Genomic DNA, 56,474 nt, shown 5'->3' on the forward strand with positions numbered 1-56,474 from the left:
ACCCGGACGCGGTGGACATGCCCGCCCTCTTCCGCACCTTCGTCTCCCTGCTGGGCCGGGGAGACGAAGGTGCGGGAGACGAAGGAGCGGGAGACGAAGGCGAAACGGAATAGCGCGTCAGTCGACGGGGACCGGGCAGGTGTACCGCTTCCCCGGCCCCCACTTCTTCCGGATGTCGGTCGACGTCACCGCCCCGCACAGCAGCGCGGGCCGCGGCGCGCCCTCGGGCGCGCCGTGCAGGATGGCGACCAGCTTGTCGGCGGTCAGCCGCCCGCCCCCGGCCACCCCGTGGGCGTCGATCCGGCCGGTCGCCCCGTTGAAACCGCCGCTGCCCAGGCCCTGGTAGAGCACGGCCTGCACCAGCGCCCGGTCCAGCCGCCCGTCCCGCTTCCCGCTGCCGACCCAGGCCTCGTCGATGGCCTGGGACAGATAGCACAGGGCGTCCCAGGCCAGCGGGGAGTGCCCGTCGAGCCGCATGGTCTGGGCCAGCACCCCGCGTTCGCGGCCGTACTGCGCGTCGTACGCCCGCAGATACGCCTGGGCGCTCTCCGCCCGGACCCGCGACGGCTCGCCGTGCGAGACGTAGTACAGATTGAGCCCCTGGAAGATCGCCCAGGGATCCTGGCCCAGCAGCAGCGCGTTGGTGACGTCGTCGCCGCCGAGCACGCTGACGGTCGGGCAGCCGTCGGCCATCCTGCTGTACTCGGACAGGAAGGTGACGAACTGGCTGCCGCGGGCCGTCCATACGACGCCCGTCGGCTCGCCCCCGCCCGCCACCCGGCACACCCGCTCCGCGAAGTCCTCCATCGTGTCGTACGACCGCCCGGCCGGTCCGGTGGCGCCGCCGCCCGTCCCCAGCAGCAGCGTCTCGACCGGGCCCTGCCGGTATTCGGTGCGGAACGAGCGGGCGAGACCGGAGCTGTACGGATCCTTCGGATCGGCGATCAGCATCACCCGGCGCGCCTTCACCGGGGCGCGGCCGGGCCGGGTCACCATCGCCGCCTCCCGGACGAAGGCCGCCATGACCTGGGCGGCGCGCGAGTCGACGGGCGCGAGCTGGTAGTAGTGCGGGCCCTGGGAGAGCAGGGAGTCGGCCGTGCCGGAGGTGCCGATCATGGGGATGCCCGCCGCGTCCAGCTTGCGGATCGCGGAGTACGTGGAGCCGCGGCTCTGGCCGAGGCCGACGGCGCCGACGATCGACGGGTCGCGCCGGGCCAGTTGGACGATGGAGTCGGCGACGGCCGGGGCGTCCTCGAAGAGATGGCCCGCGTTGGCCACCAGCACCCGCACCGGAACCCGGTCGTCCGACGTCAGCGCCAGGGCGTTGACATGGGCCTGGGCGAGCGCGATCCCGCGCAGCTCGGGCAGCGTGCCGCCGCGCACCGGGTCGTCGGCGCCCGCGCCGCCGCTGAACGGGCCGATGTAGACCACGGTGCGATAGCGCGGCGACGCCTCCTCGCGGCGGCTCATCGCGGCGTCCACCTCGCCGTTCTGCCGGTCGATCTGCTCCAGCACCTCGCTGACCTGCCGCTCGTTGGTGCCCTGGGCGAACCGCTGCTTGCCCGTCGTCACCCCGACGCACTGGCCGTCCTTGCCCAGGAAGGTCTGGCCCGCGCAGCTGTCGTCGCCCCCGCCCCACAGCGGCCGGTAGAGGCCGCCGGCCACCAGCCCCAGCGCGACCAGCGCGACGACCGCCGCGCCCGCGATCTCGGTGCGCGGGCCCCAGCGGCGGGAGGGCGCGACCAGGGTGGGACGGCGGCCGAGCCAGTACGACGCCCGCTCGTCGTCCTCCGGCCCCTCGCTCACCGGCACCACGATCCCGGTGGGCTGGCCCGCGCGCATGCCCTGCCGCTCGACCAGCTCCAGCTCGGCGCCCGCATGGGCCAGGTCGGCCGCCTCGATGTCGGGGATGCGGGACGCCAGCGAGCGCGCCCCGGCCGCGATCGCGATCACCGACGTACAGCGCAGGTCCTCGACGGCGGAGCGCAGTTCGCGCAGGAAGCGCTGCACCCGCGAGTCCAGCGCCCCGGCCTCCTCGAAGAGCAGCACGAACCGGGTGGTGCGGCGCATCCGCCACGGGTTGAAGCGGCGGCGGCGCACCGCCCCGTCCAGATCCGCGAGCAGCGCGTGCATCAGCACCCGGTCCAGGCGCTCCGGGTCGCTGCCCTCGCCGCCGGGGACGTGGTCGAGCGCGGAGCGGAAGAAGTCGGTGGGCGGGGTGCCGCGCTGGAGCCGCGCCCACTCCGCGTACCAGCGGCGGTGGCGGCCGCGGCCGAGCATCCGGCGGCTGGCCCGGGCGCCGAACAGCCAGCGCGGCAGGGTCTGGCACAGCGGCCCGGCCACGAAGTTCCACAGCAGCTCCACGACCGAGCCGCCGCTGGCGTGGTCCCGGCCGCCGATCCGCCACAGCGTGTTGGCCGTGCGCGACCAACGGCGGTGCTCGTCGTAGCAGTGGTTGCGCAGATCGCGGTGGCGGTGCTCGATGGGCCCGTCGATGGCCGGGGCCGTGACCACCGAGTGCAGCAGCCGGTAGCCCGGCAGCCGCAGCTGCCCGGTGTCCACCGGCATGGACTCGGCGAGCTGGAGCGCGATCTGCTCGAACAGCTCCAGCGGCGGCGGATCGGCGCCGGGCCGGAGCGCCGGTACGTACGCGTGCGGCGCCAGCACCTGGCTGCGGCCGCGCAGCCGCGACCGCAGCCCTCCCACGATCCTCCGGCCGGCCCGCCCGGCGCCCTCCTCCGTCAGCAGCACCACCGGCACCCTGCTGCGGCTGCGCCGCTGCTGGATGACCAGCTTGTCGAACGCCTCGACGAAGCGCTCGACTCCCGGATACGCCGGGATGCGGTCCTGTGGGTCCCCCGTCGCCATCGTCCCCGTTCCCCCTCTCCTGCCCGCCCCTGAACAGAGGCGGTGGAAAGAAGGGATATCCCCCGTGGGGGAGGGGCTCATGCGCGGCGACGGGGGGCGGGTCTCACAACTCGCGCGCCTCCAGGGTGATCGCGCGCTCCCCCACGGCCGCGGTCCGCGGAAGCGGAACGAGCTGCTGGCCGGCCTCGAACCTCAGCAGGCTGCTCTCCACGAGCGCCGGGCCCGGCACGAAGCGCACGCCCGGGCCGTCCTGCACCGACCAGGAGTGGGTCAGGCCGTCGCAGAGCGCCGAGCCGCCCCCGATCCCGTACCGCACCTGGCCCTGGGTGAGCGTGATGAGGATGTCGGCGCGCGGGATGGCCGCTCCGTCCCGCAGACAGCGGTACGTGCCCGACAGGGCGACGGTGCCGTCGCTGCTCACGTAGCCGACGCGGTTCACGGTGACGTTGTTGCCCCACGGCAGCGGCAGGCTCTGCCGCCCCATCGACGGCATCCCGGGGATCCCGGCGGGGGCGGCGGACCCGGGGGCGGGAGCGGGGGCGGGGGCCGGGGCCGCGTGGGCGGCGGGGGTGAGGGGAGCGGCGATGAGCAGGCCGGTGACGGCACCGAGGAAGCGGCGACGGTTGCGCATGGGGTGCGTACCTCCGTGAGCGGGGGCGGATTCCCTGTGGGGGACGAAGTCCCTGTACAGCTATCGGGCGCGTGGGGCGGCCCGCGGGAACCTCACCCCCGTGCGGCGTGTCCGATACCGCTGGGCGGGTGCTTCCGCGACGGCCGGTTGACCGCCGCCCCGGCCATCCGCCGGGCCCACCGGGTGCAGTGCGTGCCCAGCAGGAGCAGGAAGGACGTGGGCAGGAAGACCGCGTCCGAGACGATCATCATGGCGGACAGGAAGGGGATGCCGAGGACGACGGCGATCGCCAGATGCTCCAGCATCATCGCCGCGAGCAGGACGTTCTTGAGCCGCCGGTAGCCGATCAGGAAGGGGAAGGCCGCCTGCACGATGACCGTCCCGTAGCTCAGCAGATAGACCGCGAGCATGCTGTGGGCGATCAGCCCGCCGAGGGCGGGCCACGGCATGAAGTAGTCGAGGTGCAGGGCGTAGTGCAGCCCGCTGCCCTCCTGCCACAAGGCTCCCTGGATCTTGTACCAGCCCGCCGTCGCGTAGATGAGGCACACCTGGACCGCGATCACCAGCATGGCGCAGTTGTGCAGCATCGCCGTGACCGCGTCGAGCAGCTCGCGCGCCTGGTGCCCCCGGGACCACCGGTGCGCCGCGTACCACAGGCCGTGGGCCGCCCAGAACGTCCACAGGACCGCCGCCCACGCGGTGTGCGGGAAGCCGTCGGACACCCACAGGAGCAGCACCCCGAGCGCCTGCCACATCGCCACCCCGGCCCGGTCGTCCACCGGCTTGCCCTGCCGCCGGGCCCGGGCGCGGCGGCGCGCGTCGAGCGACCAGACCGCGCCGCAGCGGGTGAACGCCAGATACAGGGCCATCACCTGCATCGCGTTGTCCCCGGCGTCGCCCAGATAGATGTTCCGGCTCTCGATGGAGAGCACGGCCACCAGGAACACCACCGAGGTCGCCCGGGTGCGCCAGCCCAGCATCAGCAGGACGGACGCCACGATCGCGCCGTGGTAGACGAGTTCGAACCACCAGTGGCCGCCGGACCACAGCAGCACGCTGAACCGGTGCTCCTCCTCGACGACCTGGGCCGCCATCTCGGGCGACCAGGGGCTGCGGTCTCCGTACAGCAGCCGCCGGTGCGGCCACTCCCGGAGCAGGAAGGCGGCCGCGATGCCGCCGAGCCCGATGCGGAACAGGGCGGCCTGGTACGAGGCGTGGGGGCGGCTTGCGAAGGTGATCAGCCGGGTCAGCCGGTCCAGCAGAGCCAGCCGTGGGGCCAGTCGGTTCACGTCACAGTCCCCTGTGGTCGTCGTCCGTCACCGGCCACCAGGGCAAGGTGCGGTGCGGGGTGTTCCGCACGGGCGCGCGGTCGCTCCAGTGCGGGGGCGGTACGGGAACGGCCCGGCTGCGCACCTGGAGTGCGGTGATCCGTGCGCCGTGCGCGTCATGCGCGAGGCGGCCCAGGGCGATCCGCTTGAGGTACTCGGCGGCCAGCACGCCCCGTGCGCCGGTCGGCGCCTCCCGCTGGTCGTGGGTGTCCCGGTAGAGGCCCCAGGCGCGGCGCAGCAGGTTCTGGTGCGCGTGGCTCGGCAGCGGGCTGTGCCGCACGCCCGCGATGTCCTGGGCCGTGAGGCTCGTCCACCGTCCCGTACGGCGCGCCCCGGAACCCTCCGCGGTCCGCACCCGGGCTTCGACGCGGACGTTCGCCTGGAGCGGCTGGGGCGCGAACAGCTGCCAGTCCTGGATGAATTCGGGATTCACGTGCGCCTCGATGGCGTGTGCGTACCTCCGCTGCACCGGACTTGGCGGCGCGATGCTCAGGAACACCAAGGCCAGGTGCCAGAGCGCCGCGCCGAGCAGCACGACGGCGGTCACCGCCAGCAGGGCGAGGGACGGGAGGGGCCAGGCCGGTCCGGGCTCGCCCGGTTCCTCCAGGACGGGCGCCCGGGGCGCGCACACCCGGGCGGTCGCATGCCGCCCGGCGTCGTCGCCCTCGGGTCGCCCGGCACGGGCCTTGGTGGGCTGTTCCACGATGCTCCTGCTCACCTCGACCGGTTACGGATGCCGCTATCCGCGGGTGTTGCGGCACTGATGGTCCGACCCGGTGCTCCCTTGGAAGGGCATCGGGGCCCCGCTGCCGCTGCCGCCGCCGCTCTCGCCCGTGGCGGATCCCAGCCCCGCGGACCTGACGTCGCACTCGTTGTTCTGGGTCGAACCGCCCCGGATGGTGGCGCGGAACACCTCGCCCAGGTCCGGGCCCTGCTGCGCCCGGGTGGTGTGGGTGGCGTCGCCACCCCTGTCCGGGTAGATGCCGCCGAAGGCGACGGCTGAGGCAACGCACGCGCCCAGCACGACCGTTCGCAGTACTCTCTTCATCTGACCGCCTCTCTCGAAAGATCCTTCACCGTCAGCGGCGCAGCCTGCCGCCCGGCGGTACGCGGCCGCCGCACCGACACGACCGCGTCCACCGAATGGCCCGAGGCAGGGAGGTCTGGGGGTGACGGGCATCGTGCACGCCGTTGACGCCGCCCCGGCAGTCGTTTCGATAACCATTCGACGCAGGACCATTGACACCTCTGACGCCCGGTGATTACCGTCACGCCAAGATTTCGAACGTGTGACGAAATATCGAACATCGCGAAGGGTCATAGCCTTGCGCATCACCGGAATCAGCACGCATGTCGTCGGCACCCCCTGGCGCAATCTCACCTACGTGCAGGTCCACACCGATGAGGGCATCACCGGCGTCGGCGAGACCCGCATGCTCGGCCACACCGATGCGCTCCTCGGCTATCTCCACGAGGCCGAGAAGAACCACATCGCCGGGTCGGACCCGTTCGCGGTGGAGGACCTGGTGCGCCGGATGAAATACGGCGACTACGGCCGCGCGGGCGAGATCGTGATGTCCGGCATCGCCTGTGTGGAGATGGCCTGCTGGGACATCAAGGGCAAGGCGCTCGGCGTGCCGGTCTGGCAGCTGCTCGGCGGCAAGGTGACCGACAAGGTCAAGGCGTACGCGAACGGCTGGTACACGGTCGAGCGCACCCCCGAGGCGTTCCACAAGGCGGCCACCACGGTGGTCGAGCGCGGCTACCGGGCCCTGAAGCTGGACCCGTTCGGCACCGGCCACTTCGAGCTGGACCACGCCGAGACGCTGCACTCGATCTCGCTGGTCGAGGCGGTGCGGGACGCGATCGGGCCGGACGCGGAGCTGCTGGTGGAGATGCACGGGCGGTTCAGCCCGTCGACCGCCGTGCGGATCGCGGGCGAGCTGGAGCGGTTCCGGCCGTCGTGGCTGGAGGAGCCGGTGCCGCCGGAGAACCTGAAGGCGCTGGCGAAGGTCGCGGAGAAGACGAACCTGCCGATCGCGACGGGCGAGCGCATCCACGACCGGATCGAGTTCCGCGAGCTGTTCGAGTCGCAGGCCGCCGACATCATCCAGCCGGACGTCGGCCACCTCGGCGGCATCTCCGAGACGCGTAAGCTCGCCGCGACCGCCGAGACCCACTACGTACTGATCGCGCCGCACAACGTCGGCGGCTCGGTGCTGACCGCCGCGTCGCTCCAGGTCGCGGGCTGCACCCCGAACTTCAAGATCCTGGAGCACTTCAACGACTTCGCCGACGCGGAGATCAAGAAGGTGGTCAAGGGCGCGCCGCAGGTCGTGGACGGCTACTTCGAGCTGTCCCACGAGCCGGGCCTCGGCGTGGAGCTGGACACCGACGCGGCCGCCGAATTCCCCCAGCAGCAGGCCCGTTTCGACCTGTGGGCCGAGGGCTGGGAGAAGCGGGACCCGAAGGGCGGGCAGCAGTGACCGCGCTCGTCCTCGACGCCCCCGGCGCGTTCCACCTCGCCGAGACCGCCCCGGTCGCGCCCGGGCCCGGGGACGCGCTGGTGCGGGTCCACGCGTCGGGGATCTGCGGCAGCGACCGCGAGGTGTACGAGGGCAACCGGCCCGAGGGGTACGTGCGGTATCCCGTCACCCCCGGCCATGAGTGGTCCGGGACGGTCGAGGCGGTCGGCGCGGGCGTCCCCGAAGCGCTCGTCGGCCGCAAGGTCGTCGGCGAGGGGTTCCGCAACTGCCAGGTGTGCGACCGCTGTCACGCCGGGGAGACCACGCTGTGCACGGCGGGGTACGAGGAGACCGGCTTCACCCAGCCGGGTGCGATGGCCACCACCCTGACCCTGCCCGCCCGGCTGCTGCACCCGCTGTCCGACGACGCCGATCTGACCGCGGCGGCTTTGCTGGAGCCCGCCGCGTGCATCGCCGCCGCCGCGCTCAAGGCGAACGCGCAGCCCGGGCAGCGGGTCGCGGTGGTGGGCACCGGGACGCTCGGCATGATCGCCGTGCAGTTCCTGGCCGCCGTCTCCCCCGCCGAGCTGCTGGTGGTCGGGACCCGGCCGGACCGGGAGCGGCTGTCGCTGTCCTTCGGCGCCACGTCGTTCGTGACGAACGACCGGCTGGAGGACGTCCGGGGCGGCTTCGACATCGTCATCGAGACCGCCGGGTCCGCCCCCGCCGCCCGTACCTCCGCGGACCTGCTGCGGCGCGGCGGCCGGCTGGTGCTCACCGGGATCCCGGCGGCGGGCACGGCGGACGGGCTCGACCCGACCGACCTGGTCGTCCGGCAGATCGAGGTGCAGACCGTGTTCGGGGCCGCGCCGGACGCGTGGGCGCACGCGGTGCGGGTCTTCGACGCGGGCCTGCTGACGCTGCTGCCGCTGGTGACGCACGAACTGCCGCTCATCGACTTCGCCACCGCCATCGAGCTGGTGGGGAGCGGCGATCCGAAGGTGGGCAAGGTGCTGCTGCGGCCCGCCTGACCCCTCCCGTATCCCCGCCGGGGGCCGTCTTCCGCGCCCCCGGCCCCGACAATCCTCAACATTCGAGGGCTTCACCTAGTCCTTACGGCGATACAAGGAGCACCGTGACGACCGCCGCCTCAGCCCTTCCCTCCGGCCCCCGCCGTCCCGCCGACGCCGCCCTCGCCCCGCTCGGCCACGCGGCGCCCGCGCCCGACCCCGCCGACGCCTCCGCGCACTCCTTCCCCGACGGCGGCACCTGGCGCACCGAGATCCCGTCCGTCGAGGGCCCGGAGGCGCTGGCCACCGTGTTCAAGGAGGCCGGGCGGCTCGACGTACCGATCCACCGGATCAGCCAGGGCAGCGGCGTGTGGATGCTCACCGACGCCGAGATCACCGAGATGGTGGAGTCCTGCGCGGAGCGCAACGCCGAGCTGTGCCTGTTCACCGGGCCGCGCGGCACCTGGGACATCGGCGGCGCCACCCGTTCCGACTCCGGCGGCGGTGGCCTGCGGGCCCGCGGCCACGACGCGGTCGCCGGATGCGTGGAGGACGCGCTGCGGGCCGCCTCGCTCGGCGTGAAGTGCCTGCTGGTCGCCGACGAGGGCGTGCTGTGGCTGCTGCACCAGCTGCGGACGCGCGGTGAGCTGCCCGCGGACACCACCTTCAAGCTGTCCGCGCTGGTCGGCCCGGTCAACCCGGCCTCGTTCGCGGTGTACGAGCGGCTGGGCGCCGACTCGATCAACATCCCCTCGGACCTGACGCTGGAACACCTCACCGAGATCCGCCGGGTCTCCCGCGCCCCGATGGACTTCTACATCGAGGCCCCGGACGACCTCGGGGGGTACGTACGGCTCTATGACGCGGCCGAGTTGATCCGCCGCGGCGCCCCCATCTATCTGAAGTTCGGGCTCAGCAAGTCTCCGGGGATCTACCCCTACGGCGCGCAACTGCGGGACGTGGCGCTCAACAGCGCGCGCGAGCGGGTGCGCCGCGGCCGGCTCGTGCTCGATCTGCTCGCCCGGCTGGGCGCGGACGGCGGGCTGTCGCCGCTGGGCTCCCGGCTGCCGGGGCCGCTGCGGCGCTTCCCCGTCACCGACGCGGACACCACCGCGGACGCCGGCGCGGCACCCCAGAAGTCCTGAGCAATGACGCCCCAGGGAAGGACCCCATCACCATGCGTACGGTAAGAGGCGCACGAGTCGCGGCGATAGGCGCCGGCCTCCTCGCGCTCTCGCTGACCGCCACGGCCTGTGGCCAGGAGGCGGTCGGCGGCAGTCGGTACAAGAGCAAGGAAAAGGGAGGGACGATCGGCATCGCGATGCCGACCAAGTCCTCCGAGCGGTGGATCACCGACGGCCGCAACGTGGCCAAGCAGTTCAAGGCGGCGGGCTACAAGACCGACTTGCAGTTCGGCGAGGACGACGTCCGCACCCAGGTGGCCCAGCTCGAAAACATGATCACCAAGGGGCACCGGCTGCTGGTGATCGCGCCGATCAACGGCGGGGCGCTCAACGACGTCCTGAAGCAGGCCAAAGAGGCCAACATTCCGGTGATCTCCTACGACCGGCTGCTCCTGGGCACGAAGGATGTCGACTACTACGCGACCTTCGACAACGAGAAGGTCGGCAGGCTCCAGGGCCAGTACATCGTCGACAAGCTGGGGCTGGCCAAGGGCCGCAAGGGCCCCTTCAACATCGAGCTGTTCGCCGGGTCGTCGGACGACAACAACACCCAGTACTTCTTCAAGGGCGCCATGAGCGTGCTCAAGCCGTACATGGACAAGGGCGAGCTGGTCGTCCGCTCCAAGCAGACCAAGCTGAACCAGCTCTACACCGAGAAGTGGAGCGGAAGCGCCGCCCAGGACCGCATGGAGGACCTGCTCAACGCGGCGTACAGCGGCAGCGATGTCGACGCCGTGCTCTCGCCGTACGACGGCATGTCCATCGGCATCCTCTCGGCGCTCAAGAGTGCCAGCTACGGGACGAAGGCCAAGCCGTTCCCGGTGGTGACGGGGCAGGACGCGGAGCTCGCCTCCGTGAAGTCCATCGCCCGGGGACAGCAGACGCAGACCATCTACAAGGACCTTCGCAAGCTGGCGAAGGCCACCGTGGAGATCGCCAAGGCGGAGCTGACCGGCGGCAAGCCCCCGGTGAACGACACCACGTCGTACGACAACGGCGAGAAGGTCGTGCCGACCTATCTGCTCAAGCCGGTCAGCATCGACAAGTCCAACACCCAGGTGCTGGTGGACGAGGGCTACTACACCGCGTCACAGCTGAAGTAGGGCGGATCCGAGCTATGAGCACCATTCTCGAATTGCGCTCCATCACCAAGACCTTCCCCGGTGTGAAGGCGCTCTCCGATGTCAATCTCCGCGTGCGCGAGGGCGAGATCCACGCCCTGTGCGGGGAGAACGGCGCGGGCAAGTCGACCCTGATGAAGGTGGTCAGCGGAGTCCATCCGCACGGCTCCTACGACGGCGAGATCCTCTTCGACGGCGAGGCCTGCTCCTTCAAGGACATCCGCGCGAGCGAGCAGCGCGGCATCGTCATCATCCACCAGGAACTGGCGCTGATCCCGTACCTGTCCATCGCCGAGAACATCTTCCTCGGCAATGAACACGCCACCCGCGGCCTGATCAGCTGGAACGAAACCCTCAAGCACGCCAACGCGCTGCTGAAGCGGGTGGGTCTGACGGATTCGCCGCAGACCCGGGTCGCCGACATCGGCGTGGGCAAGCAGCAGCTCGTGGAGATCGCCAAGGCGCTCTCCAAGGAGGTGAAGCTGCTCATCCTGGACGAGCCGACCGCGGCGCTCAACGACGAGGACAGCAGCAAACTCCTCGATCTGCTCCTGGAGTTCAAGGCGCAGGGCATCTCCTGCATCCTGATCTCGCACAAGCTCAACGAGATCCGCCGGGTGGCCGACTCCGTCACCATCCTGCGCGACGGCCAGTCCATCGAGACCATGTCGGTCCGGGAGACCCCCGAGTCCGCCCCCGAGGTCTCCGAGGACCGCATCATCCGCGGCATGGTCGGCCGCGACCTCGACCACCGGTTCCCCGAGCGCACCCCGTACGAGGGGGAGGACGCCGCCGAGGTGGCCATGGCCATCGAGGACTGGACCGTGCACCACCCCATCGACCAGCAGCGCAAGGTCGTGGACGGGGTGTCGCTGAACGTCCGGCGCGGCGAGATCGTGGGCATCGCCGGGCTGATGGGCGCGGGCCGCACCGAGCTGGCGATGAGCGTCTTCGGCCGGACGTACGGGCGCTACGCGGGCGGCCGGGTCCTCCGCGACGGCCAGGAGGTCCGTACCCGTACCGTGCCGGAGGCCATCGACCACGGCATCGCGTACGTCACCGAGGACCGCAAGCACTACGGCCTCAACCTCGAGGACACCATCAGCCGCAACGTCTCGCTCTCCTCGCTCCCGAAGGTGGCGCGCCGCGGCGTGGTCAACGAGCACGAGGAGTCGCGGGTCGCCGAGCGGTTCCGCAAGACCATGAACATCAAGGCACCGACGGTCTTCGAGCGGGTCGGCCGGCTCAGCGGCGGCAACCAGCAGAAGGTCGTCCTCAGCAAGTGGATCTTCGCTGGTCCCGAGGTGCTCATCCTCGACGAGCCCACCCGTGGGATCGACGTCGGGGCCAAGTACGAGATCTACACGGTCATCAACGACCTGGCGGCGCAGGGCAAGGCCGTCGTCTTCATCTCCTCCGAGCTGGGCGAGCTGCTGGGGATGTGCGACCGGATCTACACGATGGCGGCCGGTCGGCTGACCGGGGAGGTTCCCCGGGCCGAGGCGACCCAGGAAGTTCTGATGCGCCATATGACAAGGGACAGAGGAGACGAAGGATGAGCACGGCCACCCAGAAGACCGAGAGCCCGGCACCACCGCCGGCCGAGGGCTCCAAGAGCCTCGGGACGCTGCTGCTCCAGGGCATGCGGACCAACATGCGGCAGTACGGGATGCTGGTCGCGCTCGCCCTGATCATCGTCATCTTCCAGATCTGGTCGGACAACATCCTGCTGCGTCCGGGGAACGTCACCAGCCTGGTGCAGCAGAACGGCTACATCCTCATTCTCGCCATCGGCATGATGATGGTGATCATCGCGGGGCATATCGATCTGTCGGTCGGATCGCTCGTCGCCTTCATCGGCGCGGCCGCCGGCGCGATGATGATCAAGCATGACATGCCCTGGGGCCTCGCGGTCGTCCTCTGCCTGCTGATCGGCGCGCTGGCCGGGGCCTGGCAGGGCTTCTGGATCGCGTACATCGGGATTCCGTCCTTCATCGTCACCCTCGCCGGAATGCTGGCCTTCCGCGGCGGCACCCAGATCCTGCTCGACGGGCAGTCCCTGTCGCCGTTCCCCGACGGCTTCGAGAAGCTGAGCACCGGCTTCATCCCGGAGATGGGCCCGTACACGCAGTACCACAACCCCACGATGGTGCTCGGCCTCATCGTGTGCGCGGCCGTCGTCTGGCAGGAGTGGCGCGGCCGGCAGCAGCGCGCGGCCTACGAGCTGGAGGTGGTCCCGCTCGGGCTGTTCTTCACCAAGTGCGCCGCGATCGTGGCCGCCGTGATGGCCTTCACCATGACGCTGTCCAGCTGGCACGGCGCGCCGTACGGGCTGCTGATCCTGGCCGTGCTCTTCGTGATCTTCAGCTTCGTGATGCGCAACACCGTCATCGGGCGGCATGTGTACGCGCTCGGCGGCAACCAGCCCGCGGCCAAGCTCTCGGGTGTCCGGGACAAGCGCGTCACCTTCCTGGTCTTCGTCAACATGGGCCTGCTGTCCGCGCTCGCCGGAATGGTCTTCGCCGCCCGGCTCGGCTCCGCCACCCCCAGCGCGGGCCTCAACTTCGAACTGGAGGCCATCGCCGCGGCGTTCATCGGCGGCGCGTCCGCCAGTGGCGGTGTCGGCACGGTGCTGGGCGCCATCATCGGCGGTCTGGTGCTCGGTGTGCTCAACAACGGCATGTCGCTGGTGGGCATCGGCACCGACTACCAGCAGGTGATCAAGGGACTGGTCCTGCTGGCGGCCGTCGGCTTCGACGTCTGGAACAAGCGCCGGGTCGGCTCGTAGCCCGCCTCTCCCACTCCCCCTGACGCATCGACTTCTATGGAGCCGCACATGACCACGAGCAGACGCACGGTGATCACGGCCGCGGCGGCGGCCGCCGGAGTGGCGGCCGCGGGCCCCGCGTACGCGACCACCGGCACCACCCGGAAGGGCGAGGGACACGCGGTGACGGAACACGCGGTGAAGGAACACTTCGGCACGCTGGCCGACGGCACGAAGGTCGACCGCTGGACGATCGAGAACGGCCGCACCCGGCTGGGTGTGCTGAGCTACGGAGGGGTCGTCCAGACCCTGGAGATCCCCGACCGCCACGGCCGCCGGGCCAACGTGTCGCTGGGCTTCGCCGACCTGGACTCGTACGTCGCCAGCAGCCCGTACTTCGGCGCCCTCATCGGCCGCTACGGCAACCGCATCGCCCGCGGTACGTTCACCCTCGACGGCACGAAGTACCAGCTGCCCGTCAACGACGGCCCCAACAGCCTGCACGGCGGCGACAAGGGCTTCGACAAGCGGGTCTGGACCGTCGCCCCCTTCCGCAAGGGCGCCGACGTCGGCCTCACCCTCCGCCGGGTCAGCCCCGACGGCGAGATGGGCTACCCGGGCGCGCTCACCGTGCGCGTCGACTACACCCTGACCGCGGCGGGCGACTTCCGCATCGACTACGAGGCCACCACCGACAAGGCCACCGTCGTCAACCTCACCAACCACACCTACTACAACCTGGCCGGGGAGGGCTCGGGGTCCATCTACGACCACCGCCTCCAGATCGCCGCGTCCCGCTACACCCCGGTCGACAAGACCCTCATCCCAACCGGCGAACTGGCCAAGGTCGCCGGGACCCCGTTCGACTTCCGCCGCGCCAAGGAGATCGGCCGGGACATCCGGGAGGCCCACCAGCAGGTGCTGTACGGGCAGGGCATCGACCACAACTTCGCCCTCGACAAGGGCCTCACCCGCCGCCCCGAGCACATCGTGACGGTGACCGAGCCGGAGTCGGGCCGGGTCATGAAGATCGCGACGACCGAGCCCGGCGTGCAGTTCTACACGGGTAACTTCCTGACCGGCACCTTCGCCGGAACGTCCGGCCAGGTCTACCGGCAGGGCGACGGCTTCTGCCTGGAGACCCAGCACTTCCCGGACTCCCCCAACCAGCCCGCCTTCCCCACCACCGTGCTCCGCCCCGGCGCCACCTACCGCTCCACGACGGTGCACTCCTTCTCGACCCGCTGAGCCCCGGCTCTCCCGCTCCCTCCCGCCCCGCGTCCGCGCGGAGCGGGAGGTTTCGTCGTTTCCGCCCCTCCCGAGAGGCCCCGCATGCGACCGATACGCACCCTCCTGGCCCTCAGCCTGGCCGCCCTCCCCCTGACCCAGACCACCCCGGCGGCCGCCCGGGACCACACCCCCACCGTGGAGGAGCGGCGCCTCGACCAGGCCGCGCCCCAGGAGATCCTGCGCCGCAGCGGCTTCGACGACGTGGCGCCGGACTTCGCCCGGGATCTGGCGCACGTACGGTCCACCGCGCAGGCCGAGCGCGTCGTACGCCGGGACGGCGGGCGGCTATGGCACCGGGCGGTGGCCCGGGCGCAGGGCCGGGGACCCGCCGGTGCGACCTCAGCCGGGACGACGACCGCCCGCTGTACTGGGCCCGGCTCGGCATGACCCGCGCCCTCGGCGAGTGGCGGCCGAACTTCCCGCTGAGCGAGCCCCGCCGCGCCGAGCTGCTGACCGCTTTGGAACGCGGCTCCCGCGGCCAGGACTCCCTCGACCTCCCCGCGGGCCGTCACACCAAGCGCATCGTCGTCACCGGCTTCGACCCGTTCCAGCTGGACGCCGACGTCCGCCGCTCCAACCCCTCCGGGGCCGCGGCGCTCGCGCTGGACGGCACGACGATCCGTACGCCCCAGGGCCCCGCCCGCGTCGAAACCGCCGTCTTCCCCGTCCGCTGGGCGGACTTCGCCGAGGGCACGGTCGAGCGCACCCTGCTGCCGGTGTTCCGCCCCGGCCCGCGCCGGGTGGACGCGTTCATGACCGTAAGCCAGGGCCGGGTGGGCCGCTTCGACGTCGAGCGCACCAACGGCGCCTGGCGCGGCGGCTACCCCGACAACGCCAACGTCTCCCGCACCGAGACCGTCCCCGTCCCGCCCGGCGTCCCCACGCCCGCCCCGCAGCCCCAGTGGACGACGACCACGCTCCCGTACGCCGCGATCGTCGCCGCGCACACCGGGCCGTTCCCCGTGCACGACAACACCACCGTCACCGAGATCCCGGCGGGCGCCACCACCCCGGTGGTCCGGCCCGACGGCCCGACCCCCGGCTCGACGGCCCGCGCGGGCGGTGGCGGCGACTACCTCTCCAACGAGATCGCCTACCGCGCCACGCTGCTGCGCGACGCCGTCGGCCTGAAGGCCCCGGGCGGCCATCTCCACACCCCCGTGCTGCAATTCGGCCCGGACAACACCGACCCGGCAACCGGTCAGATCACCGACCCGGACTTCGTCCACAACCGCGAGGTCATCACCGCCCAAGTCCGCGCGGTGCTCACGGTGGTAGCGACCCGCTGACGGCCCGGCGTGCCATCACCGGTCGGCCAGCAGCAGGGCCAGGGGCCCGGCAGGAACAGGTACTCGCCACCGTGGCGGGGAAAGTGGGCGCTCAGCAGCGCCACCAGCCCGTCCGTGTCGCGGGCCACCACGACGGAGGCGTCACGGACCGGGCGGTGGCCCGCTTCGAACGCGGCGTGGTGATCCGTTACGCCCCGCCCAGCGCGTTCGCCGCGGTGTCGCCCTGGGGCGGGGTGTCGGCCTCTCCCGTGAGGTCGCGGACGAGGAGGGTCGCGCCCGCTACGGCGCCCGGCATGAGGAAGACCGAGACCAGGGGGAGCAGGAAGAGCACGGCGAGGGGAAGGCCGAAGCCGACGGTGAGGAGGCGGCGGCCGCGGAGCATGCGGCGGCGCTCCTTGAGCAGGACGCCGCGGCGCAGCAGGGCGACCGAGGTCAGCTCCTCGGCGAGGAAGAAGCCGGTCACGCAGAGGGCGAGGGCGGGGATCACGGTCTGGCCGACGACCGGGATGAAGCCGAGCGCGAAGAAGAGCACGCTCCACAGGGTGACGCGGATGAGCAGGGCGATGGCCTCGCGGATGCCGATCCGCACCTCCTGCCAGGTCGACAGGCCCGATTCGGGGACCTCGCCGCCTTCGGAGCGGTCGACCTCCTCGGAGAGGGATTCGTAGAAGGGCTGGCCTACCAGGAGCGTGACCGCGGTGAACGTGATCACCGCGAGGAAGAGGCAGGCGGCGGCGAAGAGGATCGCGAGGGCGCCGCGGAAGACGCCGAGCCAGGGTGAGGACCAGTCGTCGGCGAAGGGGGTGGCCCAGGCGATGACGTCGTCGGTCCAGAAGAAGAGGACGACGAGGGCCGCCGCGTAGCCGACGAGGGTGATGAGGGCCGGGATCATCCCGATCCCCCACCACCTGCCGTGCTGGGCCACCCAGCGTTGGCCCTTCACCAGATAGCCGATGCCCACTCCAAGATCACGCATGGGCGGAAGCCTACTTGGCTAGCGTGGCGCGTAGATGACGCCCAGCTTGTCGATCTCGTCGCCGGCGCGGCCGGTGAAGCCCACGATCTGCCAGCCGTCGGGAGCGGTGAACGTGGCGGTGTCGGAGGTGGGGGTTCCGGCCGACACGGTGCGGCCCTTATCGGTGGTGAAGGCCGCGGAGAAGAGGCGGGTGCGGCCGTCCTTCTGGCCGCGGCTGAGGGTGGCGGAGGTGAGGTGTTCACCGGAGCCGAGGGTGAGGGTGGCCGGGGTGCCGCCGCTGCCGCCGTGGGAAAGGGTTTTGCCGCCGTTCAGGGTCAGGGACACGCCGTCGAGACGGGAGCCGCCGCGCAGGGTGAGGGTGCGGGGCGCGGGGGTGGCGGGCAGGTCGTCGGCGTCGTTGAAGGCGGTGCCGTGCGGCCCGCCGAACTGGTCCCCGGCGCGGAGCGTGTCGGCCGCCTTCCAGGAGAAGTCCACGGTGTGGGGGTAGTGGTCGGACAGCGGCTTGCCCTCGGCGTCGAGGAAGTCGGTGTTCTCGTTGTTGTAGCGGGTGGCGGTGAGGGAGAGGAGCGGGCCGGAGCGGTAGAGGACCTTGTCGACGACCTCGCAGGCGTTGGTGACGTTCGCGGGGTCGCACACGAGCGCGTCGGACCCGGCGGGCGGGGCCGAGCCGCCGCGGACGAGGTTCACCCAGGCGTCGGTGAGGCCGTTGCGGGTGGCGAGGTCGCGGATGTTGTCGGCGGCGCGGGTGTAGCGGGTGTTGGTGTCGCCCATGACGAGCACCGCGTTTCCGGCCGAGTTGGCGGTGATGAAGTCGGAGAGCTGGGTGATGTTGGCGCGGCGGGCGGCGAGGTCGGCGTCGGTGGTGCCCGCGTTGGTGTGCACGTTGTAGAGGTCCAGGTACGCGCCTTCGGCGAGCCGCACCCGGGCGAGGGAGAAGCCCTTGGGGGTGAGGCAGTCGGTGCCGTTGCACTTGGTCCACTTGACCCGCTCGAAGTCGTCGTAACGCAGGTCGGAGAGGGTGTTGAGGCCGTCGCCGAAGGCCGCGCCTCCGCTGGTGGGGGTGCGGTACGGGTGGTCGTCACCGGCGTAGAGCGCGGCGTGGTAGTTGAAGTCCTCCTGGACGTTGACGATGTCGTACGCGCCCAGGCGGGGCGAGATCAGCGGGGTGTTCTTCTCGGGGTGGCCGGAGGACAGGCCCTCGGGAAGTCCGGCCACGTTGTACGTGAGGACATTGAACGAGCCGGAGGCGGGGACGGCGGCGCCGGAGGCGGGGGCGGCTTTGGTGTCCGCCGCGGCGGGCGTGGTGGCGCCGAGTGTGCCCGCACAGGTGGCGAGGGCCGCGGCCGCCGCGACGGCCAGGCGTCCGATGAATCTCACGAAGGGGGTTCCTCTCGGGGGGGGTGCGAAGGTCAGAGCTTGCCGGTGCCCGCTTGGGCGGTCACCGAGGCGACCACCGACGACGCCGGTTCCGCCGTGTACGCGTACGGCGGCTTGGTGAAGGTGCCGGCCTGGGAGATCTCGGTGGCGCCGCCGCCCAGGTCGTTTCCGCGGAGCACCGCGTAGCCGTCGACGTCGCTGCTCCGGCTGGTCGTCACGGCGATCTTGGTGTCGCGGAACACGTTGTTCTCCACCAGCATCTGCGCGCCCATCCGGGAGTGGACGGCGGTGTCCGCGCCCTGGACGTAGTTGTCGTAGAAGTGGCCGGTGCCGAAGCGGAGGCTGGGGATGCGGGAGTAGACGTTGCTGAACCAGTTGTGGTGGTAGGTCACCTTGAGGTGTCCGGTGTCCTCACTGGCGTTCTTGTCGCTGTGCCCGACCAGGCTGCCCTTGAAGTGGTCGGCGAACTTGTTCCAGGAGACGGTGATGTTGTCGGAGCCGTGGTTGATGTCCAGCAGGCCGTCGTAATAGTCCTTGTCGTGGTCCCGGTCGGCGGAGAACGTGTTGTGGTCGATCCACACCCTGGTGGACTCCTGGACCGTCACCCCGTCGGACGGCTTCCTCGGCTTGCTGATGGCGAGGTTGCGGATGATGACGTTCGTGGCCTCCTTCAGCCGCAGGCCCCCGCCCGTGAATCCGGAGCCCGAACCGACGCCCAGCACGGTGGTGTTGGAGCCGATGTCCACCTGGCCGGTGAGGGAGAGCAGACCGGACACCTTGACGACCTTGGCGCTGTCACCGGCGACGGCGGCCTGGAAGGCGGCGAGGGTGGTGACGGTGGTGGCGGGGGCGTTGCCGCCGCCGGTGGTGCCCGCCCCGAAGCCGATGGGGGTGGTCTCGGCGGCGGCTGCGCCCACCACGCGCGGGGCGGCGTCCGCGTCCTGCGCCGAGACCGCGGACAGGCCCCCGAGCGCGAGGGTGGCGGCCACGCCCGCGGCGATGGCCGTCAGCCGCCGCCGGTTGTGGCCGGTGCCGGGTCCGGTGGTGGTGTCCGTCGTGAAGTGGTCACCTGCGGAGTTCATGAAGGAGCCCTCTCGGTCGGAGGATCCCCACCCGGAGGGGCAATCGCTTGCGGGAGCGCACGGCAAGCACGTCGGTCACCGGGGCCGGTGGAGATCGTCAAAGGTGCGGCTCTGACGGTGGCGTAATGCGCTGCCCGGACGCGGTGTGGTCAGGACCGTCCCAGCAGACGACAGCCATCACAGAAGAAGCTAGTAAGCGCTTGTTCGTGGTGTCAACACCGCCGACTCATAAGGGAGTTGGCGATAAGAAGAGTTGACGCGCGGAGACTTTGCCGAACTGACAGGCGTCCCACAGAAATCCGGCTTACTTTCCATGCCCATGACAGACTCCCCCGCCCCCATCGGGCGACGCAGAGTACTCATCGCCGGAAGCGCCGCCGCGGCGGCCATCGGAATCGGCGCCGGAACGGCCGCCACCCGCCCCGAGGCGGCCGCCACCGGCGCCACGGACGCGGTCCCCGCCGCCAACGCGATCTGCACCCTCACCAAGCAGCTCACCGAGGGCCCGTACTACCTCGACCACGCCCTCGTCCGGGCCGACGTCAGCGAGGACAAGCAGGGCGTACCCCTGGAGCTGGTCCTCCCCGTCGTCGACAAGGACACCTGCGCACCGCTCAACAAGGCGCTCGTGGAGATCTGGTACTGCGACGCGCTCGGCGAGTACTCCGGTTTCGTCGGCAACAACGGCCACGACGAGCCGGACAACGGGAAGTTCCTGCGCGGCGGCGTGCTCACCGGCACCGACGGCGTGGCCAAGCTGAAGGGCATCTACCCCGGCTGGTACCGCGGCCGCTGCATCCACATCCACATCAAGGTGCACACGGGCGTGACCCTCACCGCCGACGGCTCGTTCACCGGCGGCAACGAGATCCACACCGGTCAGCTCTTCTTCGACGAGAAGATCACCCAGGGGGTCGCCAAGCTGACCCCGTACTCCACCAACACCGTCCCCCGCACCCCGCTCTCCTCCGACGGGATCTACGGCAACGGCGGCACCGCCGCCGGGCTGATGGCCGTGACGGCGCTGGGCAGCACCCCGTCGGCCGGATATCGCGGCACCCTCACCCTGGGCATCGACGCGGACGCCTGACCGGTAACGCCGCACGACCCACGTCCCCACGCACATCGTCCCCACACGCGTCCCCCACCGCTCAGTACCCCACACCACGCCCCGCCCGGCTCCCCCGGGCGGGGCTCGCTTTTTCGCCAGGTCGTCAACCCGGTGAAGGGCTCCTGAGGGACAGCCCGGTGGCGAAGGTGTCGACGGCCAGGGCCGTGCGCAGGCAGAGGGTCAGGGCGCGGGCCCGGGCGTGGGCGATGCCGTCCGGGGAGCGGTGATCGGTGAGGTCGGTGAGGCCGCCGCGGCGGGCCGACTCGTCGAAGGACGCCCGTACGGTGGCGGCCGGGATCGGGGCGCCGCTGTCGAGGGCGTCCGCGAGGGCGGTCAGCCGGGTATCGAAGAGGGCCGCGATCTCGGCGGCTTCCGGCACGGCGTCGGCCTCGCGGCTCGGCTGCGCGGTGTACAGCTGTGACGCGCACCGGCTGAGGTCCGCGATCGCGCGCTGGACGGCACCGATCTCGGCGGCGTTCCAGCGGGCGCGGTGGCCGCGCGGTTCGTGGCGGAGCGCGGCGACCGCGGCTTCCAGGCGCTCGCGGGTGTGACGGCTGCGGGAGCGCAGGGCGTCGATGTCCTCGTACCGCACCACGCCGGGCTCGGTCAGCCCGCCGACCAGCACGTTCAGCAGCCGTCGCTGGACGTCCGTCCACGCGGCGACCAGGGAGGACAGCCGGTCGTGGTGGTAGGTGGGGAGGACGAGGAAGACGAGGAGCCCGATCATCGCGCCGAGGAGGGTGTCCGCGGGACGGCCCCAGGCGATGAGGTCGGGGGCCTTGCCCAGGCGGGCGATGAGGACGACGAGCCAGGCGGTGATGAAGAAGTTCAGCACCAACTGGCCGACGCGCAGGGTGAGGAAGACGCACGCGGCGAGCACCACCGCGGCGACGACCAGCCGGTCCGGCGTCCACCAGGCGGGCAGCAGGGCGGCCCAGGCGGCGAGGCCGCCGAGGATCGAGCCGAGGGGGCGGGCCCAGCCGCGGGCGAAGGTGTGTCCGTAGTCGGGGAACAGCACCAGCATGGTGGTGAGCGCCGCCCAGAAGCCGTGCCCGGGCAGGCCGTGGCCCCAGAAGTCGCCGAGGGCGCGGCCCGCCGCCTCGCCCGCCGTGGTGCCGACGGCGACGCGGAGGGCGTGCGGGAACAGCGGGTCGCCGGGGCGCGCCGCCGACCCCAGCCGCCGGAGGGCGGCGCGGGCGGGATGTTCGGCGGGGAACAGGGCCAGGACGGGGTCCGGGCCGCCGGGCTGCCCCCGGTCGGCCCAGAGGGCGACGAGCCGCCCGGCCTCGTCCAGTGACGGCAGCAGCTCCTCGGCCACCGGGCCGCGCCAGGTCTCCAGCGTCCGCCCGACGTGCGGTGCGAGGGGCTCCCGGCGGGAGCTGCGCAGGGCGCGCGCCACGGAGTCGAGCGCTTCGGCGATCTCCGCGTGGGGCGCCTTCGGGGTGTCGGCCGCGAGCAGCAGGGCGCGCCGGATGCGTTCGGCCTCGACGAGCAGTCCGTAGAGCGGTGCCGCGCCGGGGCGGGCGAAGCGCGGCAGCAGATCGAGCGCCCTGCGGGCGGCGGTGAAGGGCGCCGGGGCGGGGTGGCCGACGGTCCCCTCGGTCTCAGTACGCGCGTACGCCGCCAGCGAGGCGTAGAGCGCGGCGAGCGCCTTGCGCTGCGCGGGGTGGCGCCGCCCGTACGGGGGCAGCAGCTGGGCGGCGAGCGTCAGGGCGGCGCCCGTGGCCATCCAGCGCACCATCACCAGCCCCGCCTCGACCGTGGCGGCGAGATCGGCGGTGATCATGCAGCCGATGACGACGAGGCAGGCGCGGATGCCGGGCGCCACGCCCAGCGCCCGCCACAGACCGGCCAGGTACGCGAGGACCGCGAGGGCGATCAGGAAGTACCAGCCGACCTGGTGCAGCCAGACCCCGGCGAGGGCGGCGAGCGAGAAGCCCGCGCCGAGCCAGAACGCGTTCACCGCCCGGTGCCGGACCGGCGCCAGCAGGGTGCCGATGCCGCAGATGAAGGCGCCCACGGACATCATGACCCAGGCCAGCGGATCGCCGGTCAGCCCGCCGAACACCGCCGCGGCGATGACCGCCAGGACCGCCCGTACGATCGCGCCGGGCTCCGAGAGAACGCGTTCCATGGTCAGTGCGGCCCGGAAGCTACGACCGACCGCCGATGGCCACCCCCGTACCTTGCCCTGTGCCTCGTTCCGTTGCGCGTGCACCGTACTCATATAAGTGCACTATACAAATTCTTTCCCGCTCACCCCAAACGGATCACCCCAAACGGATCACCCCACCCGGATCACCCCAGCCGGATCACGTTCCAGGACATCGGCTCCAGCGTGGCGGTCAGCACCCCGTCCGCGAGCGCCGTGCCCTCACCCGGGTGCGGGGTGACGCGCTCGGGGTCGGCCAGGGTGTTGCGGGCCTCCGGGTCGGCGTCGGCGAGGACGCTGTGCTCGACGACCCGGGCGGGCGCCATCCCGTGCAGCGCCACCTCCAGCGGGAGCGGCCGGTGCTGGTCGCGGTTGACGGCGAAGACGGTGACCGCGCCGGTCTCCTCGTTCCGCACGGCCGTGGCGTGCAGCAGCGGCACCTCGCCGTACCTCGCCGTCTCGTGCGCGGGGCTGTCGACGGCGACCTGGAGCACCCGGCCGCGGCCGTACGCCGACGCCTGGGCGAAGGGGAAGAAGGTGGTCTGGCGCCAGGCCGGGCCGCCCGGTTCGGTCATGATCGGGGCGATGACGTTGACGAGTTGGGCGAGGCAGGCGACCGTCACCCGGTCGGCGTGGCGCAGCAGCGCGATGAGGAGCGAGCCGAAGACGACGGCGTCGGTGACGGAGTAGTTGTCCTCCAGCAGCCGCGGCGCCTCGTCCCAGTTGGGCGGCTCGGCGGCGTGGAAGCGGGCCTGGTACCAGACGTTCCACTCGTCGAAGGAGAGGTTGATCTTCTTCTTCGACTTCAGCCGGGCGCCCACGTGGTCGCAGGTCGCGATCACGTTCTCGATGAAGGACTCCATGTCGACGGCGGAGGCGAGGAAGGAGTCGCGGTCGCCGTCGCGCTCCTCGTAGTAGGCGTGCAGGGAGATGTAGTCGACCAGGTCGTAGGCGTGCTGGAGGACCGTGGCCTCCCAGGCGGCGAACGTCGCCATGCCCTGGTTGGAGCTGCCGCAGGCGACGAGTTCGACGTCCGGGTCGATCTGCCGCATGGCGCGGGCGGTCTCGGCGGCGAGCCGTCCGTACTCCTCCGCGGTCTTGTGGCCGGTCTGCCAGGGGCCGTCCATCTCGTTGCCCAGACACCACAGCCGGATGCCGTACGGCTCCTTGTCGCCGTGGCCGACGCGGCGGTCGGACAGGGCGGTGCCGGAGGGGTGGTTGGCGTACTCCTGGAGCTCCAGGGCCTCGGCGACGCCGCGCGTGCCGAGGTTGAGCGCCATCATGGGCTCGCCGCCGACCTTGCGGACGAAGTCGATGTACTCGGAGAGCCCGAAGCGGTTGGTCTCGGTCGAGCGCCAGGCGAGGTCGAGGCGGCGGGGGCGCTCCTCGGCGGGGCCGGTGCCGTCCTCCCACTTGTAGCCGGAGACGAAGTTGCCGCCGGGGTAGCGGAGGGCGGTGACCCCGAGTTCACGGATCAGATCGAGGACGTCGGTGCGCAGCCCGGCCTCGTCGGCGGCGGGGTGGCCGGGCTCGTAGATCCCGGTGTAGACGCAGCGGCCGAGGTGTTCGACGAACGAGCCGAAGAGACGGGCGTCGACCTCGCCGACGGCGAAGGCGGGGTCGAGGGTGAACCGGGCGGGGGCGGTCGACTGCATGGCGGCGCCTCTCTGCTGTTCTGTTCGATATGCCGGATAGGGGTCGCATATCCGAACGTGACGGTAAGAGCTGGCCGCCTGCGCGTCAACGGCTCCCGCCCGCGCGCATCAGTACGCGGTCGGCCAGCCGCCGCTCCAGCTCAGCAGGTTGACGCCGAGCTTGGCGGTGCCGCCCGCCTGGCCGTCGTAGTAGTGGTAGACGAGCAGGTCACCGTCGCTGTCGCTCATGATCGACTGCCCGCCGGGGCCGATGTAGCGGCCGTGGGACTCCAGGACCGGGGAGCCGCCGTTGTTCATCATGGCCACCCCGTTCTTGTCGTAGTACGGGCCGGTGGGCTGGGTGGCGCGGCCGACCTTGATCTTGTACGTGGAGCTGGTGCCCGCGCAGCAGGTGTCGTAGGACGCGAACAAGTAGTAGTACCCGTTGCGCTTGATGACGGACGGCCCCTCGACCGCCTTGGTGCCGGTGGGCCGTGAGGCGATGCCGTAGACCGTCTTGTCGCCCGCGTACTGCTTGCCGGTGGCGGGGTCGAGGCGGATCATCTTCAGCCCCGACCACCACGAGCCGAAGGACAGCCACCACTTCCCGTCGCCGTCCACGAAGAGGTTGGGGTCGATGGCGTTGTAGTTGCTGCTGCCGGTGGTGGAGTGGACGATGCCGTAGTCGGTCCAGGTGCCCGCCTTGCCGCTGGGCGAGGTGGCGAAGCCGATGGCGGAGGTGCTGGAGCCGAAGGACGAGACCGCGTAGTACATCAGGTACTTGCCGCCGTGGTACGAGATGTCCGGAGCCCAGGGATCGTTGGCGGAGGAGTACGTCTTCCACCAGGACGGCGGGGAGTTGAAGGCGTTCCCGGAGCGGCTGAACGCGATCCGGTCGGTGGAGGTGCGGGCCTCCAGCCCGCCGTGGGTGGAGTAGAGCAGATACGTGCCGTCGGCGGCGCGGAGCATCGTCGGGTCGTGGACGGTGATGTCACCCGTCACCCGGCCCGGGTTCGGGTAGGCGGAGGCGCTGGTCGGGAGCAGGGCGAGCAGGAGTGCGGCGGGCAGGGCGAGCCATCTGGTGCGGTGACGCGTTGTCATGCGGCGTTTCTCCTCTCGTGCGTGGGGGGGACCGTGCTGGGCGTGCGCTCTCTCTTGACCGGGCTGGGGGCCGCCTCTAGCGTGCGGCCGACGTTACGGAAACGTTCCGGAAGTTTTCGGAGCCTGGGAAGGGAAGTTTTCGTGATCAAGACGGTCCGTACCGCTCTCGTCGGCGCAGTCGCCGCCGCCCTGATCCCTCTGGCCATGCCGTCCGCCGCCGCTGAGCAACCTTCCACCCCCGGCGCGGATTTCGGAAGACCTCTCCAGCCGATCGATGGCTTCGGTTTCTCGGAAGCCTTCCAGCGCGCCGATCTGATGCGGGGCGCGGGCGGGCTCACCCCCGAGCACCGGCGGGAGGTGCTGGATCTGCTGCTGAACCGGCGCACCGGCGCGGGGCTCAGCATCCTGCGGCTCGGCATCGGCTCGTCCTCGGACGAGGTCTACGACCACATGAAGTCCATCCAGCCCACCGACCCGGGCGGCCCGGACGCCCCGCCGCGTTATCAGTGGGACGGCAAGGACGGCGGCCAAGTGTGGCTGGCCAAGGAGGCGAAACGGTACGGCGTGCAGCGCTTCTACGCCGACGCCTGGAGCGCGCCCGGCTACATGAAGACCAACGGGACGGACGCGAACGGCGGCACCCTGAAGCCGGAGTGGCGGCGCGCCTACGCCAACTACCTCGTGCAGTACGCGAAGTTCTACCGCCAGGAAGGCATCCGGATCACCGACCTCGGCTTCACCAACGAGCCGGATCTCGCCACGTCCTACGCCTCCATGCAGTTCACGCCCAAGGAGGCGGCCGAGACCGTGAAGGCCATCGGCCCGGCGGTCCGGCGCGCCGGGATCGACCTGGTGTGCTGCGACGCCGCCGGATGGGACCAGCAGGCCGAGTACAGTGCGGCGATCGAGGCGGACCCGGAGGCGTCACGGTACGTGGGCGTGCACACCGGCCATCCGTACGTCACGCCCTCCGACCAGCCGCTGCCGACGACGCGGCGCACCTGGATGTCCGAGTGGAGCCCCAACGGCACGACGTGGAACGAGGCGTGGGACGACGGCAGCGGCTACGACGGCCTCGCCGTCGCCGAGGCGATCCACACGACGCTCGCGGACGCGCGGGCGAGCGCGTACGTGTACTGGTTCGGCGCCTCGGTGGGGGCGACGCGGGGGCTGATCCAGCTCGACGGCGCGGACTACCACGTCTCGAAGCGGCTCTGGGCACTCGCCGCGTACAGCCGCTTCGTACGCCCCGGGGCGGTGCGGGTGGCGGCGTCGGCCGGGGCGGCCGCGGCGGACGGCGTGAAGGTGACGGCCTTCCGGAACCGGGACGGGGGACGGGTGCTGGAGATCCTGAACACGGGCCGGGAGGCGGTCCGTACGGACTTCGCGGTGAGCGGCGGACGCGGTGGCGTACGCGGCGAGGTGTACCGCACCGACGAGACGCACTCGCTGAGCCGGGTCGGCCGGGCCGTGGTGCGGGGCGGCACGCTGGATGTGGACCTTCCGCCGCGCTCGCTGACGACGGTGGTCCTGCCGTAGGGGGTGTCCTGGTGTCGGGCATATATCGGCGGCCGGCGACCGGTGTCGGCGGCTTGTCGGCGGGGCCTGGGACGTTTCCGGTGATCCCGCCGGGCGCCCGCCCGGCAGCAGTGCGACACGCAAGGACTCACCATGACCCCTCATGTCACGATCATCGGCGCCGGGCTCGGCGGACTGACCCTCGCCCGGGTCCTGCACGTCCACGGCATCCCGGCCACGGTCTACGAGGCGGAGACCTCCCCGACGGAGCGCGCGCAGGGCGGGATGCTCGACATCCACGACTACAATGGGCAACTGGCCGTGCAGGCGGCGGGCTTGATGGACGAGTTCCGCAGCCTCATCCTGGAGGGCCGTCAGGCGATGCGGATCCTCGACCGGGACGGAACCGTCCTGTTCGACGCACCCGACGACGGCACCGGGGGACGACCCGAGGTGCAGCGCGGCGAGCTGCGGCAGATCCTGCTCGACTCGCTCCCGGCCGGCACCGTCCGGTGGGGGCACAAGGTCAGCCGTACCCGTGCCCTCGGTGAGGGCCGCCACGAGGTGGCCTTCGCCGACGGCACCACCGTCGTCACGAGCCTGCTGGTCGGCGCGGACGGCGCGTGGTCACGGGTCCGCCCGCTGCTCTCCGCCGCCACGCCCGCGTACACGGGCAGGTCGTTCGTCGAGACCTACCTGTTCGACAGCGACACCCGCCACCCGGCCGCCGCGAAGGCGGTCGGCGGCGGGTCGATGCTCGCGCTCGCGCCGGGCAAGGGGATCCAGACCCACCGGGAGAGGGGCGACACCCTGCACACCTACGTGGCCCTCACCGAGCCGCGGGACTGGTTCGCCGCCACCGACTTCACCGACGCCGCCGCGGCCGCCGCGCGGATCGCCGAGCAGTTCGACGGCTGGGCGCCGGAGCTGACCTCGCTGATCACCGACAGCGACACCGCGCCGGTCCTGCGCCCGCTCTACGCCCTGCCGATCGGGCACCGGTGGGATCGGGTGCCGGGCGTGACCCTGCTCGGCGACGCCGCGCACCTCTCGGTCCCGAACGGCGAGGGCGCCAACCTGGCCCTGTACGACGGTGCCGAACTCGGCAAGGCCATCGCCGCCCACCCGGACGACGTCGAAACCGCCCTCACCGAGTACGAGCAGGCCATGTTCCCCCGCGGCGCCGAAGCCGCCTCCGACGGCACCCGACTCCACGAGTACCTCTTCGGCGACGACGCACCCCATGGCCTGGTCACCGCGTTCACCGACGCCGAGCAGACCCCATGAGCGCCAGTCGTCCGAGTCGTCTCAGTCGTCTCGGTCGTCTCAGTCGCCTCAGTCGTCGAGGGCGACGATCATCTTGCCGATGTTCTCGCCGCGGAGCATGCCGAGGAAGGCCTCCACCGCGTTGTCCACGCCCTTGACGACGGTCTCGCGGTAGCGCAGCTTGCCCTCCCGCACCCAGGCGCCGACCTCCTCGAAGAACTGCGGCTGGAGGTGGTTGTGGTCGTTGACCAGCATGCCCTGCATGCGCAGCCGCTTGCCGATGAACAGCGCCATGTTGCGGGGGGCGGCGGGCGGCTCGGTCTCGTTGTAAATCGAGATCATGCCGCAGGTGGCGATGCGGCCGTGCACCTTGAGGCTGCTGAGGGCCGCTTCGAGGTGCTCGCCGCCGACGTTGTCGAAGTAGACGTCGATGCCGTCGGGGGCGGCCTCCTTCAGCTGCTCGGCGACCGGGCCGTTCTTGTAGTTGAACGCCGCGTCGAAACCGTACTCGTCGATCAGCAGCCGCACCTTCTCGTCCGAGCCCGCGCTGCCGATGACCCGCGAGGCGCCCTTGAGCTTGGCGATCTGGCCGACCTCACTGCCGACCGCGCCCGCCGCGCCGGAGACGAACACCGCGTCGCCCTCCTTGAACGACGCGACCTCCAGCAGCCCCGCGTAGGCGGTGAGGCCCGTCATCCCGAGCACCCCGAGGTACGTGGTGAGCGGGGCGACCTCCGGGTCCACCGTCACCGCGCGCTTGCCGTCCACCACCGCGTACTCGCGCCAGCCGCCGAAGTGCAGGACGTGGTCGCCGACCGCGATGCCGTCCGCGTTCGAGGCGATCACCGTGCCGACCGCGCCGCCCTCCATCGGCTGGTCCAGCTGGAACGGCGGTACGTACGACTTCACGTCGTTCATCCGCCCGCGCATGTACGGGTCCACCGACATGTACAGGTTGCGGACCAGCACCTGGCCCGGGCCCGGCTCGGCCACCGGGGCCTCGCCCAGCGCGAAGTCCTCCGGCTTCGGCCAGCCCTGGGGGCGGGCGACGAGGTGCCATTCACGGCCGGTGGCGGGGATCGCGGACATGGGGGTGCCTCCTCATACTTACTTCACTACCTGAAACAATCATGGGCCTGGATATTTCATGTTGTCAAGTAAACGGGTAGCCTGAGGGGCATGACGTCCCGCATCGACCCGCTGACCCTCGAGGTCGTCGAGCTCATCGGCACCATCGTGGCCCGCTATCACGAGGAGTACGAGGAAGCCGCCGCCAAGCACGCCCTCACCGGCGCCCAGGCCCGCGTCCTGGGCCTGCTCTCCCGGGGGCCGACGCCGATGCGGCGGATAGCGCAGCAGCTCAAGTGCGAGCCGTCGAACGTCACCGGGATCGTGGACCGCCTGGAGTCCCGCGGGCTCGCCGAGCGCCGCCTCGACCCCGCCGACCGGCGCGTCAAGCTCGCCGCCGCGACGGAGACGGGCCGCCAGACCGCCGAGCGGCTGCGCGGCTCGCTGGACTTCGCGCGGGAGCCGCTGGCCGGGTTGTCGGCGGATGAGCGCACGGTGCTGCGGGACCTGCTGCAACGGATGCTGGGCGCGTAGCCGTCCCCGCACCGGGGGCTCCGCCCCCGCACCCCCGCCGGGGCTCCGTCCCCGCACCCCGCTCCTCAAACGCCGGAGGAGCTGGGTGAGTCGCCCGGAGGGGCTGGATGGCCGGGCCGCACACAGCCGCGAAAGCTCAGGCGCACCACCACAGGAAACGGGTGCATGTCGGGGACGGGGTGGGAGTGGGGGTTGGGGCCGCCTGGGACGGCGGGGGTGTGTGCGTCGTGGGGGCCGGGGCGGGGGCCCGGGTTGTTCCCGGGGACCGGGGCGGCTTGGTCGGGGCGTCGGACGGGGGCGCGTCGTCCCCGCTCGGGGTGGGGTCGTGGGCAGCCTGCTCGGATGGGGTGGCCGCCCTCGTACCTCCCGGCTCGGCGGAATTCGTACGGCCCGCCACCGGACGCTCCGACTCCTCCGGCCGCTCAGGCCGCTCCGGGGACGGCTTCGGCGCCGGTGCGCGCCAGTACCCCTCGGTGGCCAGTTCCGCCACGAAGACCGCGGCCAGGACGGGGCCCAGCACCGAAGCCAGGATCAGCACCCGCCGCCCCCGCCCCCGGCGGGCGCGGCGGCCGCGGCGGCGGGGCTTTCGGCTTCGGTGGGACGTGTGCGCGTCGTTCATTTCGCCCGGCAGGTTATGTGACCTGCACACGGCGTGGGAGCGGGAAGGGTGAGGATCCTGTGGGGAGAGCCGTCGGCCCGGCGCGCCGCTCAGCCCGCGAAGGCGGGCTGCGCCAGCCCCCGCCCCGCGTCCGCGATGACCAGCACCGACCCCGCCAGCGGCGGGGCCGCGGCGCCGAGGCCGACCCGGGCCGAGGACACGTACAGATCGCTCAGCCCGGCCCCGCCGAAGGCACACGCGGTGGGGCGGGGGAAGGGCAGCCGGATCACCCGATCGAGTGTGCCGTCAGGGGTGTAGCGGCGGATCGCGGCGCCGTCCCAGAGGGCGACCCATACACACCCGTCGGCGTCCACGCACAGCCCGTCCGGGAAGCCCGCGCCGTCCTCGATGTGGGCGAGGGGGCGGCGGCCGGTGACGCCCTCCCCCGTCACGTCGAAGACGTCGATACGCCGGGTCGGGGAGTCGACGTAGTACATGAGGCGGCCGTCCGGGCTCCAGCCGGTGCCGTTGCTGACCGCCACGTCCGGCAGGATCTCCGCCGCGGAGCCGTCGGCGCCGATGCGGGACAGCGTGCCGCCGCCCGCCGCCTCGTCGTAGCGCATGGTGCCCGCCCACAGCGAACCGTCCGGGGCGACGGCCGCGTCGTTGCCGCGGCGGCCGGGGACGAGGTTGCGGACCAGCCAGCGGAAGCCCTCAGCGGAGTCGTACAGCCCGACACCGTCGCGCAGGTTGACCACCAGCCCGCCGCCGGCCCGCGGCTTCGCCGCGCCGACGTGCTGCTCGGTGGCCAGGGTGGTGCTCCGGCCGGTGGCCGGGTCGTAGGTGTGGACGCGGGCGGAGAGGATGTCCACCCAGATCAGCCGCCCGGCCGTCGCGTCCCAGGTGGGGCCCTCGCCCAGCTCGGCGGTCGCCCGGACCGCCACGTCCCATCCCTGCCGGGTCATAGGCCGCGTCCCCTCCGGTGTCCCAGGCGGACGGACAGCTCGCCCGCGCCCTTGGCCGCCAGTTCCTCCAGCTCCGCCCGGCGCTCCTCGCTCCAGCGGATCGTCGGCACCGAGATGGACAGCGCCGCCACCACCTTGCCCGCCGAATCCCGCACCGGCGCGGCCACGCAGCTCACATCGGGGTTGGACTCCTGCCGCTCGACCGCGATGCCGCGCTCCCGCACGGCGGCCAGGTGGCGGTGCAGCTCGGCCGCGGAGGTGATGCTGTTGTCCGTCATGGCGACCAGCGGCCGGTCCTCGGGGAACCGGGCGGTCAGCTCGTCCTCCGGGAGGGAGGCGAGCAGCATCTTGCCGACCGAGGTGCAGTGGGCGGGCAGCCTGCGGCCCGCGGCGGAGACCATGCGCACGGCGTGGGTGGAGTCGACCTTGGCGATGTAGATGACGTCCGTGCCCTCCAGAATGGCGACATGGACGGTCTCGTCACAGGTCTCGGCGACGCTCCGGGCCACCTGCTGGCCCTCGGCGGCCAGGTCGAGCTGTTCCGCGTACCGGCTGCCGAGCTGGTACGGGCGCACGCCGAGCCGGTAGCGTCCGGGCTGGTCGGGCACGTGGACCAGATAGGAGCGGGCGGCCAGAGTGGTCACCAGCTCATGGACGGTGGTCCGGGGCAGTCCGAGGCGGCGGGTGATCTCGGGGGCGGAGAGCGTACCGTCGCCGTCGAGGAACAGTTCGAGAATGTCCAGAGCCCGGGTCACCGCGGGCACGAGGCGTCCCATGTGGTTCGCCCACCCCTTCTGGTCCAGATGGCAAGTGTTCGAGATCCCGGCCGGTGGCCGGTATCGCGAACACAGGTTACGCGCAGGCCACTTCTCCCGGCAATGGCCGGGCAAAGACCCTGAGGTCCATGACGATACGGGGGTGCCGCGAGGTGCCGCGCCAGGCGTCGGGAGCCCGGCATGATCGACAAGCCCCCCTACGGCGCGGGCGGCAGCAGATCGCTGCGGAGCCGCTGCGCCCGCAGCACCAGCTCCAGTTCGAAGCGGCGGTCCGGATCCTCGACCTCGTCGCCCCACAGCTCCCTGATCTGCCGGAGCCGATAGCGCACGGTCTGCGGATGCACCCCCAGCCGGTCCGCGATCTCCGGCGCCCCGCCCCGCGTCTCCAGCCACGCCAGCAGCGTCTCGGCGAGGCGGCGCCCCTGGGCGGGCCCGCATCCGGCGAGCGGGGCGAGACGGCGGCGGGCCAGGGCGTCGATCAGCTCCTCCGGGGGCAGCAGCACCAGCGCCTCGGTGTGCTCGGTGCAGTGCAGCACCTCCCCGGCGGGCAGCAGCCCCCGCTCCATGAGCCGGACCGCGGCCTCCGCCCAGCGCAGCGACTTGGCGGCCTCGGCGAGCGGTACGGGCGGTCCGACCGCGCCCGACCACCCGGCGGTGGCGCGGCGCAGCAGCTCGGGGCGGCCCGCCTCCTCGGGGTCGGGGAGCACCATGCGCGGCTGTTCGCACTCCATGTCGAGGAGGACGTCCCGGCCCACGGCGGGGGCCAGCGCCTCGCGCGCGGGGCGCAGCAGTACGGCGACGGCGACCCGCTCGGGCAGCGGCCAGCCGATGCGGGCCGCCCGCTCGGCGAGGGCGTCGGCGTCGGCGGGGCTCTTGCGGGGGCGTTCGGTGAGGAGGAGGTCGAGCAGCCGCCGCTGGAGCCGCAGCCGCTCCCCCGCCTGGCGCGCGGCGGCCTCGGCGTACCCGCGCATGGACTCGGCGACCAGCCCGTCCAGGTACTCGAAGCCGGACTCGGCGAGTTCGTACATGGCGGGCGCGGGGATCTCGACCTGCTGGCCGATCTCGGCGAGGCGGCGCCAGGCGAGCCGTACGCCGAGCCGGTACATGGCCTGGAGGGAGTCGAGGCTGCGGCCGTGCTGCACCTGGCCGCGGCCGAACTCCTGGAAGACCTCGGGGTGTTCACGGGGGCCGCCGGAGCCGTCGGACACGTACTGGACGAAGTGTTCGAGGGCGCGCCGGATGCCCACCAGCGCCACCGGCTCGCCACTTTCGTCCGGGACGATGACCAGGTTGGGGTATTCGCGGCGGATCTCGCGGAAGATGTCCTCGGCGAGGACCGGCACCTCGTCCAGGGCGAGCCGGGCGAAGTGGCGCACCCGCGACCGGGGCACCTCCCGCCAGGCCGAACGTAACGGCGACGCCATCCCCGGAGCCCTTATCGCTTCCCCGCCGGGGTCGCGGTGGCGCCGGCATCGGTGTCGGAGGAGGCGCCCGAGGACGTCGGGAAGGTGACGAGGGGGACGTTCGGCTGCTCGGGCGTGACGCCCAGCAGGGCGACGATGCCGAGCGCCGCGCCGACCGCGAGGGCGGCGGAGAGGACGCAGGTCACGGCGGCGGCAAGCAGTCTGGGCATGGCGCGGTGAGCCCCTTCCGTATGGCGTGCGCACCGGCCCGGTCCGGCAACTCACCAGCATGGAAGGAGGATTGACACTCCGTCAACCCTGCGCTTACGGTCCCGGCCCTAAGACTCGCCGGTAATATCCGGCCGCATCGAGACGGAGTGCCTGCCATGCGCCGCTCGGTATCACCCACTTCATCCGTTTTCTGGCCGCTGTCGCTGGTCCCGCTCGGGCTCGGCGTCTTCCTCCTCGTCCTCGCGCCCCTGCTGGCCTGGTACGTCGAACCGCGGGCGAAACGCACACCCATCGACACCGACGTGACCACGGTGTTCACCGGCCCGGGCAGCTACTTCGACACAGGCGACGTCAAGGAGGTGCGGGACCAGCGGCTGACCATCACCCGCCGGGTGCTCGGCGACGTCCACGACAGCGACCGCACGGGGCGCGCCGTCTGGGACGTGTCGACGACGGTCGACACCCCGCGCACCCTGCGGCTGCGGGATCCGCGCCGGGCCTTCCAGTGGAAGACCGAGCGCTGGGTCACCGACCGCCGCACCAACGAGCCGGTGCACTGCTGCGGCGAGTCGCCGGGGCCCTTCCAGGGGGACGCCTACCTGAAGTTCCCGTTCGATGTGAAGAAGAAGACGTACCGCTGGTGGGACAGCACGCTGGGCGACACCGTCCCGCTCCGCTTCGCCGGTACCGCGAAGATCCAGGGGTACGAGGGCTACCGCTTCACCGGCACCGTGCGGCCCACCCGCACCGGCACCCGCCAGGTGCCCGGGCGGCTGGTCGGGCGGGGCAAGCAGGGCCAGGTGCAGGCCGAGGAGTGGTACGCCAACACCGGCATCGAGCTGGTGGCCGACCGCCGCACCGGCCGGATCATCTACGCCGGGATCTCGCCCAAGGTCACCCTGCGCGCGCCCGGTGGCAACCGGGACCGGGTGACACTGCTGCGCGGCGAGGGGCTGGCGTTCACCGAGGCCACCCAGCGCGGCCAGGTGAAGCTGGCCAGGGACGACAACCGCAGGCTGAAGCTGGTCGGCGAGACGGCACCGCTGGCCGCGGGGATCGCCGGGGCGGTGCTGACGGTGGCGGGAGCGGTGCTGGTGGTGCGGGGGAGGCGCCGTGTGGAGTGATACTGCGCGATGTGATGAAGCGTCAGCGGACGGGGGCGGGCAATTTGTCACGCCGGTGAGTAGCCGGGGCGAACGAGGAAGCGAAAACTGACCACCCCACGAGCATCACCCCATCGCACACCCCCGGTTCGGCACGTCTCCCCCCTCGCAGTCTTCCTACGAAGCCGCAGTCTTCCCACGAAGTCTCCGCACCCTGAGACGAGTTGGAGCACCTTGCCATGCCCCAGCACGTACGAACATTCCCCACGGCCCCGAACACCACCGCCGTGTCCGAAGCCACGACGCCGGACCCGCGCCGGATCGTCTTCCTCGCCCGCCGCGACCTCGGCAATCCGGCGGCCGGCGGCTCCGAGCTGCTGGTGGACCGGATCGCCGAGGGGCTGACCGCCCACGGCCACCAGGTCACCCTGGTGTGCGGCGGTCCCGCCGGCACCCGCGGCTACCAGGTGGTGTCCGCGGGCGGCCACGGGCGCGCCCTCGGCGAACTGGGCCACTTCCTGCGCACCCCGCACACCCTCGCCCACCGGGTCGGCCCCTGCGATCTGCTGGTCGAGGTGTGCAACGGGCTGCCCTACCTGGCCCCGCTCTGGCATCGCGGCCCCACCCTGTGCCTGGTCAACCACGTCCACACCGATCTGTGGAAACTGCGCTTCCGGGGACCGGCCGCCCGGCTCGGCAGGCGCCTCGAACACTGGGCGCTCGCCGGCACCCACCGCGGCAACCTCATGGTGGCCGTCTCCGACTCCACCGCAGCCGCGCTGCGTTCCCTGGGCGTCGACCGGACACTGATCCGGGTGGTGCACAACGGGGTCGAGGAACCGGGCCCCCTGCTGCCCGCCTCCCGTGAGCCGCTGTTCCTCGCGATGGGGCGGCTGGTCGAGTACAAGCGCGTCGACCTGCTGCTGCGGCTGTGGGAGCGGGTGCGCCCGGTCACCGGCGGGCGGCTCGTCATCGTCGGCGACGGCCCCGAACGGGCCCGGCTGGAGGCGATGGCCGGGCCCGGTGTCACCTTCACCGGCCATGTCACCGAGGAGGAGAAGCACCGGCTGCTGTGCCAGGCGTGGCTGCTGCTGCACCCCTCCCTGATCGAAGGGTGGGGCCTGGTGGTGATGGAGGCGGCCACCCGCGGCACACCGACGCTCGGCTTCGACATCCCCGGGCTGCGCGACTCCGTCGACGACGGGGTGACGGGCGTCCTGGCGCGTGGCGAGAGCTCGTTCGCCGCCGCCTGGTGTGCGCTCGCGCTCGGCCCGGAGCGGCGCGAGGCGCTGGGCCGGGCGGCGCGGCTGCGCGCGGAGCGGTTCCGGTGGAGCGCGACGGTACGGGGCTTCCGGGCCGTCGCCGCCGAGGCGTATCTGTCGGCGCCGCAGCTACCGGGTCCACCTGTCCCGCCCGTCCCGTTGTCGTCGTCGCTCAGACCCTGGGGGTGAGCGGCCGTGCGGGACCCCTCGATCCGTCGCTCCGTCGCCCTCTTCCGCGCCTTCCTGCGCGAACAGACCGACCCCGAACACTGCTACCGGCTCCTCGCCCGGGACGCCGCACAGCAGGTGGCGCGGTACGCCGGGCCGCTGCGCGGGCGGGTGGTGGTCGACGTGGGCGGCGGCAGCGGCCACTTCACCGAGGAGTTCCGCCGCCACGGCGCCCAGGCCCACCTCTTCGAGCCGGACACCGGTGAGCTGCACTCCCGGGGACGTCCGCCCGCCGGGGCCGTCCTCGCCGACGGGTATCTGCTGCCGCTCGCGGACGGCGTGGCGGACATCGCGTTCTCCTCCAACGTGCTGGAGCACGTGGCCGATCCGTACACCTTCCTCAGCGAGCTGGTGCGGGTCACCCGCCCCGGCGGGCTGATCTACGTCTCGTACACCAACTGGCTCTCCCCCTGGGGCGGCCACGAGTGGGCGCCCTGGCACTATCTGGGCGCCGAGCGGGCCCGCGCCCGCTACCGGCGCCGCACCGGCCGGGCCGCCAAGCACACGCTCGGCGAAAACCTCTTCCCCCTCCACATCGGCCCCGTCCTGCGCCACGTCCGCAGCCGCGCGGACGTGACCGTGGTCTCGGCGCGTTCCCGCTACTGGCCGTTCCTCACCGAGGCGGTCACGCGGGTGCCGGGGCTGCGGGAGGTCGCGACGTGGAACCTCCTCCTGATCCTTAGGCGGTCGCCATGACCCAGGTCGTCCCGTCCCCGCCCCAGGTGCGCACCCCGGCCGCCCCGCCGCCGCCCGCCCCCGGTGAACGGCCGCGCGGACGGCGCTGGCTGTTCGGGTTCTGGGCCGCCGTCCTGGTGGCGTTCCTCGCGCCCTCGCCCGGCAAGATGACGTTCGACACCAAACTGCCGGTGGTCCTCGACCCGTTCGGCTTCCTCGCCGACCTCGGCTCGCTGTGGCACGACCGGGCGGGGTTCGGCGGGATCGCGGACCAGTACGTCGGCTACGCGTTCCCGATGCTGCCGTACTACGCCCTCACCCACCTCCTCCACATCCCGGTGTGGTTCGCCGAGCGGCTGTGGATGTCCCTCATCGTCACGGTGGCGTTCTGGGGTGCGCTGCGGCTGGCGGAGCGGCTGGGCGTCGGGGCACCCGCGACCCGGCTGCTGGGCGCGGCCGGGTACGCGCTGTGGCCGGTGTTCACCATCGTCGTCGGCTCCACCTCCGCGGCCGCCCTCCCCGGCGCGCTGCTGCCGTGGGTCGTGCTGCCGCTCACCAACCCGGCGAGCCTCCCCCGTATCGCCGCCGCCCGCTCCGCGCTGCTCGTGCCCTGCATGGGCGGCGTCAACGCCGCCTCCACGCTCGCCTCGCTGCTGCCGGTCGCGCTGTACCTGCTCAGCCGCCCCGCCGGGCGGCGCCGGTGGGCGCTGCTGGGGTGGTGGGTTCCGGGGGTGCTGCTGGCCACGCTGTGGTGGGTCGTACCGCTGCTGCTGCTCGGGGTGTACGGCGAGAACTTCCTGCCGTACATCGAGCAGGCCGACACCACCACCGCCACCATGGCCGCCACCGAGACGCTGCGCGGCGCGGGCAACTGGGTGGCGTACCTGCACTTCGGCGAGGCGTGGCTGCCCGGCGGCTGGACCGTGGCCGCGTCCGTCGTCGCCGTCCTCGGCTCGGGGCTGGCCGCCGCACTGGGCCTGGCCGGGCTCGCGCGGCGCGATCTGCCCGAGCGGCGGTGGCTGCTGCTCGTCGTGCTGTCCGTCGCGCTGATCACCCTCGCCGGGTACGGGGGGACGCTCGGCGGGCCGTTCCACGAGACGGTGCAGGGGTGGCTGGACGGGTGGCTGCGGCCGTTCCGCAACATCTACAAGTTCCAGACCGGGCTCGCCCTGGCGCTCGCCCTCGGGCTCATGCACGTGCTGACGGTCGGGGCCGCCGGGCGCCGGATTCCAGGCCGCCGTTTCCTCCCCGGTGTGCTGGCCCTGCTGCTCCTCCCCGGGCTCGCCTGGCCGTACCTCAACGGGACGGTCCTCCAGCCGGGCCGCTTCACCGCGCTGCCCGCCTACTGGGAGAAGACCGCCGACTGGCTCGACGACCACGCCGCCCGGAGCCGCGCCCTCGTCGTCCCCGCCACCGCGCACGGCCTCTACACCTGGGGCAGCCCCATCGACCAGCCGCTCGACGTCCTCGCGGAATCCCGCTGGGCGCAACGCGACTTCGTGCCCTTCGGCACCGCCGGATCGCGGCGCGCGATGGACGCCGTCGAGCAGGCGCTGCTGAGCGGCGGCGAGGTGCCGGGGCTGCGGGACTTCCTCGCCCGGGCCGGGCTGCACGAGGTCGTCGTACGCAACGACCTCGACCCGGACCAGATCGGCTACGTCCCGCCGCAGACCGTCGCCCGCACCCTGGAGGCTTCCGGCTACCGCAAGGCCGCCGGGTTCGGGCCGCTCATGACCGGTGGCCGGATCGCGGCGGGCACCCCGGTGCAGGTGCAGGGGCTGTTCCCGCGGCGCCAGGCCGTCGAGATCTACCGGCCCGAGGGAGTGGCGCGGCCGGGGGCGGTGGCCGCCAAGCCGGTGTCCGCCACGGCCGCCGTCAGCGGCGGCCCGGAATCCCTGCTCCAGCTCTCCGCCGACCCCTCGCTGGCCGACCGGCCGACCGTCCTCACCGGCGACCGCCACCCGGGCGCCGGCACCCCCGCGTTGCAGGCGGTCGGCGACGGCATGCGGCGCGCCGACACCCGCTTCGGGCTCGTCAACTCCAACGCCTCGTACACGTACACCGCCGACGAACGGAACCCGTCCGGCAGCCTGACGGACCCGGGCGACGAGCCGCGCCAGATCCTGCCGACGACGGGCACCGCACACCAGACGACCGCCGCGCTGCGCGGAGCGCTCTCGGTGACCGCCTCCAGCAGCGGCAACTGGCTGTTCCACCTGCCGCAGTACGACCCCGTCGGCGCCTTCGACGGCAACCCGGACACGGCGTGGGCCGAGGGCAGCGCGGGCAAACCGGTGGGGCAGTGGCTGCGCATCGAGTTCGCGCAGACCCTGCGCCTGCCGGACTCCATCCAGCTGACCCCGCTGCCCGGCGACGGCATGCGCGCCGCGCCCACCTCCGTACGCGTCGAGACCGACAACGGGTCGGCGGACAGCCCGCTCCAGCCGCACGGCACCGCACAGTCCGTCAAGGTCCCGTCCGGCCCGGCGAAGTGGCTGAAGATCACGATCACCGGTTCGCAGACGCCCAAGCCGGGCCTGTCGGGGGCCGGGTTCTCCGAGGTGTCCGTGCCGGGTGTGCAGGTCACCCGGCTGCTGTCGCTCCCGGCCGACGCCGAGCGGAGCGACGCCCCGGCCGAGGTCGTCTCGCTGCACCGGTCCGCCGACCCGGGCGGCCTCTCCCCCGCGTCGGCGGAGGTCGGGCTGCACCGCCAGTTCCGCACCGGGAGCGGTGGTACGTACGCCATCGAGGGCCAGGCCCTCGCCGTGCCCGGTGGCGCGCTCGACGCCCTGCTGGACCGCGTGGGCCCCAAGGGGCCCCGGGTCGAGATCACCGCCGACTCCACCAGCCGCACCGGCACCGCGCTCAGCGCCCGCAACCTCCTCGACGGCGACATCACGACGGCGTGGATCGCCGGTGACTCCCCCGTCCTGCACCTGCGCTGGCCGGGGAAGAAACGCGTCAGCGAACTCGTCCTCGCGGCGGCGGGCGGCCTCTCCACCCGCCCCGAGGAAGTGCTCATCAACTCCCCCGACGGCGCCGCCACCGCCGGAGTCGACGCCAACGGCTGGGTCCGCTTCCCGGCCATCACCACCGACCGGCTCGACATCACCATCAGCAAGACCGCGCCGCTGACCCTCCACAACCCCGTCGCCGGGCAGGCGTTGCAGCTCCCGGTGGGCCTGAACGAGGTCTACCTCCCCGAGCTGGGCAACATGCTGCGCACCACCCCGCCCCCGGAAACGGCCCGTTTCTCGCTGCCCTGCGGCCAGGGCCCGGCGCTGGCGGTGGACGGCACGCTGCACGCCACGAAGGCGTCGGGGCGGGTACGGGACCTGACGGAACGTCGTCCGGTGAAGGTCGAGCTGTGCGGTGACGAAGCCAAGGGCAGCAAACTGCGGCTGGACACCGGCCGCCACACGGTCGAGGCGGGCGACGCGGGCCCGCTGGCGCTGACCGATGTGACACTGACCCGCGGCAAGCCCGCCGCCGCTGCCGTGTCGGAGACCCGTACCGTCCAGGCCAAGGACTGGTCGGGCGACCGCAGAACGGTCAGGGTCGCCCCCGGCCAGGCCGTCTACCTCCAGACGTACGAGAACCACAACGACGGCTGGAAGGCCACGCTGAACGGCCGCGACCTCACCCCGCTGCGCATCGACGGCTGGCAGCAGGCGTTCCTCGTCCCGGCGGGCCAGGGCGGCACGGTCACGCTCACGTACGAACCCGCGACGACGTACCACGCGGGCCTCATCGGCGGCGCGGCCGCGGTGCTGGTGCTGGCGGCCCTGGCGTTCGCCCGCCGCCGCGAGCTCGAGCCCGAGGCCCCGCCTTCGCCGGTGCCGGCACCTGGCTGGCTGCTCGGCACGGCAGCCCTGACGGCAGTCATGATCGCCGTATCGGGCTGGCTGGCCCTGGCCGTTCCCGCCCTGGCCCTCCTCGCCTGGTACCGCCCCGCCTGGCTCGCCCCGACGGCCCTGACGGCGATGGCCGCCGCAACGGCGGTGGCGGCCACGGGCGCGGGCGAACCGGCGGCGGCGAACGAGGGCGCGTTCAGCGGAACGGCCCAGGCCCTGGCCCTCCTGGCCCTGACGGCGGCGGTGGTGACGATCCCGGCCCGCGCGACCGGCCACGTCGCCGCCACCCCGGCGCCCCCGGACCCCGGCGCGCCGCCCCACCACGCGGCCGACGACGACGCGCCAACCCTCATCGCCCCGCCGCTCGAACACGCGCCACCCGCAACCGGTGCCGCAACCGGTGACGGGACGACGGCACCTCCGGAAGCGCACCCGGGCGCCCGCGCGCCGCGTACACCCGACGGCGCGACGCCCACCGGTCCCAGGCCCGGCACGGCGGACACGACGCCGGGGGATCCGGCACCGCCCGGCCCCGGGGAAGGCAGGGGCCGATGACCGCGCTCTACGGGGACATCGGTGGCGGCTCCGCATCGCCCGCGCAGGGCGCCCCGCGGCGGATCCCCTTTCCCACCGTCGATGAGATCTCCCGGCACTGTCTCCAGGACGACGAGCCCGAGACCGTGCACATCGAGGTGCACCTCCCGGGGCGGCCCGAGCCCGGGCGGTTGCGGGAGGCGTTCCGCGAGGCCCTGCGGCGGCATCCGCGGATTCTGGTGCGGGAGGCGCCCGGGCGGTGGTGGCGGCGGCGGTACGAGTGGGAGGTGACCGACGGGCCGGACGTCGAGCCGGTGAGCTTCCCGCCGTGCGCGGCCGACGCCCTCGCCCTGGCGCGGGAGCGGGCGCTCGCGGTGTGTCCGCCGTTGACGGCGTCGCCTCCGGTGCGGCTGGAGGTGGTGACCGAGCCGGACCGTACCGGCTGTGTGCTGGTCCTCACCGTCAACCACACCGCGCTCGACGGGCCGTCCTGTCTGCGGGTGCTGGCCACGGCCGCCACCCTGTACGGCGGTGGTGACGACACCGCCCCGGCCACCTCGGTCCCGCCGCCCGCGGTGGCCGCGGCCGTGCCCGACCGGTCCGGCACACGGGGGCTCGCCCGGCCCGTACGGATCGCCAAGGACACCCGCACGCCCCGCACCGGGAACGCCATGCTGCTCTCCGAGCTTCCCGTACCGCCCCGAGCACCCGGCGGCCCCACGGTCAACGACCAACTCCTCGTCGCCACCTGCCTGATGGCGGCCCGCTGGAACGAGGTGCACGGCCGCGCGCCCGCCCCCGTACGGATCACCATGCCCGTGGACGACCGGCCGCGCGGCGCGTCCGGGATGGCCATCGGCAACGGCACCCGGCTCGTGGAGGTCGGCTTCGGGCCCGAGGAGCGGGCGGACGTACGGCTGCTGACGCGGGAGACGCCCGATCCGGCGGCGGTGGCGCGGCTGTTGCACCGCACCGCGGCCCGCACCCGGGCGCTGAAGGCGGCGCCGGGGGCGCAGTTGGGGGTGGCGGGGACACTGCTCACGGTGCCCGCCGTACCCGTCGGGCTGCGGGCGGCGGTGACGCGGGGGCTGCGGCGCGCGGCCGGGCCGTGGACCTCCACGACCCTGCTGAGCAACATCGGCCGCATCCCGTACGCGCTGGACTTCGGCGAGGCGGGCGGGGCCACCGCCGTATGGTTCTCGGCCCCGGCCCGTATGCCCCGCGGGCTGACGGTGACGACGGCCTCGACCGGCGGGCGGCTGCATGTGACGCTGCGCTGGTCGCGGGCGCTGCTGGACGACGCGGCGGGGGCGGGGCTCGCGGGCCTCTTCCAGCGCGCGCTGGCCGCCACCGCGCAAGCACACCCAGGAAACACGGCATGAGCCCGGCGCTCCGGGACTTCTACGAGAACCCGGCCGTCCCCGTGGCGTCCGGCCCTGACCGCAGCCGCCGCCAGGCGCGCATGCTCGCACACGCGCTCCGTACTGACGGAGACACAGCCGCCACCATCCTCGACATCGGCTGCGGCGACGGCACCGCAGCCGCCACCGCCCTCCCCTTCCTCCGCGGCCACCGCCTCATCGGCGTCGACTGGTCGCAGGACGCGCTGCGCCGCGCGGCGCCACGGCTGCCCGTCGTGCGGGGCGAACTCACCGACGGCGGGCTGCCGTTCGCCGACGGGAGCGCCGACGCGTGCGTGTTCAGCGAGGTGGTCGAGCACCTGGTCGACCCGGACGCGGCACTGGACGAGATACGCCGCGTCCTGCGCCCCGGCGGCCATCTGCTGCTGTCCACGCCCAACCTGGCGGCCTGGTACAACCGCGGGCTGCTGCTGGCCGGGGTGCAGCCGGTGTTCTCCGAGGTCAGCCTGCGGGGCATCCACGGCCGCCCCGGCCGCGAGGTCGTCGGCCATCTGCGGCTGTACACGGCGCGGGCGCTGCGCGGTTTCCTCACCGCGTCCGGTTTCGAGGTGGTACGCCTCACGGGGGCGCCGTTCCACGGCGTACCGCGGGGCTTGCGGCCGCTGGACCGGGCCGTGTGCCGGGTGCCGTCGCTGGCGTCGATCCTGCTGGTGCACGCGCGGCGGAGGGAGGGCGCATGGGGTGGGGCGTGATGGCGGCGCTGCTCGCGAACGTGGCGTACAGCACCGGTTTCGTACTGGAGAAGCGCGCCCTGTCCGCTCTGCCGCCGCTGAGCACCACCCGCCCCGCACGGCTGCTGCGGCTGCTGTTGGGGAGCCCGCTGTGGCTGGCCGGTTCGGCGGCGCTCGCGGCGGGGTTCGCGGCCCAGCTGGTGGTGTACCGCACGTTGCCGATCGCGGCCGCACAGGGCCTGTTCGTGTCCGGTCTGGTGCTGCTCCTGCTGCTCTCCTCCCGGGTGCTGGGCGAGCGGACCAGTGGCCGCGAACGGGCCGGGATCGGGCTGATCCTGTGCGCCCTGGTGATGGTGGTGGCATCGCTGCGCAGCGACGGCGGCGGCAGCGGCGTCGGCCGCACCGCCGCCACCGGGACGCTGCTCGCCCTCTGCGTCCCGTCCCTGGCGGCGGGGGTGTGGCTGTACGGCGCCACCGAGTGGCGCGCCCGCCGCCCCGGGAGACGGCCGCCGACCGGTGTGGAGTACGGGGTGGCGGTCGGGCTGCTGTACGGGGTCAGCTCGCTCGCCATCAAGGGCGTGTCCGGGCTGCTGACGACGGACGGCCTCGGCTCCCTGGCGCTCACGCTGTTGCGCGGCCCGTATCCGTATCTGCTGCTGTTCACCGGCGCGGCGGGCCTGGTGCTGTCGCAGACCGCGCTCCAGCGCTGCCGCGCGTCGCTCATCGTGCCGGTGTGCACGACGGTGACCTGCGTGTTCACGGTGGTGTGCGGAACGGTCGCGTTCGGCGAGCCACTGCCCCACGAGCCGTGGCGGCTCGCGCTGCGGCTCGGCGGGACGGCGCTGGCGGTGTGCGTCCTGCTGGCCCTCCCCCGCCACGACGCCGTACTCGAAGGAAGTGAACGATGACCCCCGACGACCCGATCCTGAAGATCCTGGCCTGCCCGCTCGACAAGGGCCCGCTGACCCTGCTGCTGCCCGAGGACGTCCTGTACAACCCGCGGCTGCGCCGCCGCTACCCGATCGTGGACGGCGTCCCGCAACTGCTGCCGTCGTCCGGGGAACGGGTCCCGGACGAGGAACACGAACGGCTGGCGAAGCGGCTCACTCCTTGACGCTGCTCGTACGCCACGATGGACCCATGGACTCCGCACCCGACGCGTTCCCCACCCCCTTCCCGTTCGTCCTCGTCCTGCTGCGCCGCATGGCCGACCACCAGCCCGGCATGGTCGAGGACGCGCTGCGCGAGCTGGGCCACGGGCGTGCCGTGATGCGCGAGGCCAACCGCCGCTGGCAGGCGATGCAGCGCTCGCCGCGGCGGCGCCCCGCCGTCGCCCGCTACCGCTCGGTGCTGGGCCCGCCCGAGACCACCGCGCGGCGCCGGATCGGCGATCTGACGTGTGACGCGCTGAGCTGGCCGGTCCCGCTGTGGCCGGACCTGCGGTTCGAGGTGCTGACCGCGCCGGGCGGCGCGGTGTGGAACGAGTGGCTGGTACGCGCCCCCGGCGCACCCGCGCCCACCCTGCACACGGCCGCCGACCTCGCCCCCTGGTCCTGCACGGTGGACGACGTGGCGCGCGCCTTCCCGCCCGCGCGGCCCATGGAGGGCTCGGCGCCGACCCGCTCCCGGCTCGCCTTTGACGCCCCGGCCGACACGAAAAGCGGTGAACTCCGCCACTACGTGGCGGAGTTCACCTGGGGACTGCTCCAGCGGGTGGAGGACGTCAGGCCAGCTTCGCCGTCAGCGTGATCTCCGTCCCGGTGAGCGCCTGGCTCACCGGGCAGTTCTTCTTCGCGTCCTCGGCGGCCGCCGTGAACCCGGCCTCGTCCAGCCCCTCGACCGTGCCCTCCACCGTGAGGTGGATCCCGGTGATGCCGGTGCCCGGCTGGAAGGTCACCTCGGCCTGGGTGGTGAGCTGGGTGGGCGGGTTACCGGCCTGGGTCAGGCCGTGCGACAGCGCCATGGAGAAGCAGCTGGAGTGGGCGGCGGCGATCAGCTCCTCGGGGCTGGTCTTCCCGTTCGCCTGCTCGGCCCGCGACGGCCAGGAAACGGGCTGCTCGCCGATCCCCGACGAGTCGAAGGTGACCGTCCCCTTGCCCTCGGCCAGATTGCCCTGCCAGACGGTGTGCGCGGTACGCGTCGTAGCCATGCTCGCTGTTCCCTGCTTCCTCTGCTCGGTGGCGTACGGAACTCGTACGGGACTCGTACGGAACTTACGGGACCTACGGCTCCGAGCCTACGTTCCACGCCACGACGACCGGACGCCCGTGCTCGGTTCCCAGTCGACTGACGGTCGCGGTCTCCAGCCGGAAGAGCGCCCCCGCGGACGGCGGCAGCCCGAGGCGGCGGGCGGTCAGCACCCGCAGCACATGCCCGTGCGCCACCAGCACGACGTCACCGCCGTCCGCCCGCAGCTCCGGCTCGACCCTGGCCAGCACCCGGTCGACCCGCGCCCCGACCTGCCCGGGCGACTCCCCGGGATGGTCGGCGTCGCCCGGGGCGACCCCGTCGGTCCACAGGTCCCAGCCGGGGCGGGTCTCGTGGATCTCGGCGGTGGTGACCCCCTCGTACCCCCCGTACTCCCATTCGTGCAGCTCAGGCTCGGTACGTACATCGGTGAGCCCGGCGAGGCGAGCCGTATCCACGGCCCGCCCGAGCGGGCTCACCAGCGTCAGCCCGATCTTGCGCCCCGCCAGCAGCGGACGCAGCGCCCGCGCCTGCTCCTCCCCGCGCGCCGTCAGCGGCAGGTCGGTCCAGCTGGTGTGCTTTCCGGTCCGGCTCCACTCCGTCTCGCCGTGCCGGATCAGCACCAGGTCAGCCATCGCTCGCGGGCGTCGCGACGGAGGCCCGGACCGCGTCCATGTCGAGATCCCGGGCCTGCCCGATGACCTCCTCCAACCCCTGCTCGGGCAGCGCGCCGGGCTGGGCGAAAACGGCGATGTTGTCCCGCACGATCATCAGCGTCGGGATCGACTGGATGTCGAACGCGGCAGCCAGCTCGGGCTGCGCCTCGGTGTCGACCTTCGCGAAGATCAGGTCCTGGTGGCGCTCCGCGGCCTTCTCGTAAACCGGTGCGAACATCCGGCAGGGGCCGCACCAGGAGGCCCAGAAGTCGATCAGGACGAAGTCGCTGCCGGAGACGATCTCGTCGAAGTTGTCCTTGGTGAGTTCCACAGTGCTCGTACCCATGCGTCCGTAACCCCGCGCCGGTCCCCGATATTCCTGCCGGTAGCCCTCCCGCAGGTCAGCGGCCGTCGGGTGGTGGGTCCCGGGGTTTCGCGCCGGGCGCGGCCCGGTGGACGGGTTGTGCCCACCCGTTCCGCCCCCGGGAACGATTGCCCACAACCAGGTGTGCACGTCCCCGGCCTCTCCGGCGCTTGAGCCGCACCATCCAGCCCCTCCGGCGTTTGAGGAGCGGGGGTGCGGGGGCGGAGCCCCCGAAGCGGGGTCCGGGGCGCAGCCCCGGTTTCGGGAAGGGGCGGGGTGGGGGAAAGCCCCCCAGCCCACGAAATCGGTTGTCCCAAAGCCCCCGACCACTGATCGTGGTCCCAAACACCCAACACCCAACCACCCCCGGAGGGACCCACCGCCATGGCCACCGACCGCGTAGGCCCACCCCTCATCGCGGGGGAACGCGACACCCTCCGCGGCTTCCTCGACTTCCACCGCGCCACGCTCGCCCTGAAGTGTGACGGCCTCTCCGACGAGGAGCTACGGCAGCAGTCGATGCCACCCTCGACCCTCTCCCTGCTCGGCCTCGTCCGCCACATGGCCGAGGTGGAACGCACCTGGTTCCGCATCGTCGTGAACCGCGAGGACATCCCCCTCGTCTGGTCCGACCAGCGCGACTACCAGGTGGCGTACGACGCGACGAAGGCCACGAGAACCGAGGCGTTCGCCGCCTGGCAGCGCGAGGTGGAGCACGCGCGCCGGATCGAGCGGGAGGCGGAGTCGCTGGACGTCGTCGTGCACAGCGAGCGCTGGGGCAAGGACATGACGCTGCGCCTGGTCATGACCCACGTACTGCTGGAGTACGGCCGCCACAACGGCCACGCCGACTTCCTGCGCGAGGGTGTCGACGGAACAGTAGGGGCCTGACGCGCGGTCCCTGTGAGATACCCCCTCCTCCGTTCCGGCGCCCCGCCCCCTGCGTTACCGTAACCGCGATCGGAACGGAACACGGGGGTCCACAGTGGAGCTGGTGGAACATATAGCGGCAGTCCGGGACGGATCGGGCGATCCCACCGCCATGGTGGGCGAGTTCCGGCGCACCGCGGTACTGGTCCCGCTGGCCGACGACGACTTCATGACGGCGACGTACGGCGGAATCGACTGGATCTACGCCTTTACGGACGAATTCGCCCTGGCCCGCTTCGCCGAGGCCCGCGGCGCGGCGCGCGAGGAGTGGGAGTTCGCGACCGTACTGGGCGCCCGGCTGCTGGATGTGCTCGTCCCCGCGATGGACGGTCCTGCGGGGGTCGCGCTGGATGTGGCCGACGAGGACGGCTCGATGATGTTCCCGCCGGTGAAGGGGATCGTGCCGGACGAGGTGGCGGTGGATCTCACCGAAACCGAGGCCGCTGAAATCCGGGCCGAAGCCGAAGCCCGGACCAACGCCAACACCGGCACCGGCACCGACACCACCCCGGAGACCAACCGATGAGCGGCGGCGGAGGCGGAGGCAACGCCGACTTCAAGGTCACCCAGGAGTCCGTCGGCCTCATCACCAAGGGCCTGCGCGGCGCGATCGGCGAGCTGAAGGACGTGGGCAGCTCGACCGGCGCCCTCCAGGGCAGCGGTTTCCAGGACATGACGATGTCGAAGATGGAGGCCGGTGGCGGCGGTCTGGCCGACGCTTTCGAGGGGTTCTGCGACCGCTGGGAGTGGGGCGTACGGGCCCTGATCCAGGACGCCAACGAGATCGCCAACCGGCTGGGGATCGCGGCGGGCGCGTCCTGGGAGGAGGACCAGTACTGGGGCGGCACGTTCAAGGTGGCCGTGAACGCCCTCTCCCCCACCGGCAATCCGCATGCCACCGAGGAGGAGATCGCCAAGCAGAGCTGGGGCGATGTCCTCAGGCCCGACGCGCCCGACTACAGCGCCGAGTCCTGGAAGCAGGCGGGCGCCGAGATGGGCCAGACCTGGAAGGACACCGGCCGCAGCCTGATGACCGAGGGGTACGGCGGTTTCCAGACCGGTCTGGCGAACGACATCGCCGGGGTCGACGACCAGCAGTTCGACCAGGCCGTGGACGACACGTTCGGCCCCTCCCCGGAGGAACGCGCCCAAGCCCAGGCGCAACAGCAACAGAGTCAGGGCACCGGCGGGGGTGACCACTGATGGGGATCGGCGACTTCGTACCGGACCCGGTCGAGGACTTCGTCGAGGACCGGGTCGAGGACGTCGGCGACGGCATCGAGAGCGCGGGCAGCTGGACCGCGGACCGGCTGGACGACGCCGGCTGGGAGGGCGGCGCGGACTGGGTCCGCGACAAGAGCGCCTCCGCCGCCAACGCGCTCGGCGCCGACGTGGACGAGTGGCAGCTGGACCAGACCGACGACCCCAAGAAGCTGGTCCACGGCGACCCCAACAAGCTGCGGTCCACGGCCGAGCACCTGACCGACTTCGCGAAGGCGTTCAACAACGTCGGCCGCGGCCTCAAGGGCGTCGACCCCGACCAGCTGATGAAGGGCGTGTTCGCGAACGCCTTCTACAGCAGGGTCTCGGTCGAGCCGAAGAAGTGGTACAAGGCCGCCGATGCCTGCGAGAAGGCGGGCGGCGCGCTGAGCCGCTTCGCCGGGACGGTCGAGTGGGCACAGCAGCAGGCGCAGCTGGCCATCGACAAGTACAAGGCGGCGAAGAAGGCGTCCGACGACGCCCGCTCGGCGCACAACAGCAAGGTGGACGCGTACAACGCCGCCGCCATGAAGTACAACCTCCTCCCCGCCGACGAGCGCGATCCGAGCACGCTGCCGGACAAGCCCGGCGAGTTCCACGACCCGGGCGCCGAGGGCATCAAGGCGGCGGAGGACATCCTGAAAGAGGCCCGGCGGCAGCGCAACGAGGCGCACGACGCGGCCAAGAAGTCGGTGGAGGCGGCCCGTGACGAGGCGCCCGCGAAGCCGTCGTACGGCGAGCAGGTCTCGGACGGCTTCGAGGGGCTGAAGCTGGACGCCTCGCACCTGGCGGGCGGCATCATCAAGGGCACGGCGGGCGTCGTGAACTTCGCCCGCCAGGTGAACGCGCTCGACCCGTACAACCTCACCCACCCCGCCGAGTACGTCACCAACCTCAACAACACCGCGGCCGGTCTGGTCCAGATGGCCAACAACCCGGGCGGGGCGCTGAAGGGCATGTACGACTCCTTCACCAAGGACCCGGCGGAGGGCATCGGACGGCTCATCCCCGAGCTGATCGGCACCAAGGGGCTCGGCGCGGCCAAGGGGGCGGCGACCGCCGCCAAGACCGCCACAACCGCGAGCAAGGTGGAGTCCGGAGTCGCGCATCTGGCGAAGGACGGCCACACGCCGCACTCCATCCCGAACGGCGCCAAGACCCCCGGGCCCACCGACCCGGTGGACCTGGCCACCGGCCGGATGTATCTGCCGCAGACGGACGTGTCGCTGCCGGGTGTGATGCCGCTGGCGTTCACCCGGCAGGGGATGTCCGGCTACCGGGCGGGCCGCTGGTTCGGCCCGTCGTGGGCGTGCACCGCCGATGAGCGGCTGGAGATCGGTCCCGCGGGCGTCGTCTTCGTCCAGCAGGACGGGCTGCTGCTGGACTACCCGCATCCGGCGCCCGGGGTGCCGACGCTGCCGAAGGCGGGCCCGCGCTGGCCGCTGGAGCGTAACGCCGAGGGCGACTTCACGGTCACCGAGCCGGGCACCGGCCGCGTCCGGTACTTCACCGGCCCGGCGGACGGCGGCGACGGCGACGCGCCGATCGCGGAGATCAGCGACCGCAACGGGCACCGGCTGACGTTCGAGTACGGCGCGGACGGCGCCCCGGCGGCCATCGTCCACGACGGCGGCTACCACCTGAAGCTGACCACGCGGGACGGCCGGATCACCGCCCTGCACCTGGCGGGCGGCGCCCCGGACGGCTCGGACAAGGAGCTGGTGCGGTACGGCTACACCGAGGGCGATCTCACCGAGGTCAGCAACTCCTCCGGCCGCCCGATGCGGTTCGCCTACGACGACGAGCGCCGGATCATCGCGTGGACCGACACCAACGGCCACGCCTACGACTACGTCTACGACAACCGCGACCGGGTGATCGCCGAGGGCGGCACCGAGGGCCACTTCGCGGCCCGCATCCACTACGGCGCGCCCGACCCGCACACCGGTCACCGGGTCACCACGGTCACCTCCGCGGAGGGGAACACCAGCCGCTACGTGGTGAACGAGCGGTCCCAGATCGTGGCCGTGACGGATGGCTCGGGCCATACGGTCCGGACGGAGCAGGATCGTTTCGGCAGGGTGCTGTCCCGTACCGACCCGCTCGGCCGGACCGTCCGTTACGCGTACGACGCGGAGGGCCGTTGCACCCGGGTCACCGACGCCGCCGGGTACGTGTCGACCTGCACGTACAACGACCTCGGCCTTCCGCTGGAGATCGCCGAGGCGGACGGCGCGATCTGGCGCCACGAGTACGACGAACGCGGCAACCCCACCGCCCTCACCGACCCCACCGGGCACACCACCCACCACACCTACGACGAGCGCGGCCATCTCTCCGCGATCACCAACCCGCTCGGGGACACCACCCGGGTGCGCTGTGACGCGGCCGGGCTGCCGGTCGAGATCACCGATCCGCTGGGCGCCGTCACCGTCTACCACCGGGACGCCTTCGGGCGCCCCACCGCCGTGGTCGACCCGCTCGGCGCGACCACCCGCCTGGAGTGGACGACCGAGGGAAAGCTCGCCCGGCACACCGCCCCGGACGGCGCCGAACAGCGCTGGACCTACGACGGCGAGGGCAACTGCACCGCCCACGTGGACGCGAACGGCGGGGTGACCTCCTTCGAGTACGCCCACTTCGACCAGCTGGTCGCCCAGACCGGCCCGGACGGGGCCCGCTACGAGTTCACCCACGACAAGGAACTGCGCCTCACCCAGGTCACCAACCCGCAGGGCCTCACCTGGAGTTACACCTACGACCCGGCGGGCCGCCCGCTCTCCGAGTCGGATTTCGACGGCCGGACCCTGGAGTACGCGTACGACGCCTCCGGCAAGCTGGTCTCCCGTACCAACCCGCTCGGCCAGACGGTCTCCTTCGAGCGCGACGCCACCGGCCGGATCGTCCGCAAGGACGCCGCCGGCCAGGTCACCACCTACTCCTACGACCCGGTCGGCCGGCTGGCCACCGCCTTCGGGCCGGACGGCGAGGCCGTGTTCCGGCGGGACACGGCGGGCCGCCTCACCTCCGAGCTGGTCGGCGGCCGCACCCTCACCCACACCTACGACGCGCTCGGGCGGCGCACCGGGCGGACCACCCCCTCCGGCGCCACGTCCACGTTCACCTACGACGCGGCGGGCAACCGCACCGCGCTGACCACCTGCGGCCACACCCTCGCCTTCGACCGCGACGCCCTCGGCCGCGAAACCGGCCGCCACGTCGGCGACGGCCTCACCATCGCCCAGGTCTGGGACCCGGCGGGCCGACTGGCCGAGCAGACCGTCACCGGCCCCTCGGCCCGGCCCCTCCAGCACCGCGCCTACACCTACCGCGCCGACGGCCACCTGGTCGGCCTCGACGACCGGCTCGGCGGCTCCCGCCACTTCGACGTGGACGCCGCCGGGCGCGTCACCGCCGTCCACGCCAAGAACTGGACCGAGACCTACGCGTACGACGAGGCGGGCAACCAGACCCACGCCTCCTGGCCCGACCGGCTCCCCGGCGCCGACGCGACGGGCCCGCGCGAATACCGGGGCACCCGGATCGCCCGCGCGGGCCGGGTCCGCTACGAACACGACGCGGCGGGCCGCGTCACCCTCCGCCAGAAGAACCGGCTCTCCAAGAAGCCCGACACCTGGCGCTACACCTGGGACGCCGAGGACCGGCTGACCTCCGTCACCACCCCCGACGGCACCGTCTGGCGCTACCTCTACGACCCCCTCGGCCGCCGCCTCGCCAAGCTGCGCCTCGGCGAAGACGGCGTCTCCGTCGTGGAGCGGGTGGACTTCACCTGGGACGGCAACACCCTCGTCGAGCAGACCACCGCCGCCCCCGGGCTGCCCGACCCGGTGACCCTCACCTGGGACCACGAGGGCCTGCGCCCGGTGGCCCAGACCGAGCGCATCACCGACGCCACCACCCAGGCCGAGATCGACCAGCGCTTCTTCGGCATCGTCACCGACCTGGTGGGCACCCCCAGCGAACTCGTCGACGAATCCGGCGAGATCGCCTGGCGCACCCGCGCCACCCTGTGGGGCACCACCACCTGGTCCCGGCACAGCACCGCGTACACCCCGCTGCGCTTCCCCGGCCAGTACTACGACCCGGAGACCGGCCTCCACTACAACCACCACCGGTACTACGACCCGGAGACGGCCCGCTACGCCACCCCGGACCCGCTCGGCCTGGAGGCCGCCCCCAACCCCGCCGCGTACGTCCCCAACCCGCACGCGGCGATCGACCCGCTGGGCCTGTGCCCCAAGCTCCCCCACGAACAGCCCCCGCAGGGCACCTTCGGGCCCAGCCCCGGCCCGTACAGCCGCGCCGACGGCGAGGTGGTGCTCAGCGGTCACGGCGGCATCTCCGCCAAGCACGGCGTGCTGACCACCGTGCCCGAGGGAACGAGCGTCGCCCTCTACAGCAGGCACGGGGAAAGCATCTCGGACTTCCTGGGCAATCAGATCGAGACCGGAAATCCCACCCCGGTACGGGTCTACGGGCCCGGCGAACATCTGCCGGATTACACCCTCTTCCCGCCCAAGGGCCTGAATATCGAGGGAACGCCCGTCACCGTGGACAAAGCGACACCCCTTTCCCATCTGCTCCAGCCCAACATGGGCCGCGTACACTGGGCCGCTTGCCGATCCCTCATGGATTGAGCCCCTCACGTATTCAGAGAGGAAATGGTGCTGTGACACGGTACGAGGACGGCTCCCCGTACGCATACACTCCCGGAACGGTCCCGCACGGGGTCGAGGCGGTCAACGTCGGCTGGCTGGAGAAGGATTCCGAATTCCCGCGCGGTGAGGCACCGGCGGAATTCGTCCAGTCGCTGGCGCTGCTGTGCCGGGACGATTCCCGTAACGCCATGCGCGGCCTGTTCCCCTGCCAACTTCCGCACCAGCAGGACCCCGGATATCCGGTGAGCATCACCGTCGGCACCCAGGAAGTCGTCCTCGGGAATGCCGAAGTGCGGGTCGTGGACCAGAACGGCAGGTGGCTGATCGCCCCGAATCTGGTCCACCACTACGTCACCGCGCACTCCTACCTTCCGCCGGCGGAGTTCGTCGAAGCGGTGACGGCCCGCCGAAGCGCCCCTCGGTAATAAGCGGTTCTTCACGCGTAGTCGGCGCCGAGGGTGACGTCCCGCCAGCCCTCGAACCCGGCCCGCAGGGTGTCCAGCCTGGCGGTGGCGATGTCGTACGCCGACCTGCCCAGCAGCAGCCGCAGCGGCGGCTCCTCCGCCCGGACCGCGCCGATGATCGCTTCGGCGGCGCGGTCCGGATCGCCGGGCTGACGGCCGTACGTGGCCAGGGTGCTCGCGCGCCGGGCGCCCGCGGTCTCCGCGTAGTCGTCGAGCACGGTCGCCGACTGGCGCATCGAAGGCCCGGACCAGTTGGTGCGGAAGCCACCGGGCTCGACGATCGTCACCTTGATGCCCAGCGGGGCGACCTCGGCCGCCAGGGACTCGGAGAGGCCCTCCACGGCGAACTTGGTGGCGTGGTAGTAGCCGGTGGCGCCGAAGGCGGCCAGCCCGCCGACCGAGGAGACGTTCACGATGTGGCCGGAGCGGCGGGCGCGCATACCGGGCAGGACGGCCCGGGTGACCTCGGCCAGTCCGAAGAAGTTGGTGTCGAACAGGGCGCGGACCTCATGCTCCTCGCCCTCCTCGACGGCGGCGAGATAGCCGTATCCGGCGTTGTTGACCAGCACGTCGATGCGCCCGAAGGCCGTCTCCCCCTCCTTGACGGCCTCCGCGACCCTGGCGGTGTCGGTGACGTCGAGCGCGAGGGCCAGGGCACGGTCCCCGTGCCGGGCGACGAGATCGGCCACCGTCGACGGATCACGGGCGGTGACCACGGCACGCCCGCCACCTTCGAGGACGGCGATGGCGAGGGCACGGCCGAGGCCGGTGGAGCAGCCGGTGATGAACCATACGGAGTCGTTGGTGCTCATGCGAAAAAGCCTTTCTGATCTTGCTGCTCTTGCTGCTCTTGCTGCGATGCCTGGGGGCTGCCGTCCCCGGCGGTGAGACTCCCGAGGAGCGACAGCGCGTGTTCGGAGGGACTGCCCGGGGCGGCCTGGTAGACGACCAGCTGCTGGCCGGGGGCGCCGTTCACCGTCAGCGACTCGTAGTCCAGCGTCAGCTCGCCGACCACGGGATGCCGGAAACGCTTGGTCTCGTGCGCCTTCTGGCGGATGTCATGGCGGGCCCACAGCCGCCGGAACTCCTCGCTGCGCAACGACAGTTCGCCGACCGCCTCGATCAGCTGGGGGTCGTCGTAGTCGGTGCCGACGGCCGCCCGCAGCCCGGCGACGGTGCTGACGGCCACCCGGTCCCAGTCCGGGTAGAACTCCTTGGCGTCCGGATCGAGGAACACCAGCCGCAGCAGATCCCCGCTGTGGGCGTGGCCCTCGAACAGGGCCCGGCCCAGGGCGTTGTGGGCGAGCACGGTCAGACAGCGCCCCAGCACCACGGCCGGGGTCCGGTGCCAGCCCTCCATCATCCGCAAGAGCACCGGGCTGACCCGCTCACCGCGCCCGCCCTTCCGGCGCCGCGCCGCGGGCACGGGACGCGCCAGCTGATGCAGATGGGCCACCGCGTCCTCCTCCAGCCCCAGCACCCGGGCCAGCGCGTCGACCACCTGCGCCGACGGATGCCGCTCCCGGCCCTGCTCCAGCCGTACGTAGTAGTCGGTGCTCACCCCGGCGAGCATCGCCACCTCTTCCCGCCGCAGCCCGGCCACCCGGCGCCGCGCACCGGCGGGAAGCCCCAGGTCCTCGGGCCGCAGCAGCTCACGGCGGGCGCGCAGGAACTGCCCGAGCAGGTTCTCGCTGTCCATGGCTTCGACGCTACGCCGCCGCGCCGCCGTCGGGGGCGCCGGAAGGTGGCCGTAATCCTCCTAGGATGACGCCGCCAAGGTGGATCGCGGCCTGGAGCCACCCCCGGCCCCCGGCAACGCTGGCCCCATGACCACGCGAAACCACCCCTTGTCCGACCGAACCGCGGTGATCACGGGCGCCACCAGCGGAATCGGCGCCGCCACCGCCCGCCGCCTGGTGGCCGACGGGGCACACGTCGCCCTCCTGGGCCGCCGCGAAGACCGCCTCAAGGCCCTGGCCGACGAGCTGCGCCCCACGGCCCCCGGCACGGTCCTCCCCCTGGCCGTGGACCTGACCGCCCCCGAGGCCCTCGCCACCGCCGCCCGCACGATCCGTTCCACCCTCGGCCACGTCGACCTGGTCGTGGCCAACGCCGGCGTGATGCTCGGCGCCCCCTTCGAGACCGCGGCCACGGACGAATGGGACCGCATGCTCGATACCAACCTGCGCGCCCTGCTGCACACCGCCCGCGCCTTCACCGACGACCTCATCGCCACCGCCGCCGAGGGCCGCCCCGCGGACCTCGTCCACGTAGGCTCCGTGGCCGGGCACGTCCTCTACCCCAACTGGTCCGTCTACGCCGCCACCAAGGCCGCCGTGGCCCACCTGACCCGCAACCTGCGCGCCGAACTCGGCCCGCGCGACGTGCGCGTGAAGAACGTGGAGCCGGGCGTCACGCTCACCGAACTGGGCGAGGAAATG

Annotated in this window: 49 protein-coding genes and 1 pseudogene (2 of these 50 only partly in view); 28 read left to right on the forward strand and 22 right to left on the reverse strand. The window is 72.3% G+C overall.

What is annotated here, in order from left to right:
• Nucleotides 1-113 carry the end of a TetR/AcrR family transcriptional regulator gene (locus HYQ63_RS13515; protein WP_179934047.1) on the forward strand. The gene continues 544 nt to the left of window position 1, outside the view, so 113 of the gene's 657 nt are visible here — the last part of the coding sequence; its start codon lies beyond the left edge, outside the window; its stop codon occupies nucleotides 111-113.
• A gap of 4 nt (nucleotides 114-117) precedes the next feature.
• Here the strand turns inward: HYQ63_RS13515 and HYQ63_RS13520 are convergent, their stop codons facing one another.
• From HYQ63_RS13520 to HYQ63_RS13540, 5 genes are all read right to left on the reverse strand, one after another.
• Nucleotides 118-2,868 carry an ABC transporter substrate-binding protein gene (locus HYQ63_RS13520; RefSeq protein ID WP_257231825.1) on the reverse strand — a complete coding sequence of 917 codons (2,751 nt, stop codon included), beginning with the start codon at nucleotides 2,866-2,868 and terminating at the stop codon, nucleotides 118-120.
• Between the two features lie 103 nt (nucleotides 2,869-2,971).
• On the reverse strand, nucleotides 2,972-3,499 hold the full coding sequence (locus tag HYQ63_RS13525) for a DUF6299 family protein (protein ID WP_179934048.1): 528 nt from the start codon (nucleotides 3,497-3,499) through the stop codon (nucleotides 2,972-2,974).
• A gap of 92 nt (nucleotides 3,500-3,591) precedes the next feature.
• Nucleotides 3,592-4,788 (reverse strand): HTTM domain-containing protein, encoded by a 1,197-nt coding sequence (locus HYQ63_RS13530; RefSeq protein ID WP_179934049.1) that lies wholly within the window; start codon nucleotides 4,786-4,788, stop codon nucleotides 3,592-3,594.
• Nucleotide 4,789: 1 nt separating this feature from the next.
• Nucleotides 4,790-5,530: a DUF5819 family protein gene (locus HYQ63_RS13535; RefSeq protein WP_179934050.1), complete on the reverse strand. Its 741-nt coding sequence runs from the start codon at nucleotides 5,528-5,530 to the stop codon at nucleotides 4,790-4,792.
• Between the two features lie 36 nt (nucleotides 5,531-5,566).
• A complete protein-coding gene (locus HYQ63_RS13540; protein ID WP_179934051.1) occupies nucleotides 5,567-5,875 on the reverse strand; it encodes a hypothetical protein in 309 nt (102 codons plus the stop codon).
• A gap of 277 nt (nucleotides 5,876-6,152) precedes the next feature.
• Between HYQ63_RS13540 and HYQ63_RS13545 the strand changes: the two genes are divergently transcribed.
• From HYQ63_RS13545 to HYQ63_RS13580, 8 genes and pseudogenes are all read left to right on the forward strand, one after another.
• A complete protein-coding gene (locus tag HYQ63_RS13545; RefSeq protein ID WP_179934052.1) occupies nucleotides 6,153-7,313 on the forward strand; it encodes a mandelate racemase/muconate lactonizing enzyme family protein in 1,161 nt (386 codons plus the stop codon).
• Entirely contained in the window at nucleotides 7,310-8,323 is a 1,014-nt protein-coding gene (locus HYQ63_RS13550; RefSeq protein ID WP_179934053.1) for a zinc-binding dehydrogenase, read from the forward strand. The genes HYQ63_RS13545 and HYQ63_RS13550 overlap by 4 nt, the downstream gene beginning before the upstream one ends.
• Before the next feature lie 104 nt (nucleotides 8,324-8,427).
• Nucleotides 8,428-9,447, forward strand: coding sequence for a hypothetical protein (locus HYQ63_RS13555; protein WP_179934054.1), 1,020 nt, complete (start codon nucleotides 8,428-8,430; stop codon nucleotides 9,445-9,447).
• A 32-nt stretch (nucleotides 9,448-9,479) separates the two neighbouring features.
• Nucleotides 9,480-10,589, forward strand: coding sequence for a multiple monosaccharide ABC transporter substrate-binding protein (gene chvE / locus HYQ63_RS13560; protein WP_179934055.1), 1,110 nt, complete (start codon nucleotides 9,480-9,482; stop codon nucleotides 10,587-10,589).
• Between the two features lie 14 nt (nucleotides 10,590-10,603).
• Complete coding sequence (mmsA, locus tag HYQ63_RS13565) at nucleotides 10,604-12,166, forward strand: multiple monosaccharide ABC transporter ATP-binding protein (protein WP_179934056.1); 1,563 nt, start codon at nucleotides 10,604-10,606, stop codon at nucleotides 12,164-12,166.
• Nucleotides 12,163-13,395, forward strand: coding sequence for a multiple monosaccharide ABC transporter permease (gene mmsB, locus HYQ63_RS13570; RefSeq protein WP_179934057.1), 1,233 nt, complete (start codon nucleotides 12,163-12,165; stop codon nucleotides 13,393-13,395). The genes mmsA and mmsB overlap by 4 nt, the downstream gene beginning before the upstream one ends.
• 48 nt (nucleotides 13,396-13,443) lie before the next feature.
• Entirely contained in the window at nucleotides 13,444-14,622 is a 1,179-nt protein-coding gene (locus tag HYQ63_RS13575) for an aldose epimerase family protein (RefSeq protein WP_179934058.1), read from the forward strand.
• 84 nt (nucleotides 14,623-14,706) lie between these two features.
• A pseudogene (locus tag HYQ63_RS13580) lies at nucleotides 14,707-15,953 on the forward strand (pyroglutamyl peptidase).
• A 187-nt stretch (nucleotides 15,954-16,140) separates the two neighbouring features.
• Here HYQ63_RS13580 and HYQ63_RS13585 read toward each other — a convergent pair.
• Genes HYQ63_RS13585 through HYQ63_RS13595 form a run of 3 tightly spaced genes read right to left on the reverse strand, consistent with a single transcriptional unit; the run spans nucleotide 16,141 to nucleotide 19,388 of the window.
• On the reverse strand, nucleotides 16,141-16,929 hold the full coding sequence (locus HYQ63_RS13585) for an EI24 domain-containing protein (protein ID WP_179934059.1): 789 nt from the start codon (nucleotides 16,927-16,929) through the stop codon (nucleotides 16,141-16,143).
• Nucleotides 16,930-16,947: 18 nt separating this feature from the next.
• Nucleotides 16,948-18,306: a jacalin-like lectin gene (locus tag HYQ63_RS13590; protein ID WP_179934060.1), complete on the reverse strand. Its 1,359-nt coding sequence runs from the start codon at nucleotides 18,304-18,306 to the stop codon at nucleotides 16,948-16,950.
• Nucleotides 18,307-18,338: 32 nt separating this feature from the next.
• Nucleotides 18,339-19,388: a polysaccharide lyase family 1 protein gene (locus tag HYQ63_RS13595; RefSeq protein WP_179934061.1), complete on the reverse strand. Its 1,050-nt coding sequence runs from the start codon at nucleotides 19,386-19,388 to the stop codon at nucleotides 18,339-18,341.
• A 319-nt stretch (nucleotides 19,389-19,707) separates the two neighbouring features.
• On the opposite strand from HYQ63_RS13595, the gene HYQ63_RS13600 reads away from it, so the two are divergent.
• A complete protein-coding gene (locus tag HYQ63_RS13600; RefSeq protein WP_257231826.1) occupies nucleotides 19,708-20,478 on the forward strand; it encodes an intradiol ring-cleavage dioxygenase in 771 nt (256 codons plus the stop codon).
• 124 nt (nucleotides 20,479-20,602) lie between these two features.
• Here the strand turns inward: HYQ63_RS13600 and HYQ63_RS13605 are convergent, their stop codons facing one another.
• The 3 genes from HYQ63_RS13605 to HYQ63_RS13615 all read right to left on the reverse strand — a co-directional run bounded on the left by HYQ63_RS13605 (nucleotide 20,603) and on the right by HYQ63_RS13615 (nucleotide 25,386).
• Complete coding sequence (locus tag HYQ63_RS13605; RefSeq protein ID WP_179934063.1) at nucleotides 20,603-22,726, reverse strand: FUSC family protein; 2,124 nt, start codon at nucleotides 22,724-22,726, stop codon at nucleotides 20,603-20,605.
• A 71-nt stretch (nucleotides 22,727-22,797) separates the two neighbouring features.
• Nucleotides 22,798-24,306: an alpha-N-arabinofuranosidase gene (locus HYQ63_RS13610; RefSeq protein ID WP_179934064.1), complete on the reverse strand. Its 1,509-nt coding sequence runs from the start codon at nucleotides 24,304-24,306 to the stop codon at nucleotides 22,798-22,800.
• A gap of 108 nt (nucleotides 24,307-24,414) precedes the next feature.
• Nucleotides 24,415-25,386 carry an arabinan endo-1,5-alpha-L-arabinosidase gene (locus tag HYQ63_RS13615; protein ID WP_179934065.1) on the reverse strand — a complete coding sequence of 324 codons (972 nt, stop codon included), beginning with the start codon at nucleotides 25,384-25,386 and terminating at the stop codon, nucleotides 24,415-24,417.
• 141 nt (nucleotides 25,387-25,527) lie between these two features.
• Here HYQ63_RS13615 and HYQ63_RS13620 point away from each other — a divergent pair, with 141 nt between their 5' ends.
• Nucleotides 25,528-26,925, forward strand: a complete 1,398-nt coding sequence (locus tag HYQ63_RS13620) for a glycoside hydrolase (RefSeq protein WP_179934066.1) — start codon at nucleotides 25,528-25,530, stop codon at nucleotides 26,923-26,925.
• A gap of 132 nt (nucleotides 26,926-27,057) precedes the next feature.
• Nucleotides 27,058-28,191 (forward strand): NAD(P)/FAD-dependent oxidoreductase, encoded by a 1,134-nt coding sequence (locus HYQ63_RS13625; protein WP_179934067.1) that lies wholly within the window; start codon nucleotides 27,058-27,060, stop codon nucleotides 28,189-28,191.
• Nucleotides 28,192-28,239: 48 nt separating this feature from the next.
• Here HYQ63_RS13625 and HYQ63_RS13630 read toward each other — a convergent pair whose 3' ends face one another.
• Nucleotides 28,240-29,259, reverse strand: a complete 1,020-nt coding sequence (locus tag HYQ63_RS13630) for an NADP-dependent oxidoreductase (protein WP_179934068.1) — start codon at nucleotides 29,257-29,259, stop codon at nucleotides 28,240-28,242.
• 90 nt (nucleotides 29,260-29,349) lie between these two features.
• Here HYQ63_RS13630 and HYQ63_RS13635 point away from each other — a divergent pair, with 90 nt between their 5' ends.
• Nucleotides 29,350-29,772, forward strand: a complete 423-nt coding sequence (locus HYQ63_RS13635) for a MarR family winged helix-turn-helix transcriptional regulator (protein WP_179934069.1) — start codon at nucleotides 29,350-29,352, stop codon at nucleotides 29,770-29,772.
• A 136-nt stretch (nucleotides 29,773-29,908) separates the two neighbouring features.
• On the opposite strand, the gene HYQ63_RS13640 is transcribed toward HYQ63_RS13635, so the two are convergent.
• From HYQ63_RS13640 to HYQ63_RS13660, 5 genes are all read right to left on the reverse strand, one after another.
• Nucleotides 29,909-30,391: a hypothetical protein gene (locus HYQ63_RS13640; RefSeq protein ID WP_179934070.1), complete on the reverse strand. Its 483-nt coding sequence runs from the start codon at nucleotides 30,389-30,391 to the stop codon at nucleotides 29,909-29,911.
• 89 nt (nucleotides 30,392-30,480) lie between these two features.
• Nucleotides 30,481-31,335, reverse strand: a complete 855-nt coding sequence (locus tag HYQ63_RS13645) for an SMP-30/gluconolactonase/LRE family protein (protein WP_179934071.1) — start codon at nucleotides 31,333-31,335, stop codon at nucleotides 30,481-30,483.
• The gene (locus tag HYQ63_RS13650) at nucleotides 31,332-32,111 is read right to left on the reverse strand and encodes an IclR family transcriptional regulator (RefSeq protein WP_179934072.1); all 780 of its coding nucleotides are present in this window, start codon (nucleotides 32,109-32,111) and stop codon (nucleotides 31,332-31,334) included. Before HYQ63_RS13650 ends, HYQ63_RS13645 begins: the two co-directional genes overlap by 4 nt.
• Before the next feature lie 197 nt (nucleotides 32,112-32,308).
• Nucleotides 32,309-33,535, reverse strand: coding sequence for a helix-turn-helix domain-containing protein (locus tag HYQ63_RS13655; protein ID WP_179934073.1), 1,227 nt, complete (start codon nucleotides 33,533-33,535; stop codon nucleotides 32,309-32,311).
• 11 nt (nucleotides 33,536-33,546) lie between these two features.
• Nucleotides 33,547-33,744: a hypothetical protein gene (locus HYQ63_RS13660; protein ID WP_179934074.1), complete on the reverse strand. Its 198-nt coding sequence runs from the start codon at nucleotides 33,742-33,744 to the stop codon at nucleotides 33,547-33,549.
• Nucleotides 33,745-33,900: 156 nt separating this feature from the next.
• On the opposite strand from HYQ63_RS13660, the gene HYQ63_RS13665 reads away from it, so the two are divergent.
• From HYQ63_RS13665 to HYQ63_RS13705, 9 genes are all read left to right on the forward strand, one after another.
• Nucleotides 33,901-34,869, forward strand: a complete 969-nt coding sequence (locus HYQ63_RS13665) for a DUF3068 domain-containing protein (protein WP_179934075.1) — start codon at nucleotides 33,901-33,903, stop codon at nucleotides 34,867-34,869.
• Between the two features lie 218 nt (nucleotides 34,870-35,087).
• Complete coding sequence (locus tag HYQ63_RS13670; protein WP_179934076.1) at nucleotides 35,088-36,299, forward strand: glycosyltransferase family 4 protein; 1,212 nt, start codon at nucleotides 35,088-35,090, stop codon at nucleotides 36,297-36,299.
• Nucleotides 36,300-36,305: 6 nt separating this feature from the next.
• Nucleotides 36,306-37,034 (forward strand): class I SAM-dependent methyltransferase, encoded by a 729-nt coding sequence (locus HYQ63_RS13675; protein WP_179934077.1) that lies wholly within the window; start codon nucleotides 36,306-36,308, stop codon nucleotides 37,032-37,034.
• A complete protein-coding gene (locus HYQ63_RS13680; protein ID WP_179934078.1) occupies nucleotides 37,031-41,422 on the forward strand; it encodes an alpha-(1->3)-arabinofuranosyltransferase family protein in 4,392 nt (1,463 codons plus the stop codon). Before HYQ63_RS13675 ends, HYQ63_RS13680 begins: the two co-directional genes overlap by 4 nt.
• Nucleotides 41,419-42,783 (forward strand): condensation protein, encoded by a 1,365-nt coding sequence (locus HYQ63_RS13685; RefSeq protein ID WP_257231827.1) that lies wholly within the window; start codon nucleotides 41,419-41,421, stop codon nucleotides 42,781-42,783. Before HYQ63_RS13680 ends, HYQ63_RS13685 begins: the two co-directional genes overlap by 4 nt.
• Nucleotides 42,780-43,514, forward strand: a complete 735-nt coding sequence (locus HYQ63_RS13690) for a bifunctional 2-polyprenyl-6-hydroxyphenol methylase/3-demethylubiquinol 3-O-methyltransferase UbiG (RefSeq protein WP_179934079.1) — start codon at nucleotides 42,780-42,782, stop codon at nucleotides 43,512-43,514. The genes HYQ63_RS13685 and HYQ63_RS13690 overlap by 4 nt, the downstream gene beginning before the upstream one ends.
• Nucleotides 43,499-44,401: a hypothetical protein gene (locus HYQ63_RS13695; protein ID WP_179934080.1), complete on the forward strand. Its 903-nt coding sequence runs from the start codon at nucleotides 43,499-43,501 to the stop codon at nucleotides 44,399-44,401. Before HYQ63_RS13690 ends, HYQ63_RS13695 begins: the two co-directional genes overlap by 16 nt.
• Complete coding sequence (locus tag HYQ63_RS13700; protein ID WP_179934081.1) at nucleotides 44,398-44,607, forward strand: Trm112 family protein; 210 nt, start codon at nucleotides 44,398-44,400, stop codon at nucleotides 44,605-44,607. Before HYQ63_RS13695 ends, HYQ63_RS13700 begins: the two co-directional genes overlap by 4 nt.
• A gap of 26 nt (nucleotides 44,608-44,633) precedes the next feature.
• A complete protein-coding gene (locus tag HYQ63_RS13705) occupies nucleotides 44,634-45,242 on the forward strand; it encodes a hypothetical protein (RefSeq protein WP_179934082.1) in 609 nt (202 codons plus the stop codon).
• On the opposite strand, the gene HYQ63_RS13710 is transcribed toward HYQ63_RS13705, so the two are convergent.
• The 3 genes from HYQ63_RS13710 to trxA form a co-directional block, all read right to left on the reverse strand.
• Complete coding sequence (locus HYQ63_RS13710; RefSeq protein WP_123099646.1) at nucleotides 45,217-45,642, reverse strand: OsmC family protein; 426 nt, start codon at nucleotides 45,640-45,642, stop codon at nucleotides 45,217-45,219. The genes HYQ63_RS13705 and HYQ63_RS13710 overlap by 26 nt on opposite strands.
• A 73-nt stretch (nucleotides 45,643-45,715) precedes the next feature.
• The gene (locus tag HYQ63_RS13715; protein WP_179934083.1) at nucleotides 45,716-46,315 is read right to left on the reverse strand and encodes a histidine phosphatase family protein; all 600 of its coding nucleotides are present in this window, start codon (nucleotides 46,313-46,315) and stop codon (nucleotides 45,716-45,718) included.
• Complete coding sequence (gene trxA / locus HYQ63_RS13720; RefSeq protein WP_179934084.1) at nucleotides 46,308-46,682, reverse strand: thioredoxin; 375 nt, start codon at nucleotides 46,680-46,682, stop codon at nucleotides 46,308-46,310. The genes HYQ63_RS13715 and trxA overlap by 8 nt, the downstream gene beginning before the upstream one ends.
• Before the next feature lie 402 nt (nucleotides 46,683-47,084).
• Between trxA and HYQ63_RS13725 the strand changes: the two genes are divergently transcribed.
• From HYQ63_RS13725 to HYQ63_RS13745, 5 genes are all read left to right on the forward strand, one after another.
• A complete protein-coding gene (locus HYQ63_RS13725; RefSeq protein WP_179934085.1) occupies nucleotides 47,085-47,591 on the forward strand; it encodes a DinB family protein in 507 nt (168 codons plus the stop codon).
• Between the two features lie 103 nt (nucleotides 47,592-47,694).
• Entirely contained in the window at nucleotides 47,695-48,156 is a 462-nt protein-coding gene (locus HYQ63_RS13730; protein WP_306664822.1) for a hypothetical protein, read from the forward strand.
• Nucleotides 48,153-48,833 (forward strand): hypothetical protein, encoded by a 681-nt coding sequence (locus HYQ63_RS13735; protein ID WP_179934086.1) that lies wholly within the window; start codon nucleotides 48,153-48,155, stop codon nucleotides 48,831-48,833. The genes HYQ63_RS13730 and HYQ63_RS13735 overlap by 4 nt, the downstream gene beginning before the upstream one ends.
• Nucleotides 48,833-53,548 carry a putative T7SS-secreted protein gene (locus HYQ63_RS13740; protein ID WP_179934087.1) on the forward strand — a complete coding sequence of 1,572 codons (4,716 nt, stop codon included), beginning with the start codon at nucleotides 48,833-48,835 and terminating at the stop codon, nucleotides 53,546-53,548. The genes HYQ63_RS13735 and HYQ63_RS13740 overlap by 1 nt, the downstream gene beginning before the upstream one ends.
• A gap of 32 nt (nucleotides 53,549-53,580) precedes the next feature.
• A complete protein-coding gene (locus HYQ63_RS13745) occupies nucleotides 53,581-53,994 on the forward strand; it encodes a hypothetical protein (RefSeq protein ID WP_179934088.1) in 414 nt (137 codons plus the stop codon).
• An 11-nt stretch (nucleotides 53,995-54,005) separates the two neighbouring features.
• Here HYQ63_RS13745 and HYQ63_RS13750 read toward each other — a convergent pair whose 3' ends face one another.
• Nucleotides 54,006-54,845, reverse strand: a complete 840-nt coding sequence (locus HYQ63_RS13750; protein ID WP_179934089.1) for an oxidoreductase — start codon at nucleotides 54,843-54,845, stop codon at nucleotides 54,006-54,008.
• Nucleotides 54,842-55,732, reverse strand: coding sequence for a helix-turn-helix transcriptional regulator (locus HYQ63_RS13755; protein WP_179934090.1), 891 nt, complete (start codon nucleotides 55,730-55,732; stop codon nucleotides 54,842-54,844). The genes HYQ63_RS13750 and HYQ63_RS13755 overlap by 4 nt, the downstream gene beginning before the upstream one ends.
• Before the next feature lie 127 nt (nucleotides 55,733-55,859).
• Here HYQ63_RS13755 and HYQ63_RS13760 point away from each other — a divergent pair, with 127 nt between their 5' ends.
• Nucleotides 55,860-56,474 carry the 5' portion of an SDR family oxidoreductase gene (locus HYQ63_RS13760; RefSeq protein WP_179934091.1) on the forward strand. 156 nt of this gene lie beyond the right edge of the window, so 615 of the gene's 771 nt are visible here — the first part of the coding sequence; its start codon is at nucleotides 55,860-55,862; the stop codon falls past the right edge of the window.

The organism is Streptomyces sp. Rer75 (assembly GCF_013414305.1).
GTDB lineage: Bacteria > Actinomycetota > Actinomycetes > Streptomycetales > Streptomycetaceae > Streptomyces > Streptomyces himastatinicus.

Coding starts and splice junctions, on each gene's coding strand:
- HYQ63_RS13525 (WP_179934048.1), bottom strand. CDS start 3,499: ATGCGCAACCGTCGCCGCTTCCTCGGTGCCGTCACCGGCCTGCTCATC.
- HYQ63_RS13710 (WP_123099646.1), bottom strand. CDS start 45,642: ATGGCTACGACGCGTACCGCGCACACCGTCTGGCAGGGCAATCTGGCC.
- HYQ63_RS13645 (WP_179934071.1), bottom strand. CDS start 31,335: ATGACCCGGCAGGGATGGGACGTGGCGGTCCGGGCGACCGCCGAGCTG.
- HYQ63_RS13575 (WP_179934058.1), top strand. CDS start 13,444: ATGACCACGAGCAGACGCACGGTGATCACGGCCGCGGCGGCGGCCGCC.
- HYQ63_RS13695 (WP_179934080.1), top strand. CDS start 43,499: ATGGGGTGGGGCGTGATGGCGGCGCTGCTCGCGAACGTGGCGTACAGC.
- HYQ63_RS13660 (WP_179934074.1), bottom strand. CDS start 33,744: ATGCCCAGACTGCTTGCCGCCGCCGTGACCTGCGTCCTCTCCGCCGCC.
- mmsB (WP_179934057.1), top strand. CDS start 12,163: ATGAGCACGGCCACCCAGAAGACCGAGAGCCCGGCACCACCGCCGGCC.
- HYQ63_RS13715 (WP_179934083.1), bottom strand. CDS start 46,315: ATGGCTGACCTGGTGCTGATCCGGCACGGCGAGACGGAGTGGAGCCGG.
- HYQ63_RS13635 (WP_179934069.1), top strand. CDS start 29,350: ATGACGTCCCGCATCGACCCGCTGACCCTCGAGGTCGTCGAGCTCATC.
- HYQ63_RS13700 (WP_179934081.1), top strand. CDS start 44,398: ATGACCCCCGACGACCCGATCCTGAAGATCCTGGCCTGCCCGCTCGAC.
- HYQ63_RS13520 (WP_257231825.1), bottom strand. CDS start 2,868: ATGGCGACGGGGGACCCACAGGACCGCATCCCGGCGTATCCGGGAGTC.
- HYQ63_RS13610 (WP_179934064.1), bottom strand. CDS start 24,306: ATGCAGTCGACCGCCCCCGCCCGGTTCACCCTCGACCCCGCCTTCGCC.
- HYQ63_RS13625 (WP_179934067.1), top strand. CDS start 27,058: ATGACCCCTCATGTCACGATCATCGGCGCCGGGCTCGGCGGACTGACC.
- HYQ63_RS13670 (WP_179934076.1), top strand. CDS start 35,088: ATGCCCCAGCACGTACGAACATTCCCCACGGCCCCGAACACCACCGCC.
- HYQ63_RS13680 (WP_179934078.1), top strand. CDS start 37,031: ATGACCCAGGTCGTCCCGTCCCCGCCCCAGGTGCGCACCCCGGCCGCC.
- HYQ63_RS13725 (WP_179934085.1), top strand. CDS start 47,085: ATGGCCACCGACCGCGTAGGCCCACCCCTCATCGCGGGGGAACGCGAC.
- HYQ63_RS13750 (WP_179934089.1), bottom strand. CDS start 54,845: ATGAGCACCAACGACTCCGTATGGTTCATCACCGGCTGCTCCACCGGC.
- HYQ63_RS13540 (WP_179934051.1), bottom strand. CDS start 5,875: ATGAAGAGAGTACTGCGAACGGTCGTGCTGGGCGCGTGCGTTGCCTCA.
- HYQ63_RS13630 (WP_179934068.1), bottom strand. CDS start 29,259: ATGTCCGCGATCCCCGCCACCGGCCGTGAATGGCACCTCGTCGCCCGC.
- chvE (WP_179934055.1), top strand. CDS start 9,480: ATGCGTACGGTAAGAGGCGCACGAGTCGCGGCGATAGGCGCCGGCCTC.
- HYQ63_RS13705 (WP_179934082.1), top strand. CDS start 44,634: ATGGACTCCGCACCCGACGCGTTCCCCACCCCCTTCCCGTTCGTCCTC.
- HYQ63_RS13595 (WP_179934061.1), bottom strand. CDS start 19,388: ATGAACTCCGCAGGTGACCACTTCACGACGGACACCACCACCGGACCC.
- HYQ63_RS13615 (WP_179934065.1), bottom strand. CDS start 25,386: ATGACAACGCGTCACCGCACCAGATGGCTCGCCCTGCCCGCCGCACTC.
- HYQ63_RS13650 (WP_179934072.1), bottom strand. CDS start 32,111: ATGGGACGCCTCGTGCCCGCGGTGACCCGGGCTCTGGACATTCTCGAA.
- HYQ63_RS13605 (WP_179934063.1), bottom strand. CDS start 22,726: ATGAGTACGGTGCACGCGCAACGGAACGAGGCACAGGGCAAGGTACGG.
- mmsA (WP_179934056.1), top strand. CDS start 10,604: ATGAGCACCATTCTCGAATTGCGCTCCATCACCAAGACCTTCCCCGGT.
- HYQ63_RS13735 (WP_179934086.1), top strand. CDS start 48,153: ATGAGCGGCGGCGGAGGCGGAGGCAACGCCGACTTCAAGGTCACCCAG.
- HYQ63_RS13690 (WP_179934079.1), top strand. CDS start 42,780: ATGAGCCCGGCGCTCCGGGACTTCTACGAGAACCCGGCCGTCCCCGTG.
- trxA (WP_179934084.1), bottom strand. CDS start 46,682: ATGGGTACGAGCACTGTGGAACTCACCAAGGACAACTTCGACGAGATC.
- HYQ63_RS13685 (WP_257231827.1), top strand. CDS start 41,419: ATGACCGCGCTCTACGGGGACATCGGTGGCGGCTCCGCATCGCCCGCG.
- HYQ63_RS13755 (WP_179934090.1), bottom strand. CDS start 55,732: ATGGACAGCGAGAACCTGCTCGGGCAGTTCCTGCGCGCCCGCCGTGAG.
- HYQ63_RS13665 (WP_179934075.1), top strand. CDS start 33,901: ATGCGCCGCTCGGTATCACCCACTTCATCCGTTTTCTGGCCGCTGTCG.
- HYQ63_RS13655 (WP_179934073.1), bottom strand. CDS start 33,535: ATGGCGTCGCCGTTACGTTCGGCCTGGCGGGAGGTGCCCCGGTCGCGG.
- HYQ63_RS13640 (WP_179934070.1), bottom strand. CDS start 30,391: ATGAACGACGCGCACACGTCCCACCGAAGCCGAAAGCCCCGCCGCCGC.
- HYQ63_RS13585 (WP_179934059.1), bottom strand. CDS start 16,929: ATGCGTGATCTTGGAGTGGGCATCGGCTATCTGGTGAAGGGCCAACGC.
- HYQ63_RS13600 (WP_257231826.1), top strand. CDS start 19,708: ATGACAGACTCCCCCGCCCCCATCGGGCGACGCAGAGTACTCATCGCC.
- HYQ63_RS13740 (WP_179934087.1), top strand. CDS start 48,833: ATGGGGATCGGCGACTTCGTACCGGACCCGGTCGAGGACTTCGTCGAG.